This window comes from Rhodoferax aquaticus (genome assembly GCF_006974105.1).
Taxonomy (GTDB): domain Bacteria; phylum Pseudomonadota; class Gammaproteobacteria; order Burkholderiales; family Burkholderiaceae_C; genus Allorhodoferax; species Allorhodoferax aquaticus_A.
In genome coordinates this window covers 4,173,900-4,231,570 of the sequence record NZ_CP036282.1, presented here as the reverse complement: position 1 = coordinate 4,231,570, position 57,671 = coordinate 4,173,900, and the positions used below count along the sequence as shown (strand labels likewise).

The following is a 57,671-nucleotide window of genomic DNA, read 5'->3' as shown; positions in this document are numbered from 1 at the left end:
TGCCCGCCCAGATTGGATTGCCAGCCTCACGGATTTGAAAATTGCCACCACCTTTGGCGGTGGGCGCTTGAATGCAGAGTTGGTCTACCGGGTGTTGAGCGACGGCAGCTACCGCAAGCATATGGAGGGTCTGCGCCTGCGCCTAGCGCGGGCCATGCCCGAAGTGAGCAAGCAGCTCCAAGGCCTGGGCATCGTCCCCTGGTTGGAGCCGCAAGCGGGCATGTTTTTGTGGTGCCGCTTGCCCGAGGGCCTGGACGCCTCTGCCATTGCCCAAGACGCTTTGGCGCACAACGTGGTGCTGGCGCCTGGCAATGCGTTTAGCTTGGCCCAATCGTCCCGCGGGTTTTTACGCTTTAACGTGGCGCAGTCTTTGGACCCGCGTGTGGGCGAGGTGCTGCGCCAGGTGCTCAAGCGCCAAACGGAGAAGGGCTAGCGAGCCAGCGCAGGCTGGCCCGCCCTTTGCCATTTAGCGAGTCTGGCTATGCAGGCGCTGGGCCAGCCACTGGCTCACCGGGCTTTGCGCGTCTTCAAAACCGTGGATGGCGGTGAAGTGGTTGGCGCCGGGCTGCGCGCTGAGCTCGGCTTGGTTGCCCGCAGCCAGCCACGCGCTGTGCAGCAAGGTGGACTGGCGTTCAAACTCTGTGCTCTCGGCGCCCCCCCAGGTGATCCATAGCGGGGTTTTGCAAGGCCGCACGTTGTAGGCCGGGGAGTTGCGCTTCACCACGCCGTCGTCCAGCTGGATCATGGGCTGCAGATAGCTGTAGCGCAGGGGCGCTAAGTCGTACAAGCCGCTGACCAAGATGGCGCTGTGGATGGGGTCTGGCGCCAAGCCGTAGTCGCGTGCCCATTCGGTTTGCAAGCACATGGCCGTGAGGTGGCCGCCCGCGGAGTGCCCACCCAGGGACACCCGGCTGGGGTCGCCACCGTACTGCGCAATATTGCGCACAGTCCAGGCCACAGCGGCACGGCATTGCCGTGTGATCTCGTCAATCGAGACAAACGGGCACAGCGCGTAGTTGATGACCACGGTGGTAATGCCCAAGGGCTGCAAGCCCAGCGCAACGCCGCTGAACTCTTTGCTGCTCAGTGCCCGCCAATACCCGCCGTGGATGAACACAAACACCGGCGCGTTGGGCACATCCGCCGGAAAAATATCCAGCGTTTCATGCACCGTAGGCCCAAAGGGCACATCCAGCACGCAGCGCAAGCTGTCGCGTGCGTGCTGCGCCTTTTGCACATAGTGGCGCCCGGGCTCCGCTGGGTCAGCCAGCCCTAGCGAGGGGTTGTACTGCGCATCGATTTGCGCCTGGGTCTCAAAGGGCGGGTAGAGGGCTTGCATGCTTAAAACGCCGCAATCCCCGTCTGCGCACGGCCCAGAATCAGCGCATGGATGTCGTGGGTGCCTTCGTAGGTGTTCACCACCTCCAGGTTCACCAAGTGGCGGGCCACACCAAACTCGTCGCTGATGCCGTTGCCACCCATCATGTCGCGCGCGACACGGGCAATGTCTAGTGACTTGCCGCAGGAGTTGCGTTTGAGGATGGAGGTGATTTCTACCGCCGCCGTGCCTTCGTCTTTCATGCGCCCTAAGCGCAAGCAGCCTTGCAGGCCCAGCGAGATTTCGGTTTGCATGTCGGCCAGCTTCTTTTGGATGAGCTGGTTGGCCGCCAAGGGCTTGCCAAACTGTTTGCGGTCCAGCACATATTGGCGGGCACGGTGCCAGCAGTCTTCCGCCGCACCCAGTGCGCCCCAGGCAATGCCGTAGCGTGCGCTGTTGAGGCAAGTAAATGGCCCTTTGAGGCCTTGTACTTCAGGAAATGCGTTGTCTTCGGGGCAGAGCACGCCGTCCATGACGATTTCACCGGTGATGCTGGCACGCAGTCCCACCTTGCCGTGGATGGCAGGGGCTGACAAACCTGCCATGCCTTTGTCCAGAATAAAACCACGGATAGGGCCTACCGCCCCGCCTTCGCTTACCTCTTTGGCCCAGACCACAAACACATCGGCAATGGGGCTGTTAGAGATCCACATTTTGGAGCCTGTGAGCTTGTAGCCGCCAGGCACCTTGTGGGCGCGGGTGGCCATGGAGCCAGGGTCGGAACCATGGTCGGGCTCGGTCAGGCCAAAGCAGCCAATCCACTCACCGGTGGCCAGCTTGGGCAGGTACTTTTGTTTTTGGGCTTCGGTGCCGAATTCATAGATAGGCACCATGACCAAGCTGCTTTGCACGCTCATCATGGAGCGGTAGCCACTGTCCACGCGCTCCACCTCGCGGGCGATCAGGCCATAGGCCACGTAGTTCAATCCAGGGCCGCCGTACTGCTCGGGGATGGTGGGGCCCAAGAGGCCCAACTCACCCATCTCGCGAAAGATGGCGGGGTCGGTCTTTTCCGCGCGAAAGGCGTCCAGCACGCGGGGCTGGAGCTTGTCTTGGCAGTAGGCAGCCGCCGCGTCACGCACCATGCGCTCGTCATCGCTGAGTTGGGCGTCTAGGAGGAAGGGGTCTTGCCAGTTGAAGGTGGCTTTGGAAGATGTGGACATAGTGCGTCTTGGGTAAGTTGAATAGGGTGGGGCGGTGTGCCTGCTCAGTCGGGGATGATGGCGGTGACTTCAATCTCCACCTTGGCACGGTCTTCAATGAGTGCCGACACTTGCACCGCAGTCATGGCCGCGTTGAAGCTGCCAATGACTTCGCGAAACGCTTGGCCCACTTCGCGTGAGGCAGCCAGGTATTCTTTTTTGTCGGTCACATACCAGGTCATGCGCACAATGTGTTCCGGCTTGGCACCGGCTTCGGTGAGCACCGCAACCACGTTTTCCAAGGCTTGGCGCACTTGGCCGGCAAAGTCATCGGTTTGGAACTGGCACTGGGCGTCCCAGCCAATCATGCCGGCTACGCACACGGTTTGGCCGCGTGCCATCACGCCATTGGAATAGCCGCGCGGGCGCGCCCAGTGGGCGGGTTGTAGTATTTTCATAGGGGAACTCCTGTGGTGTTGTGCCAGTGGGTGATGGCGTTCAATACATCCGTGGGGATGTTGATCGACTTATGGGTTTCTAAAGAGGTCGTGACCAGGGTTTGCTGCAGCTTGAGGCGCTGGCCGTCGAGTCCGGTCGCGGTAATGTCTAGGGTGATAGATCGCTTGCCTACCCTTGAGGTGCGCAAATGGAAAGCCACGTCTTCACCCATGCGGCTGGGCGCCACAAAGTCACAGTGCAGTGAGACGGTGGGCAGGCCCACTTTGCGCTGGCCAATCAGGTCGGCGTAGTTGATCTTCAAGCCCAGCGTGAACCAGTCTTCAACCAGGCCATTGATCAAGACGAAATACTGCGGGTAAAACACGATGCCCGCCGGGTCGCAGTGCGAAAAGCGTATGGCATAGCTGTTGCTGTACAGCCCCCCGCTGGTGGTGCCCACTGCTTCGGTCGGGTGCAGTGTTTGCATGCCTACACCCCGATGTAGCGTTGCCACAGGCTAGGGTCTGCCCCCAGCTGCGCGGAGTCGCCACTCCACACCACCTTGCCGCGTTCAATGATGGTGTGCTGGTCTGCCAGCTGCACCAAGCGCTGCACGTATTTATCAATCACCAAAATGCTTTGGCCCTGCGCACGCAGCGTGGCCAAGCAGTTCCAAATGTCTTCGCGAATGAGGGGGGCCAAGCCTTCCGTGGCTTCGTCCAAGATGAGCAGGTGCGGGTTGGTCATCAACGCCCGGCCAATGGCCAGCATTTGCTGCTCACCGCCTGAGAGTTGGTTGCCCATATTGCGCGCCCGTTCCGCCAAGCGCGGGAATAGCGCGTACACGCGGTCCAGCGTCCACGGGTCTTTGCTGGCGTTGCGCTTGGCCGCAAAGGCGCGCAAGTTTTCAGCGACCGACAGCGTTGGGAAAATCATGCGCCCTTCTGGCACCACCGCCATGCCCATGCGGGCGATGCGGTCCGCGCTGAGTTGGTCGATGCGTTCGCCGCGAAAGTGGACCGTGCCACCGTGCGCACGGGTCAAGCCCAAGATGGAGCGCACGGTCGTGGTTTTGCCCATGCCGTTGCGGCCCAACAAGGTGGACACACCGCCCTCTTTGATCGCAAGACTGATATCAAACAGCACTTGGCTTGCGCCGTAGGCCGTTTGCAATTGTTTGACTTCTAGCAGCGCGCTCATGCGGCCTCCTGTGCGGGACCCGTGGGATGGGCTTCGTCGCCCAGGTACGCCCGTTTGACCTCTGGGTTGTCTTTGATGTGCTGTGCGTCGCCGCAGGCGATGACCTTGCCGAACACCAGCACCGAGATGGTGTCGGCCAAGCGGAACACCGCATCCATGTCGTGCTCCACCAGCAAGATAGTGGTTTCACCGCGCAAGCTTTGCAGCAGACCCACCATGCGCTCCGACTCGTCGGGCCCCATGCCGGCCATAGGTTCATCCAAGAGCAGCAGCTTGGGGCGGGTTGCCAGCGCCAAGCCGACTTCCAGCTGTCGCTGCTCGCCATGCGACAAGGCATTGGCCAAGCGGTGCAGGTGCTGACCCAAGCCTACGCGTTCGGCCACGGCTTGGGCTTTGGCGTAGCGTTCTTTGTCGGAGCGGGAGCTGGTCCAAAACCTGAAGCTGCTGCCCTCAACGGCTTGTACGGCCAAGGCAATGTTGTCCAGCACCGACAAGCGACCAAAAATACTGGTGATCTGGTAGGAGCGCACCAAGCCCAAAAGTGCCCGCTCATGCATGGGCAAGGTGGTGACGTCCTGGCCGCAAAAATGGATGCTGCCAGAGTCAGAGTGCAAGGCGCCCGATATTTGGTGAATCAGCGTAGTCTTGCCAGCACCGTTGGGGCCAATCAAGGCATGAATTTCACCTTGGCCCACGCTCACGCAGGCGTGGTCGGTAGCGGTCAGCCCGCCAAAGCGCTTGACGAGCTTGTCGACCTTCAATACGGCGGTACTCATACACCCTCCTTGCGGCGCAGAAAGCTGCTAATGCCATTGGGCGCAAGCAATACAACCCCCAGCAACACAGCACCCAAGCCCAGTTGCCAGTGGATGGTGTAGTGGCTAAGAAGCTCTTCTAACAAAAGAAACACGATGGCACCCATCACGCCCCCGTACAAGTGGCCGACACCTCCCAAAATCACCATGATCATCAGCATGCCCGACTGGCTCCACTGCATCATGGCGGGGCTCACGAAACTGCCTACATTGGCAAACAAAGCGCCCGCCAAGCCTGCCAGCGCACCGGCAATGGTGAACGCCACCAGCTTGTAGCGAAACACAGGGAAACCGATGGCTGTCATACGCACTTCATTCTCTCGAATGGCTTGCAAGGCATGCCCGAAGCGCGCGTTGAGCAAGCGCGTAACACCCACCAAGGCCAGCACCAAGATGCCCAAGGTGAGGTAGTAAAAGTGGGTGTCGTCCCCCAGGTCCAAGCCCATGCCCACAGTGGAGCGACTTGCCAAGGACAAGCCATCGTCACCGCCATAGGCCTTGAGTGAAATCACCAGGTAGTACAGCATCTGTGCAAATGCCAGCGTGATCATGATGAAGTAAACACCTTGGGTGCGCAGGCTCACAAATCCGACGAGCAAGGCGATCAGGGCACTCAGGCCCACGGCGAGCGGCCAAGCGACCCACGCGGACACCACGCCAGATTGCATCAGGACCGCAACGCAGTAAGCGCCAACGCCTACAAAGGCGGCATGCCCGAAGCTCACCATGCCACCAAAACCCAAAATCAGGTTGAGGCTGGTAGCGGCCAATGCAAAGATCAGCACACGGGTGGCCAAGCCTACATAAAACGTATCGCCGGCCCAAGCTGCCAAGGCGGGCAAGGCCAAGAGCACGGCCAAGGCAGGTAGTGACCAACGCAACTGCAGCGAATGGTCCAAGATGCTGGTGGCCGTCTTGGGGGTAGAGGTACTGTGTGACATGGTGGGAGAGGAAGACATATCAACCATGGGTGGGAAACAGGCCACGGGGCTTGAAGAACAAGACCCCAGCCATCAGGATGTAAATCAAGATAGACGCCAAGGCCGGGCCTGCATTCGAGGCAGCCTGAGGACCTACTGCCGCGTTAAGGAACAGAGGAATCAAGGTGCGCCCGGCAGTGTCTACAACGCCCACCAACAAGGCACCCAACAGCGCACCGCGTATCGAGCCGATACCACCAATCACAATCACGACAAAGGCCAAGATGAGAATGCTCTCGCCCATGCCTACCTGGACGGCCAGCAGGGGCCCCATCATGCCTCCGGCGACCGCGCACAGGGCCGCGCCCACGCCGAAAACGGCGGTAAACAAGGTGCGTACATTGGTGCCCATGGCCATGGCCATCTCGCGATTGGACGCCCCGGCCCGCACCTGCATGCCAACGCGGGTGTGCACAATCAGCACATACAACAGCCCAGCCACCACCAGCCCGACGCCAATGATGAACAGCCGGTAGGCAGGGTAAGAAAAGCCAGCCATGAGCTCGACAGGCCCCGCCAAAGAAGCGGGTGGATTCAGCGACAGAGGCTGTGAGCCCCAGATCAGGCGTACCCCCTCATTGCACATGAGCAAAATGGCAAAGGTTCCCAAGACCTGCGACACATGGTCGCGTTGGTACAAGCGCCGCAGAATGGTTAGCTCCAGCAGCATGCCAAACACGGCTGCACCCACAATGCCCAGGCCTAAGCCCCACCAGAAGGAGCCAGTGGCCGCCGAGATGGTCGCAATCAAGTACGCGCCCACCATGTACAGCGAACCGTGGGCCAGGTTGATCATGTCCATGATGCCAAACACAAGCGTCAGGCCAGCGGCCAGCAAAAACAGCATCAAGCCGAACTGCAGGCCGTTGAGCATTTGCTCAAGGATCAAAATTCCGTTCATGGTGGGAGCTCTTCCTAGATCGCAGTTGCTAAGACTTAGCTAGGCATCTTGCAGCTGCCAGCATAGGCGTCTGCATGGCCTTTCAATACCGTACCCAGCGTGCGGTTGGTCACTTGGCCTTTGCCGTTTTTGGTGATGACGCGCAAGTAGTAGTCTTGAATCGGGAAGTGGTTGGTGTTGAACTTGAACGCGCCGCGCACCGAGTCAAACTTGGCCGCTTCCAAGGCCTTGCGCACGGCGGCTTTGTCGTCGAGCTTGCCCTTGGTGTCGCGCACGGCCGCATCAATCAACTTGGCAGCGTCGTAGCCTTGGGCTGCGTACAGCGATGGCAGGCGGCCATATTCCTTTTCAAACTCCGCCACAAACTTCTTGTTGGCCGCGTTGTCCAAGTCATGCGCCCACTGCGAGGTGTTGAACATGCCCAGCATGGGTTCTCCCACTGCCTTGATCACGTCTTCGTCGGCTGAGAATCCTGGTCCAAACAAGGTCATGTCTTTGGACAGGCCGGCACCGACAAACTGTTTGATGAAGTTAATGCCCAAGCCACCGGGCAAGAAGATATAGACCGCGTCGGGCTTGGTGGCGCGCAGCTGGGACAACTCCGCGCCATAGTCCAACTGGTTGAGTTGGGTGTAGGTTTCAGACGCTACTTCACCTTTGTAGAAGCGCTTGAAGCCAGTCAGCGCGTCTTTGCCCGCAGGGTAGTTGGGGGCTATGAGTGCGACACGCTTGAAGCCCTTGTCGGCCACGGTCTTGCCCACAGCTTCGTGCAGGTTGTCGTTTTGCCATGAGGCACTAAAGAAGTAGGGGTTGCATTGCTCGCCCGCGTACTGTGACGGGCCCGCGTTGGCGCTGACATAGAAAGTCTTGGACTGGAAGGTGGGTGCGCCCACGGCCAGCATGACGTTGGAAAACACCACGCCCGTCATAAAGTCCACCTTGTCGCGCTTGACCAAGCGGTCCGCAGTTTGGCGGCCCACATCAGGGCTGGCTTGGTCATCGGCCACGATGACTTCGGCGGTGCGCCCGCCCAGCTTGCCACCACCGAGTTTGACGGCCAGTGCAAAGCCGTCACGGATGTCAATGCCTAGGCCAGCGCCGGGGCCTGACAAGGTGCTCAGCATGCCCACTTTGACGGGCTCATTGGACTGGGCGGCTGCGGTTAAGGCAGTCACTGCAGCGGCAGTAGCCAGCAGTGTTTTGAAGAAAGTTGTTTGTTTTGTCATCACTCAGGGTCCTTGTAGATTTATGGTCAGGGGGAATGGCTCAGGCGGTGTCTCGCAGCTTGAAACGCTGCAATTTGCCGGTCTGGGTGCGAGGAAGCATAGCGACAAAATCAATGGCTCTGGGGTACTTGTAAGGCGCAATCGTGGCCTTCACAAAGTCCTGCAAAGTCTTCTTCATGGCATCGTTGCCTTCGTGGCCTGGGCGCAGCGCCACATAGGCGTGCACGATCTGGCCGCGCTCTTCGTCAGCGCTGCCAATGACCGCGCATTCGGCCACCGCGGGGTGCAGCATCAGCGCTTCTTCCACCTCCGGGCTGGCAATGTTGTAGCCGGCCGAGACAATCATGTCGTCGGTGCGGGCTTGGTAGAAGAAGTAGCCGTCGGCGTCCATCAAGTAGGCATCGCCCGTGAAGTTCCAGCCCTTGCGCACGTAGCTGGTTTGGCGGGCATCGGCCAGGTAGCGGCAGCCCGTGGGGCCGCGCACCGCGAGCTTGCCCACGGTACCGGGTGGCACGGGATTGCCTTGGTCATCCATGATGCAGGCTTGGTAGCCCGGTACCACCGTGCCCGTAGCCCCCGGCTTGGCGTGGGCTGCATCTGCCGAGATAAAGATGTGCAGCATTTCCGTGGCACCAATGCCATCGATCAGCTCGATGCCCGTGGCTTCGCGCCACAGGGTGCGGGTGGATGCGGGCAAGGCTTCACCAGCGGACACACACAGCCTGAGGCCGGTTTTGCGCAGTTCAATGCCGCGTGGTGCCAGCGTGCGGTAAGAGGTAGGCGCAGTGACCAATACGGTGGCGCCAAACTCTTGAACGCCATCCAAGAGCTGAGGCGGGCCTGCCTTTTCCAAGAGCACGGTAGACGCGCCCACCGACATGGGGAACAGCACCAAGCCACCTAGGCCAAAGGTAAAGGCTAAGGGGGGGCTGCCAATAAATACATCGTCTTGGGTGGGGCGCAGTACATGGCGCGGCCAGCATGCACAAATGGCCATCACATCGCGATGGAAATGCATGGTGGCTTTAGGGATGCCCGTGGTGCCTGAGGTGAACGCGATGATGCAGGTGTCGTCCGCTGCCGTGTTGACGTTGGTGAATTCCGGGCTTTGCCGCACCATGGCGGCTTCTAGGCTGTCAGGCCCTTCGTAGTTGAAGTGGCGGATTTTTTCCAGCACCGGGCACTGCAGCGCGGCAGATTGCATCTCGGCCGACAAGCTGGCGTCGCACAGTGCGTGGCGAATCTCCGCTTTGTCGATCACCGCCTTGAGTTCCTTGGCGCGCAGCAAGGGCATGGTGGCCACGGCAATGGCACCCGCCTTCACCACGGCAAACCAGCAGGCCACCATCATGGGGTTGTTAGGGGCGTGCAGCAGCACGCGGTTGCCTGGCACCACCCCCATGTCGCGCACCAAGACCTGGGCAATGCGGTTGGCCTTGTCTTGCAAGTCCGCATAGGTCCACTGCACCTTGGGCGAGCGAATGCAGATGCGTCCCCCGCGCCCCTCGGCCACATGCTTGTCTAGCAGTTCGCTGGCGCAATTGAGTTGCTCAGGAAACTGCAGCTCTGGCAGCTCAAACAGAAACACAGGCTGCTGCTCGGCAGGCGGCAAGTTGTCGCGCGCAAAGGTGTCAATGTGGGCACTGGGCATGGCGATTCTCTGTGGGTGGTTAAACAGGGATGAGGTGGGGCGAGTGCAATACGGTGCTTAGGAAAGCCGCGGCGCAGGCGTGTCTTTGAGCAACTCGCGCGCGATGATGAGTTGCTGTACTTCGGTGGCACCTTCGTAAATGCGCAGCGAGCGGATCTCGCGGTACAGGCGCTCAACGATGTGTCCGCTGACCACCCCCATGCCGCCCCAAATCTGCACCGCAGCGTCAATGACTTGTTGCGCGCCCTCGGTGGCACTCATCTTGGCCATGGCTGCCTCACGCGTCACCGACTTGCCTTGGTCGCGCTGCCAAGCAGCACGGTAGGTGAGCAAAGCGCTGCTGTCGATGGTGGTGGCCATTTGAGCGAGCTTGGCTTGGGTGAGCTGGAAGTCGGCCAGCGTTTGGTTGAACATCTTGCGGGTGCTAGCGCGGTGCAGCGCTTCGTCCATGGCGCGGCGCGCAAAGCCCAAAGAGGCCGCCGCCACCGAGGTGCGAAACACGTCCAGGGTGCGCATCGCCACCTTAAAGCCTTCGCCGCCTGCGCCCACGCGCTGGCTCAAAGGAATGCGGCATTCGGTAAAGCGCAAGGTAGCCAAGGGGTGCGGAGCAATCACATCAATGCGCTCGGCAATCTCAAAGCCGGGTGTGTTGCTGTCCACAATGAAGGCGCTAATGCCGCGTGCACCGGGCGCTTCACCGCTGCGGGCAAACACCACGTAAAAGTCGGCAATGCCTCCGTTGGAAATCCAGGTTTTGCTGCCGTTCAAAATGGCATAGTCGCCCTCCACCCGCGCGCTGCACTGCATCGCCGCCACATCGGAGCCCGCATCGGGCTCGCTCAGTGCAAACGCTGCAATCGCTTCGCCGCGTGCCACCCGGCCCAAGTAACCTTGCTTTTGGTCTTCGGTGCCCGCCAAGCTGATGGCACCACTGCCCAAGCCTTGCATGGCAAAGGCGAAGTCGGCCAGGCCGGAATGGCGGGCCAAGGTTTCACGGATCAGGCAAATACTGCGGGTGTCGATGACATCGCTGGCACCCCCATAGGCGCTGCCGCCCACGGCGTACTTCAACCAGCCCGCTGCGCCCAGGGTTTTGACCAGGGCTTTGCATTCGGCATCCACATCGTGCCCATGCGCTTGGGAAATGTGGCTGGTGGCCCAAGCATCCAGGGTGCGGGCCAGGGTGTCGTGGTGGCCTTCAAAGAACGGCCAGCTGAGGTAGTTGGTGTCACTCATGGTTCGCTCGTTCTAGGGTTAGTTGCCTTGGAACACAGGGCGTTGCTTCACCACAAAAGCGTCATAGGCACGCTTGTAGTCTTGGGTCAGCATGCAAATGGCTTGGGCTTGCGCTTCGGCTTCAATGGCTTGGTCCACTGACATAGACCACTCTTGGTGCAACATGGTCTTGGTCATGCCATTGGCAAAGGTGGGGCCGGCGCGCAGGTCACGCGCAAGCGCTACTGCGGCGTCCAGCACGTTTTCCGGGTCGCACAGGCGGTTGAAAAAGCCGCTGCGCTCCGCCTCTTCGCCACCAATCGAGCGACCGGTAAACAGCCATTCACTGGCGCGCCCTTGCCCAATGATGCGCGGCAGAATGGCGCACGCGCCCATGTCGCAGCCGGCAAGGCCTACGCGGTTGAACAAGAACGCGGTTTTGCTGCGGGCGGTGCCCAAACGCATGTCGGAGGCCATGGCAATGATGGCACCTGCACCGGCGCACACGCCGTCAATCGCGCTGATGATGGGCTGAGGGCACGCACGCATGGCCCGAACCAAATCACCGGTCATGCGCGTGAACATCAACAGTTCAGGTGCAGGCAAGTTGATCAGCGGGCCAATGATTTCATGCACATCACCGCCCGAGCAAAAATTGCTGCCAGCGCCGGTCACCACCACCGCGTGCACGTCTTGCGCGTATTTCAGTTGGCCAAACAGGTCACGCAATTCCACATACGAGTCAAACGTCAGCGGGTTTTTGCGCTCTGGGCGGTTCAGGGTGATGGTGGCTACGCCATCCACACACTGCCATTGAAAATGTTGGGCCACATAGCCAGCGAGCAACTTGTGGTTGCCAGCGGCCAAGGCGGGGTCGAGTTCTTTGTGGGCGGTGGTCTCGCTCATTTGCTGTCCTTGAGGTTTTGTTCTTGCTTGCGCACCAGCTGCACGCGCAGGGCGCCAAGCTGGCTGTAAAGGTGTTGTACGGTGCTGGCGTCCATGCCGGAGAACAGCTCCAAAATCCACTGCTCATGCTCTTGGGCCATGGCTTCAAAGGTCTCGCGGCCTTGGGGCGTCAAGCAAACAATCCACGAGCGGCGGTCGGTAGGGCTGTTGGAGCGGGACACCATGCCTTCGCGCTCCAGTTCGTCGGTGACGCCCGTGACGTTGCCGCCGGTCACCATCAAAAAGCGTGACAGCTCGCTCATCTTCAGCCCGTCGGGCTGGCGGTACAGCTGGGCCATGTAGTCAAAGCGTGGCAGCGAGATGTCAAAGCGGCTGCGCAGGCGGCGGCGAATCTCGTCTTCGATCTGTGTGGTGCAGGAGAGCATGCGCAGCCACAGCTTGAGCGCCGCATGGTCTTTGCGGTCTGAGCGGGCCTCGTGGCCTAGCTCATCGGCCTCATTGAGCAGCGTGCGACTGGGGTCTGCCTTCATACCATTACCTCTCCGCCGCAAACGGCAATCGACTGCCCTGTGATGGACGCCGCGCTAGTCGCGCAGAGCCAGAGCACCGCATCGGCCACTTCATCGGGCTGCACCAAGCGCCCTTGGGGGTTACCTGCGGTGAACTCTTCGCGTGCCTGGGCTTCGGTGCGTCCGGTCTTGGCCATCACGTTGGCAATGCTGTCTTTCAAAATATCGGTCTCGGTGTAGCCGGGGCAGACCGCGTTCACGGTGATGCCCTTCTTAGCCACTTCCAGAGCCAATGCACGTGTCATGCCAATCACGCCATGTTTGGCCGCGCAGTAGGCCGCCACATAGGCGTAGCCCGCAAGCCCAGCGGTGCTGGCTACATTCACTATGCGGCCCCAGCGCGCTTGCACCATATCGGGCAGCGCTGCTTGGGTGCACAAAAAGCTGCCCGTGAGGTTCACGCTCAGCATCTGGTTCCACAGCGCGGCATCGGTTTTGAGAAAGGGCGCGCTGTGCGCTTGGCCCGCGTTGTTCACCAAGATGGAGATGGCACCAAACCGTGCCCGTGCAGCTTCAAACGCTGCATGAACCTGTTCGGCATTTGCCACATCTGCCGCCACAGCATGCACTTGCTCAGGCAGTTCATCGGCGAGGGCTTGCACCACGTCCAGCCTGCGGCCCAGCACGGTGACATGCGCACCGGCAGCGACCAGTTGGCGGGCAATGGCGGCACCAATGCCGCGCCCACCGCCGGTTACCAGGGCGTGCTTGCCTTCTAGGGTGCGTGAGTTGGGCATGCTGTTCACGCTTCTGCTGCGCGCACAGGGGACTGCGCTGCCAAGGCTGCTTGGGCTTTTTCACGCTGGAAGTTGGCTTCCATCTGCCCTTTGCCGGACACATATTGCTTAGGCCAGGCCAAGCCGGTGTAGCCAATCTTGGCGGCTTCGGTCATGGTCCATGCGGGGTTGGCCAAGTGGGGGCGGGCCACTGCGCACAGGTCGGCGCGGCCAGCAGAAATAATGCTGTTCACATGGTCTGCCTCGCTGATCGCGCCCACCGCAATGGTGGCAATGCCAGCCTCTTGGCGGATGCGGTCTGCAAACGGGGTTTGGAACATACGGCCATACACCGGCTTTTCTTGCTTGCTCACCTGGCCGGACGAGCAGTCAATCAGGTCTGCACCAGCGGCCTTGAAGGCGCGGGCGACTTCTACCGCGTCGCTCGGGGTGATGCCGCCTTCCACCCAGTCGTGCGCAGAAATACGTACCGACATGGGGCGGTCTGCGGGCCAGGCCGCGCGCACGGCGGTAAACACCTGCAGTGGGAAGCGCAGGCGGTTTTCTAAGCTGCCGCCATATTGGTCGGTGCGCTGGTTGGTGAGTGGCGAGATAAAGCTGGAGAGCAAGTAGCCGTGTGCGCAGTGCAGCTCCAGCCAGTCCACGCCAATCTCAGCCGCTGCCTTGGTGCTGGTGACAAACTGGGCCAGCACCAGGTCCATGTCTGCTTGCGTCATGGCTTTGGCGGTTTGGCTCACACCGGGCAGGTACTGCTGCTCGGAGGCCGACAGCAAAGGCCAGTTGCCTGACGCCAAGGGTTTGTCGATGCCTTCCCACGCCAAGCGGGTCGACGCTTTTGCGCCTGCGTGGCCAATTTGCATGGCGAACTTGGCGTCGGTATTGGCGTGCACCCAATCCACTATGCGCTTCCACGCCACGGTGTGGGCTGGTGCATACATACCGGGGCAGCCGGGGGTGATGCGGCCTTCAGGGCTCACGCAGGTCATCTCGGCAAACACCATGGCCGCACCACCCATGGCGCGTGCGCCCAGGTGCACCAAGTGGTAGTCACCCGCCACGCCGTCTACTGCAGAGTACTGCGCCATGGGCGACACGACGACGCGGTTTTTGAGTGTGAGGCCACGCACGGTGTAGGGGGTAAACATGGGCGGTGGGGCCGCCTTGCCATCGGCAATGTGCATGCCCGCACGCTTGGCAAACCAGGACTCAAAGCCGCCCAGCCATTTGGCATCGCGCAAGCGCAGGTTTTCGTGGCTGATGCGTTGGCTGCGGGTGAGCATGGAGTACATGAATTGCGGCGCTTCCAGCTGGTCGCAGTAGCGCTCACCGCACACCTCAAACCACTCCATCGCATTCCAAGCCGCGTTTTGCAAACGCAGCACATCTACATTGCGCAGCGCTTGGTAGCGGGCTAGCACTTTAGGAATTTGCTCTGCACTGTCGCCCAGCTCAATGAACTGGCGGGTGAGTTCAATGGCGTCTTCAATAGCCAACTTGGTGCCCGAGCCAATGGCAAAGTGCGCGGTGTGTACGGCGTCGCCCATCAGCACCACATGGCTGCGGCCGTTAAAGTGGGACCACTCTTCGCACTTCACGCGCTGGAAGTTCAGCCATGCCGAGCCGCGCAAATGGCGCGCGTTGGTCATGAGCTTGGCGCCTTGTAAGTTGTCGGCAAATACCTTCTCACAGAAAGCGATGGATTGTTCTTGGTCGGCCTTGTCCAGGCCGTGCGCCAGCCACACATGCTCGGGGCATTCCACAATAAAGGTGGTGGTGTTTTCGTCAAACTTGTAGATGTGCGCTTGGAACCAGCCGTGCTCGGTTTTCTCAAACAAGAAGGTGAATGCGTCATACAGCTTATGGGTACCCAACCAAATGAAGCGGTTGGGGCGCACCACCACATCGGGTTTGAACACGGCTTCGTAGCGGCTGCGGATGCGGGAGTTAATACCATCGCTGGCAATGACCAAGTCGGCATCTGGGTACTGCAAGTCTGACTCGGCGTCGACTTCAAACACCAGCTTCACGCCCAGTTGCACGCAGCGGTCTTGCAAGATGTTGAGCAGCTTTTTGCGGCCAATGCCCACAAAACCGTGGCCGCCAGAGCGAATGGTCTCGCCCTTAAAGCCCAGCTCAATATCGTCCCAGTGGTTAAACGCTTGCTGAATCTCAGCCGCAGTCTCGGGGTCCCACTGGCGCATGTTGTCCATCGTGGCATCGGAGAACACAACGCCCCAGCCAAAGGTGTCATACGGTTTGTTGCGCTCCACCACCGTGATGTCGTGGGAGGGGTTGTGGCGCTTCATCAAAAGCGCGAAGTACAGGCCAGAAGGGCCTCCGCCAATGCAGACGATATTCATTGCAACTCCAGCTGTGGGTGGGATCTTGCAATTAGTTTAGACCTAAACCTTTAGATGTCAAGTAATTTGCAGCTAGGTGTTTTCGCTAAGTTGGCTGCGGCTTGTGGGTCATAAGCGATGCAGCTTTCCGGCTCCACCGATACAAATTCCTGAAACGTTCTGAAATTCCATTGTGTGGATGAGTGTGGCTGCGGGTCCCATAGTTTTTCGCTATATGCTGTAGACCAATAGTCAAATTGGAATACCTGCAATTCGTTGGTATGCAGCATAAACAGAGCAATCTCAGACAGTGACAGAAAAAGCCCAAGCACCCTTAAGTGCCCTGTGCGCCATCGCGCGTTTCCATCAGGTTGCCGCTGACCCCGCCACACTGGCCCACCAGTTGGGCTTGTCAGAAAGCGATGCCCCCACGGTGGAAGACCTGTTGCGTGCAGCACAGTCTTTGGGCCTTAAAGCCAAGCGCACTGTTACTACTGTCGAGCGACTCTCCCTCACTCCCTTGCCCGCGCTGGCACTCATGCGCACTGAAGACGGCAGCTTGCGCGTGGTCATCTTGGCCCAGAGTGACGGCAAGCGAGTTCTGTTCCAAGACACTGGTGCTGGTTCTACAGCACCAGCAGGGGCCGCAAGCCGCCCCACGATCGAACCCGTAGAAGTCTTTGCCCAACACTGGACGGGTGAGCTGATCCTCATCACCAGCCGTGCAGCCTTGGCAGGCACCTTGGCCAAGTTTGACTTCACTTGGTTTATCCCCAGTCTCATCAAGTACCGCAAGCTCTTGGGCGAGGTGCTGCTGATTAGCTTCATGCTGCAGCTCTTTGGCTTGGTGTCACCCTTGTTCTTTCAGGTGGTGATGGACAAAGTCTTGGTGCACAAAGGCATGACCACCTTGGACGTGCTGGTGATCGGCTTGGTGGTCGTTGTGGTGTTTGAGAGTGTGCTCAACGCCTTGCGCTCCTATGTGTTTAGCCACACCACCAGCCGCATTGATGTGGAGCTAGGAGCCCGGTTGTTTCGCCACTTAGTGCAACTGCCTTTGGCCTACTTCCAAGCCCGCCGGGTTGGGGACTCCATCGCCCGTGTACGTGAGTTAGAAAACATCCGGAGCTTTCTCACAGGTAACGCCATCACCGTGGTGTTAGATGTTTTCTTCAGTCTGGTGTTCATTGCGGTCATGCTGTTTTACAGCGTGCCTCTGACCCTCATCGTGCTGGTGAGCCTACCCCTGTACTTTGGCTTGAGCTTGAGCGTCATTCCTATTCTGCGTGCCCGCTTAGACGTCAAGTTCGCCCGCAGTGCAGAAAACCAAGCCATGCTGGTGGAAACCGTTACCGGTATCCAAACCGTCAAAGCCAGTGCCTTAGAGCCATCCTTTGCCAAGCGCTGGGACAACCAACTCGCTGCCTACGTCTCTGCCAGCTTTCGTACACAGAACCTTGCCAGCGTAGCCAATGAAGGTATCAACCTCATAGGCAAACTCGTCAACGCAGCCACACTCTGGTACGGGGCTCACTTGGTGATGGACAACGAACTCACCGTAGGTCAGTTCGTAGCCTTCAATATGTTTGCTGGCCGTGTATCTCAACCCATCATGCGCATGGCGCAGTTATGGACGGACTTTCAGCAAACGGGTATTTCTGTTGCGCGCTTGGGCGACATCCTGAACACCCGCACCGAAGTACCACCCACCAGTGCCGCGCAACTTCCCCCCATCAAAGGCCGCATCACCTTAGACGCGGTCACCTTCCGCTACCGCCCAGAAGCCGCTCCCGTACTCAATGGAGTGAGCCTAGACATCCAGCCGGGCCAAGTCATAGGCATCGTAGGTCGTTCTGGCTCCGGTAAAAGCACACTCACCAAGCTGGTGCAGCGCCTGTACAGCCCAGAGGCTGGGCGCTTGTTGGTCGACGGTATCGACATCAGCTTGATCGATGCGGCTCAGTTGCGCCGCCAAGTCGGTGTGGTCTTGCAAGAAAACCTGCTCTTTAACCGCTCTGTGCGCGAGAACATCGCCATTGCAGACCCTGCAGCCCCCATTGAGGCTGTCATGCGGGTAGCTGAGATGGCCGGTGCCCATGCTTTCATTAGCGAGCTGCCCGAAGGCTATGACACCTTGGTCGGTGAACAAGGTGGGGCTTTAAGTGGTGGCCAACGCCAGCGCATCGCCATTGCCAGGGCTTTGTTTACCAACCCGCGCATTCTGATCTTGGATGAAGCCACCAGTGCATTGGACTATGAGTCCGAGGCCATCATCCAAAAGAACATGGCCCACATATGCCAAGGCCGCACCGTACTGATCATTGCCCACCGCCTCAGTGCCGTGCGCCAAGCCAACACCATCATCGTGATGGAAAAAGGCAAGATCTTGGAGAGTGGCAACCACGACACCTTGCTCAAAAAGCCCCAAGGCATGTATGCCTACCTGTGGAACATGCAAGACGGTGGACAGCTGGAGACAGATGGTCCGCAAGGTGCCCAAGGCGCACTAGCGGCACATGGAGCCAAGGCATGAGCCAAGTCAGCACCGCAGGCCAAGCAACTGAGGCGGAAGGTCAAGGCACAACAACTGCGCCACAAACTCCATCCAGTACGCCAGCGCCCCCAAGCCCACAAATCCACCCAACGCTTGAACTCATCAATCGCTACAAAGCGGTGTTTCAACTGGCTTGGGCACATCGCACTGAACTGGCTGGCCCCGCCCGTTTGGCAGATGAAGCAGCCTTCTTACCCGCAGCCCTGAGTTTGCAAGAAACCCTGGTGCATCCAGCACCTAGGCGCATTGCTTGGACCATGATGGTCCTGTTTGTTATTGCACTGGTGTGGGCTATCGTGGGTGAGGTGGACATCGTGGCGGTGGCACCTGGGCGCATCATCGTCTCAGACCGCACCAAGGTCATCCAACCGCTAGAAGCCAGCGTGGTCAAAGCCGTGCGGGTCAAAGATGGAGACCATGTGAAAGCGGGACAAGTCTTGGTCGAGCTAGATGCGGCTATGGCCAATGCAGATCAAGCCAGCGTGCAAGAACAATTGCACGCAGCCCAAAGCGAAGCCACACGCACGCAAGCTCTCTTGGCTCTTTTACAAAACACCAAGCAGCTTGCGCAAGTCACCACTGCGTTGGGGACTGATGTACCAACCAAGAACCAACTGATTGCCGAATGGCAAGACATCAGTGCCAAGCTGGGCAAGCTGGATGCAGAAGCCAAGCGCAAGACAGCCGAGATAGCGACGGTCAAAGCGGCAATTGCGAAACTGGAAGCTACTCTGCCTTTAGCTCAAAGCCGTGAGGCGGACTACACCAAACTGGTAGACCAAGGTTTTATCAGTGGCCACGCCACCCAAGACAAAACCAAAGACCGCATTGAGCAAGAACGTGACTTGGCCACCCAACGCGCCAAACTCATTGAAGCCCAAGCGGGCTTCAATGAATCCCGCCAAGCCAAAGCCGCCTACCAAGCCGAAACCCAACGCACCTTGAGTGACCGCAACGCCCAAGCCAGCACAAAACTAGGCCAGTTGGGCGCTGACCAACGCAAAGCCGCCCAGCGACAAAAGCAAACCCAACTTACAGCCCCGGTAGACGGTGTGGTGCAACAACTGGCGATTCACTCCGTGGGTGGTGTTGTTACCAGCGCCCAAGCCCTGATGGTCATCGTGCCCGATAGCACCGAGGTCACAGCGGAAGTGTCTATTGCCAACCAAGACATTGGCTTTGTGAACCAAGGCCAAGCGGCAGAGGTCAAGCTGGAGACCTTTAGCTATACCAAGTACGGCACGGTCCAAGCCACCGTTCAGACTGTCACAGCAGATGCCGTTACCGATGAGAAAAAAGGCAGCTACTACCCCGCAACCCTGACGCTGGCCAAGGGCAGCATGCTGATTGATGGCAAGCGCGTTCCCTTAAGCCCCGGCATGAATGTGACGGCGGAGATCAAGACGGGTAGGCGGCGGATTATTGAGTTTCTGGCTAGTCCGATTGAACGGGCTGGGCGGGAGAGTTTGAGGGAGAGGTAGTAAATAACATATTTATTGGCAATATGCAAACTACAGCCAATAAATAATCTATTGCGAACTGGGCTCTACTTATTTCAATGATTAACTTAACTTTCAAAAAATGATATACGCATACGTAGTTCTATTTTTAATAATCTTCATCGCAATATCAACGATTGCAAAAATAATATTAATTAAATTAAAAACAAACAGGGGAGAGTATCCGCAAAAAGGGATGGAGAGCAAAGATTGGGCAATAAAACTTGCGACATCTGGCAACTACTATTTAGCATTAATTTGCTATAGATCAGCTGAAAAATCAAGCCTTAAAGAAGCAGTAAACTTTATTAAAAAGCAAAGGTGAAATTATGTCTAATTTCGGGAGCCACTTTACAGAAAACATGCAAGCGTTGGGACTTCCAGCACCAGAAAGTATTTATGGAAATGCAATTTCAATTACGGGGATTGCATCTACTCTTGCTGGTCTCGTTGAGAAATATGGGGCTCAGGTAACTGTTGGCGAATTGATCGGGGCTGGGTTGTTGACTGAAAAACTCGCAATTGTTGGAGCGTTATCCGCTTCATTTTATCTAGGAGCAATGATTGGCAGTATTGGTGTTGCGGCGGTAAAAACTATTGACGATCACATTAGTGATGAAGATATTGACGCTATTAAAACCTTTATAAAAGAACAAAATGGTATCAACGACATCGACTACAACATCATGGGCGATGTCAACGGTTATACAACCAGTGCCCTCAACTGGGTAGCCCCCCGCCGCGACCCCTTGGTCCTAGACCTCGACGGCGGTGGCATCAAAACCAGCGGCATCAACCCTGCTGCCCCCATCCTCTTCGACCAAGACGGCGACGGCATCCAAACCGCCACCGGCTGGATCGCATCGGGCGAAGCCATTGTGGTGCGAGACATCAACGGCAATGGAAAAATCGACTCCGGGCGCGAACTCTTTGGCGACAACACCATCCTCACCCGTGGCCCCAAAGCAGGCCAGACCGCCGCCCACGGCTTTGAAGCCTTGGCCGACCTGGACAGCAATGGCGACGGCAAGTTTGATGCGAATGACGCCGCATTTGCCAGCGTCAAACTGTGGAAAGACGCCAACCAAGACGGCATCAGCCAAGCCAACGAACTCTTTACCTTTGCAGACTTGGGCGTAGCCAGCATCAACGTGGCAGGCACGGCCAGCAATGTGGACTTGGGTGGAAACAACACCCAAACCTTTGCCGGCAGCTTCACCACCACAAGCGGCACCAATGGCAACGCAGGCACCGCCCAACTTGCAGGCAGCTTGCTACTGGCCAACAACAACTTTTACCGCCAGTTCACCGATGACCCCGCGCTCACAGACGCAGCCAAAGCCCTGCCCCAAATGCAAGGCAGCGGTTTGGTGCGCGACCTGCGCCCGGCATTGAGCCTGGGCAACTCACAGGCCGCAGCACTGCAAGCCAAGCTGACCCAGTTTGCGCAAGACACCACGCGCGACCAGCAGATGGCCAACTTGGACGCGGTGATTCAAAGCTGGGGCAATACCAGTGCGATGCAGACTAGCGGGGTGATGGGAGGTTTGAGAGAAGATGGCGCTACTAAATATGTAGCTGGTTTCTTAAGTACCACGGCTGGTAGCGGCCGATTTGGCTATGAAGCGAAGGCCATGCTGAGTTCATCAACTAGGACGCTTCGTCGGCAAAGCCTCCTGCAAAGCAAATTGCATTGCGCAAAGTCAGGTTTTTTTCGCCGCATTCTCCGGCACCAATATACGTGCGGTGCAAGCTGGTTCCAGAAGACAAGCTATCTTGCAACAAGTCAAAGTATTCACGCTTTTTGCGAATGACCAGACCGAGGCGCAGTTCTGGAGCAGTGCGTTTATCCACGGCTCTGATTTCACCGGTTTACATTTTAAAAATCAACACTCTATTAATAGAAATTAGTACCAAGGGGAAAATGATGAAGCTTCTAAAACTCGTTACCGGCATCACACTATTTTTTTCACTTATCGCATTAACAACCATGACACAAGCTCAATCGACTCTACTTGAGGCAATAACCTCAAAGCAGAAAAGTACAACCGATCGCAGTTCCAAAGTTGATCTGACACAAGAGTTGCAAAAATACATTCCGCCAGGATGCTCTGTCCAAGCAGCCAGAGAAGTGCTTATGGCAAGTGGGTTTGCGGTAACAACTAATGTAGCTCACGGTGACACTTATATAAGTGGCAGCAAAGAACTCCACCGTTCAATATTAGGATATGAAGAGGCTCGTATCACATTGAAGGTCGCAAACGAAATAGTTATGACCAGCACAGGGTCTATCTTTCGCCACGCACTTTAGTAAAAAATTCATCAGGAGGAAATATGGAGTCAATTACCGTCGGGTACAAAGCAATCGGGCAAGTTAACGGACAAACTTGGTATCACAAGTACGTTGTGTACACCGATTCCAACGGAAACCAATATTACGCCCGTGGAGGCCCAAGCGAGAATCCGGTTGGAAATCCTTTTAGCAACCTTACGAATGCACAGGTAGGGCCTGGAAGTTTGAGTGGTAGCTCGCCCTTTGGCGACATAATTACCGAACACGGAGTGTACGCACCCGGCACGATTGATTACGACAATGAAGGGAATGACCCGAGGGAGACGATTAAAACGGGACAGAACCTTGCAGACAATTGGAAAAAGATCACTGATGCAATCGACAACATTCAGTCGGAAAAATGGCCTTACCGGCCAACAAGTCAGAATTCAAATACCACTGTAGATGAGGCTTTAGCGCGGGCGGGGTTACCCATTCCGAATCAGTCAGGATGGAATGATCACTGGTCACCGGGATCTGGAGCAGACTTGCCAGCCCCAGGCGATTGGACGATGGGCGACCCCTTCACCGGCATGCCGTGGCCAGGAGTTGACACCACTGTTGACACCACCGTCAACACCTTTGTCACCTCCGCCCTCAACTGGGTAGCCCCCCGCCGCGACCCCTTGGTCCTAGACCTCGACGGCGGTGGCATCAAAACCAGCGGCATCAACCCTGCTGCCCCCATCCTGTTCGACCAAGACGGCGACGGCACCAAGACCGCCACCGGCTGGATCGCATCGGGCGAAGCCATTGTGGTGCGGGACATCAACGGCAATGGAAAAATCGACTCCGGGCGCGAACTCTTTGGCGACAACACCATCCTCACCCGTGGCCCCAAAGCAGGCCAGACCGCCGCCCACGGCTTTGAAGCCTTGGCCGACCTGGACAGCAATGGCGACGGCAAGTTTGATGCGAATGACGCCGCATTTGCCAGCGTCAAACTGTGGAAAGACGCCAACCAAGACGGCATCAGCCAAGCCAACGAACTCTTTACCTTTGCAGACTTGGGCGTAGCCAGCATCAACGTGGCAGGCACGGCCAGCAATGTGGACTTGGGTGGAAACAACACCCAAACCTTTGCCGGCAGCTTCACCACCACAAGCGGCACCAATGGCAACGCAGGCACCGCCCAACTTGCAGGCAGCTTGCTACTGGCCAACAACAACTTTTACCGCCAGTTCACCGATGACCCCGCGCTCACAGACGCAGCCAAAGCCCTGCCCCAAATGCAAGGCAGCGGTTTGGTGCGCGACCTGCGCCCGGCATTGAGCCTGGGCAACTCACAGGCCGCAGCACTGCAAGCCAAGCTGACCCAGTTTGCGCAAGACACCACGCGCAACCAGCAGATGGCCGACTTGGACGCGGTGATTCAAAGCTGGGGCAATACCAGTGCGATGCAGACTAGCGGTGTGTCGGGGATTTTGAGAGAAGAGACTGCTGCTAAAAATATAGCTGGTAGCGCATGTAGTACGAGGGCTAGTGGCCAATTTGATTATGAAACTACAGTCCTGCCGCAGTCGTCAACTCAGAAGCCTTGCAGCCCAAACCTTCGGCAATACGGATTGCGTTGCGCAAGGTTAGCTGTTTCTCGCCAGCACCAAAGTCGGTGCGATGCCGGTCCGACTCAAACGACAGAGGAATAAGTCCAATGAAATGGCTAAAACGCTTAGCTTGGATATTTCTACCCATTGCGGTTTTTACAGTCTATTTACTATGGCCTGTTGTATTTTCAAAAGACACAAATGAGCCACTGGACATCACGCTCAAAGATGGTGTTTTAGAAAGGCAATTTCGTATCAAGCGGGGTTACTTTAACAACTGGCAACACAGGACGGAAGAACCTGTTGATAACCTGCTTGCGTTGACAGTCGGCTTTCCTGATATGGGACTGCCACCTCCCTGGAAGCAGGGCGAGCAAAATCGACGCATCATGATTTTTATAAAAATAGTGTCGGAAGAAAAACTTACTTGGGGTGAGCGTTTGATTCAAACGGAAACAGAATTTCCAAATCTAAAAAACTCGCCCGGACTTGAGCGTTTTGTGGGGCAGCGTGATGGTTATGACGTGTATGAATCGCAGCCCAACCCAAAAACAGGGGATGTGAAAAGAGTGCTTATTTTTAAGGATGCCAATGGACGACTGGTATCAAGCGCGAACACGATTGGTGGAGGTAATGCTCGAGTGCTGGGTAATCTTAGTGTTGAATATAGTTCATCCGATATCTATGGTCTCACCCCCCGAGAAATGCGCGACTGGGTAGAAAACTACGTCCGCCAAATTGTGGTGCCACCACTCCCCCCGCTTTCTCCCAACGAATCCACTTCTATCAAGAAATAAAGAGGTCACATCATGACAGTTCCTTACGTTAATCTATCTCACATCCAACTTACCGACCTTGCTTCCATGCGTATTGATGGACGGTATGTCGAAGCGTATGAATACATGCGCGACATCGTGCATGACAAACGCATTCAGACAACCGACACGGGTCGCAGCTATGACCTGCTTAAACTGGAGAATTGGCTGGATCGTGCGGCCAGTATCAATGGCAATGACGGCTCACTCAGCAGTGAGTTTGTGCGCGGCGCGACTGAAGGCATTCGTGAGCGTTTGGGCAATCCATTAAGTGACGCAGAGTTTCAAGCGGCATCTGATGCACTGGCAGACAAAGTTTTGACGGACGTAATTGATGGTTTGGGAATCCCGAGTGCCAAGGACATTATCGAGCGAGATGTGGCTCAAGCAGTGGGTAAACCTAGCGATGGCGGCCTCGGTCTTCCCGGCTGGGGTTGGGCTGGTACCTTGGGTGATTTTCTTCCACCGCCGCTCGGTTTGGGTGGCAACTATCAATCTATTGACGGCGTTTCGGTCAGGGACTATGCAAAGAACTTGATGGATTCTGCGAGTTCGCAGCTGATAGATGGATTGGGCCGGGTGCTGCGTAGCAACTGGGGTCAGTTCGATAAGCTGATTGTTGGAAAAGACTTAGCAGGCATCAACGACATCGAATACGACATCAATGGCAACGTCAACGGATTGACCACCCAAGCCCTCAACTGGGTAGCCCCCCGCCGCGACCCCTTGGTCCTAGACCTCGACGGCGGTGGCATCAAAACCAGCGGCATCAACCCTGCTGCCCCCATCCTCTTCGACCAAGACGGCGACGGCATCCAAACCGCCACCGGCTGGATCGCATCGGGCGAAGCCATTGTGGTGCGAGACATCAACGGCAATGGAAAGATCGACTCCGGGCGCGAACTCTTTGGCGACGCCACCATCCTCACCCGTGGCCCCAAAGCAGGCCAGACCGCCGCCCACGGCTTTGAAGCCTTGGCCGACCTGGACAGCAATGGCGACGGCAAGTTTGATGCGAATGACGCCGCATTTGCCAGCGTCAAACTGTGGAAAGACGCCAACCAAGACGGCATCAGCCAAACCAACGAGCTCTTTACCTTTGCAGACTTGGGCGTAGCCAGCATCAAGGTGGCCGGCACGGCCAGCAATGTGGACTTGGGTGGAAACAACACCCAAACCTTTGCTGGCAGCTTCACCACCACAACCGGCACCAATGGCAACGCAGGCACCGCCCAACTTGCAGGCAGCTTGCTACTGGCCAACAACAACTTCTACCGCCAATTCACCGATGACCCGGCCCTTACCACCGCAGCCCTTGCCCTGCCCCAAATGCAAGGCAGCGGTTTGGTGCGCGACCTGCGCCCGGCATTGAGCCTGGGCAACTCACAGGCCGCAGCACTGCAAGCCAAGCTGACCCAGTTTGCGCAAGACACCACGCGCGACCAGCAGATGGCCAACTTGGACGCGGTGATTCAAAGCTGGGGCAATACCAGTGCGATGCAGACTAGCGTGAAGACCAACCGGACTTTGCGCAATTTTGGTGGTGGTGGCAATGTCATTGGCGATATCAACGGCGTCCCCGTGTTTGGCAATACAGCCATTGAGAAATTTTCGCTGGACAACCCAGCCATGTACGCCAAGATCACGGCGCTGGAGCAGTTCAACGGCCAGACCATCTTGGACAAATGGGTGCGCAACACTACGGCGTGGTATGTGGATCCAGTCACCAACCAGAATAAGACTTACACCTACGGCACAGTGACGTACAGCGCGGAGCAAGAGGCCTTGATTAACCAAGCGTATGACGCGCTAAAGAGCAGCGTTTACGGGGCGTTGGTTGTACAGACTCGATTGAAGCCGTACTTGGACAGTATTGGGCTGGTGATTGATGAGAAGGGGGTGCAGTTTGATGCAACCGCCCTTTTGAAAATGATTGCCACCAAAAAGGCCTCGGATTCGACTGCTGCGTTGTTTGATTTGGTGGACTTAGACCGCTTCAATGCAATACCTGTGCCAGCAATAAAGCAAACGGTTCACGACAAGTTAATCTCGGAACTCTTGGAATTGCCTCATGGATCACCGTTATGGAATTCACTTAAACCGGCGCTTGCAATCCCCAACTTACTAACCAGTCTGTCGCCGACTGGAACCAGCGGGAATGAAACATACATTGGCGATTTAGAAAACAATGTGTTTGACGGTGCCACGGGTAACGACACGATGTACGGCGGTGCTGGCAACGACACGCTCACCGGCGACTATGGCAACGACACCTTGATCGGTGGCGTGGGCAACGACATCCTGTACGGCGGGCTTGGCAATGACACCTATGTCTTTAAGGCCGGTGATGGTTATGACTGGATTTCAGAGAGCGACGCCAGCACAGGCAACACCGATACAGTGCTCTTCACCGACATCAAGTCCACCGATATCACGGGTATTTACAACAACGGCGGGAGCCTAAGAATCACCTATGGCAGCACCGATGTATTGAATATTTCGGGGTTTCTAGCCAGCGCTGATTACCGAATGGAGCTGTTCAAGTTCAGCGATGGCGTGACGTGGACGGTGGCTGACATCATGGCCCGGGTCTCCATTCAAGGCACCGCTGGCGATGACACCATGACTGGCCAAGACGGGCAAGTCAACCGCATGTATGGCTTGGCCGGTAACGACAAGATCACGGGCTCCACCAAGGACGATGTCTTGGATGGCGGTGCTGGCAACGACACGCTCACCGGCGACTATGGCAATGACACCTTGATCGGTGGCGTGGGCAACGACATCCTGTACGGCGGGCTTGGCAATGACACCTATGTCTTTAAGGCCGGTGATGGTTATGACTGGATTTCAGAGAACGACGCCAGCACAGGCAACACCGATACAGTGCTCTTCACCGACATCAAGTCCACCGATATCACGGGTATTTATAACAACGGCGGGGGCCTAAGAATCACCTATGGCAGCACCGATGTATTGAATATTTCGGGGTTTCTAGCCAGCGCTGATTACCGAATGGAGCTGTTCAAGTTCAGCGATGGCGTGACGTGGACGGTGGCTGACATCATGGCCCGGGTCTCCATTCAAGGCACCGCTGGCGATGACACCATGACTGGCCAAGACGGGCAAGTCAACCGCATGTATGGCTTGGCCGGTAACGACAAGATCACGGGCTCCACCAAGGACGATGTCTTGGATGGCGGTGCTGGCAACGACACGCTCACCGGCGACTATGGCAACGACACCTTGATCGGTGGCGTGGGCAACGACATCCTGTACGGCGGGCTTGGCAATGACACCTATGTCTTTAAGGCCGGTGATGGTTATGACTGGATTTCAGAGAACGACGCCAGCACAGGCAACACCGATACAGTGCTCTTCACCGACATCAAGTCCACCGATATCACGGGTATTTACAACAACGGCGGGGGCCTAAGAATCACCTATGGCAGCACCGATGTATTGAATATTTCGGGGTTTCTAGCCAGCGCTGATTACCGAATGGAGCTGTTCAAGTTCAGCGATGGCGTGACGTGGACGGTGGCTGACATCATGGCCCGGGTCTCCATTCAAGGCACCGCTGGCGATGACACCATGACTGGCCAAGACGGGCAAGTCAACCGCATGTATGGCTTGGCCGGTAACGACAAGATCACGGGCTCCACCAAGGACGATGTCTTGGATGGCGGTGCTGGCAACGACACGCTCACCGGCGACTATGGCAATGACACCTTGATCGGTGGCGTGGGCAACGACATCCTGTACGGCGGGCTTGGCAATGACACCTATGTCTTTAAGGCCGGTGATGGTTATGACTGGATTTCAGAGAACGACGCCAGCACAGGCAACACCGATACAGTGCTCTTCACCGACATCAAGTCCACCGATATCACGGGTATTTATAACAACGGCGGGGGCCTAAGAATCACCTATGGCAGCACCGATGTATTGAATATTTCGGGGTTTCTAGCCAGCGCTGATTACCGAATGGAGCTGTTCAAGTTCAGCGATGGCGTGACGTGGACGGTGGCTGACATCATGGCCCGGGTCTCCATTCAAGGCACCGCTGGCGATGACACCATGACTGGCCAAGACGGGCAAGTCAACCGCATGTATGGCTTGGCCGGTAACGACAAGATCACGGGCTCCACCAAGGACGATGTCTTGGATGGCGGTGCTGGCAACGACACGCTCACCGGCGACTATGGCAACGACACCTTGATCGGTGGCGTGGGCAACGACATCCTGTACGGCGGGCTTGGCAATGACACCTATGTCTTTAAGGCCGGTGATGGTTATGACTGGATTTCAGAGAACGACGCCAGCACAGGCAACACCGATACAGTGCTCTTCACCGACATCAAGTCCACCGATATCACGGGTATTTATAACAACGGCGGGGGCCTAAGAATCACCTATGGCAGCACCGATGTATTGAATATTTCGGGGTTTCTAGCCAGCGCTGATTACCGAATGGAGCTGTTCAAGTTCAGCGATGGCGTGACGTGGACGGTGGCTGACATCATGGCCCGGGTCTCCATTCAAGGCACCGCTGGCGATGACACCATGACTGGCCAAGACGGGCAAGTCAACCGCATGTATGGCTTGGCCGGTAACGACAAGATCACGGGCTCCACCAAGGACGATGTCTTGGATGGCGGTGCTGGCAACGACACGCTCACCGGCGACTATGGCAACGACACCTTGATCGGTGGCGTGGGCAACGACATCCTGTACGGCGGGCTTGGCAATGACACCTATGTCTTTAAGGCCGGTGATGGTTATGACTGGATTTCAGAGAACGACGCCAGCACAGGCAACACCGATACAGTGCAGTACCTTGGTGACGTTCATGCCGATCAGCTTTGGTTTCGGAAGGTGAACAACAACCTGGAGGTCAGCATCATCGGCAACAACGGCTCTGTCTCCATCAACAACTGGTACTTGGGTAGCCAATACCACGTAGAGCAGTTCAAAACCAGTGATGGCAAGACGCTGTTGGACAGCCAAGTGCAAAACTTGGTGAATGCCATGGCAGCCTTTGCACCACCAACGGCTGGGCAAACCACCTTAACTGCGGCCCAACAGACTGCGTTGGCACCGGTGATTGCGGCTAACTGGCAATGACGTTTTGATCAAACGATACGCTGCTTCGGGCCGGACTTGACGAAGGGCTATTCAGGCCCTTTTGCTTGGAGCTGTTTCGGCGGGACAGCGCAGCGCCCTGAGTCTTCATTTCGCAAAATAGAATGCGGCATGGCAGTCCGCAAGATCCCAAAGAACCACCTATTCGTCACCGGCGGCTACTCCAGTCTCAAGAACGATGAAATAGATGCCTTTGAGTCATTGCTGGAAAAAGACTACCTGTTGTTGCTAGACTTTGACGAAAGCGTAGGGTCCTTTGAAGTTCAACCGGTCCGCATACTGTTGATTTCGCATACAAACGGAGCCAGCATCGCCTCTCAATTCAATAAATCCCCTTCTTCCATCGCCTCCAGCTCTTGTGCATCAATCGCTGCATCAAAGGTGGCTCGGCTGGCTAAGGCTTGCTTGGTCAGGGGATAAGGGGTTTGTCCAGGGGGCGCAGTTTGTGGCGGCGCAGGCCGCGCAGTTGTTGAGCAGCGTTTTACGGCCAATGCCCACAAAACCGTGGCCCCCTGAGCGAATAGTCTCGCCCTTAAAGCCCAGCTCCATATCGTCCCAGTGGTTAAACGCTTGCTGAATCTCAGCCGCAGTCTCGGGGTCCCACTGGCGCATGTTGTCCATCGTGGCATCGGAGAACACAACGCCCCAGCCAAAGGTGTCATACGGTTTGTTGCGCTCCACCACCGTGATGTCGTGGGAGGGGTTGTGGCGCTTCATCCAAAGCGCGAAGTACAGGCCAGAAGGGCCTCCGCCAATGCAGACGATATTCATTGCAACTGCAACTGTGGGGTCTTGCAATTAGCTCAGACCTAAACCTTCAGATGTCAAGTAATTTTGGGCTAGGTGTTTTGGCTAGGGTGGCTGCGGCTTGTGGGTGATCAGTGGCCCGAGAACAGTGGCACGCGTCTGCCTAGGCGACGCGGCAATTCTGGGTATGCAAAGAAGTCGCTGGCCCGAAACCGCGCCTGGGAATCCAGGATGCGTTAGGCAGGGTTGACAAAATACAGGGTGTCGTCCGCCTTGAGTCCCAGTGACTCAAGGTGTACGCGGCCCGCATTCATGTCAAAGGCTTTGTCACTTGTGGGTACAAATCCGTCGATTAAATCGAGACTTTTGCGAGAAAAAACAAAAGTGCCGACCAAGAAGTCACTGTGTATAAAGTACATCAGTGGCGCTAATGCCACTAGGCTATGGGCTGGGATTCCTATCAGATGTTCCTCAAGATCGTCCGGGTTTTTGTGGTCTTGCGGCCAGAAAAAAAGCGGGGTGCTTAAAACCAAGCGGCTGTTGGGTCCCAAGGATGCCAACAGGTGTCTCAGTAGCGCTTTGGAGGCCACAACATCCAGGTGCTCAATCACATCAAACAAGCAGATGGCGTCGTAACTGGCAAGCTGCTCGGCCGGTATTTCTTGTGCCAGACCATGCCAGATATGGCGGTAGTGCTTCTTGTTGAAGAGCTCTGTGTTGCAGCATGCGACGTGGAAGCCATCGATACCATCCAAGTGCCATTGCGCATGTTCTGGGCGCGCTCTAACAATGCGAGCTAAGTCACCGATGCCAAAACCAATATCTAGCAGTGTGCGCGGGGCACTGCTCTCTTTCCACAAATGGCAGACTATTTCTTTGCAGCCCACCGAGTTGCCGGCAAATGAATAGTTCCCCGGGGGGATGGGCGCTACTAGCGCGTAGTCTTTGACGACTTGTCTCACAAAAGCCCCTTTGTTCAAGCATTCAGCCCCTTAACACCGCTCACTAGGATGTGAGAGGAGGAGTGTGCGCTGAGAAACCCTTACCCATCAGTTCAACAAATCCCCATCTTCCATCGCCTCCAGCTCTTCCGCATCAATCGCTGCATCAAAAGCGGCGCGGCTGGCGAGGGCTTCTTTGGTCAGAGGGATCAGGGGTTTGTCCAAGGGGCGCAGTTTGTGGCGGCGCAGGCCGCGCAGTTGTTGTGAGCGCTCCATGGTTTGCAGCACCACTTCGGGCTCCATCATGAGGCTAAAGGGGTTGAGTTCTACGCTAGAGGTTTTCATCATGGCTCTCCTTAAGTTGCTGGGGCTACTGCGGTCGCAGTGGCGCTTAAGACAACTTTAGCCACGGTCTAGCGAATGTGAAGTCGGCCAATGGCTAGAGCGCTTGTAGGATTTTTTCCTACAAGCAAACCCTAGGACCTAGGCCGAGTTTCCGGTCTACATCACCCGGGCTTTGACGCTCTTGCCCTTGACCTTGCCTGCATTGAGCTTGGCGCAAGCCGCGTGGGCCAGGTTGCGCTGCACGGCCACAAAGGTGCAGAACTCAGTCACCTGAATCTTGCCAATGTGTTCGCGGGTGTAGGCCTCGCCGCCTTCGGTGCCTGTGAGTGCACCCAGCACATCACCGGGGCGCACTTTTTCTTTGCGCCCACCCAAGATTTGTATGGTGGCCATGGGCGGTGTCAGCGGGCCTTTGCCGCTAGGCGTCAGGGTGTCGAGCTTGTGCCAGACCGAACTTTGCTTTTGGTACTGCTCAATTTTGCCGACCGAGCCCATGTCGTGCATGCTGGCCAAGCTGAGCGCCAAGCCCGCTTCGCCTGCGCGGCCGGTGCGGCCAATGCGGTGCACATGCACCTCGGGGTCAGGGGTGATGTCCACGTTAATCACTGCTTCCAGCTGGGCAATGTCCAAGCCGCGTGAGGCCACGTCGGTGGCCACCAGCACCGAGCAACTGCGGTTGGCAAACTGCGCCAGCACCTGGTCGCGCTCACGTTGCTCTAGCTCGCCATACAAGGCCAAGGCGATAAAACCTTGGTCTTGCAGATAGGTCACTAGGTCTTTGCACTGCTGCTTGGTATTGCAAAACGCCAAGGTGCTGACAGGGCGGAAGTGGTTGAGCAACTGGGCCACGGTTTGCAAGCGGTTCTCGCGGGTGACTTCGTAAAAGCGCTGCTCAATCAAGGCCTGCGCGTGCTGCGACTCCACCTTCACCTGCACGGGCTCGCGCATGAACTGTTTGGCCAGCTTTTCAATACCCTCGGGGTAGGTGGCTGAGAACAACAGGGTTTGGCGCTCTTTGGGGCATTGCTTGGTCACGGTGGCAATGTCGTCAAAAAAGCCCATGTCCAGCATGCGGTCTGCTTCGTCCAACACCAAGGTTTGCAAGGCGTCCAGGTTCAGGTAGCCGCGCTCCAAGTGGTCCATGATGCGCCCGGGGGTGCCCACCACGATGTGCGCGCCGTGCTCTAGAGAGGCACGTTGGCCGCGCAGCGCAATGCCACCGCACAGGGTGACGACTTTGATGTTTTCTTCCGCGCGCGCCAAGCGGCGTATTTCGGTGGTGACTTGGTCGGCCAGCTCACGCGTGGGGCACAGCACCGCGGCTTGCACCGCAAAGTAGCGGGGGTTGAGTTTGGCCAACAGGGCCAAGGCAAATGCGGCGGTCTTGCCGCTGCCAGTTTTGGCCTGGGCAATCAGGTCTTTGCCAGCCAAGGCGGTGGGCAGGCTGGCGGCCTGAATGGCGGTCATGTCTTTGTAACCCAGTTGCTCCAAGTTGGCCAAGACCGCGGGGCTCAAGGCCAAAGTTGCAAAAGAAGGGCCGCTCTCGGCCTGGCCCTGTGTGGGTGTCGTGTTCGTATTCATCCGCCAATTATCGGCGCTTGGCCTTGGCGCGCCTAGGGAATTCCCTAGGTGTTCGGGGCTAAATGCTTGGATTGCCAGGTTCCCGCGCGTAGTAACCGGCTGAGCAGCAAGCGGTGTCTGCGCGCTACAGTAGCCTATCTAGACCGCAGTTTGACCCCATGAGCCCCACCCCTCGCCCTGCTATGGAACCTCGCAACCTCCTCTTTATCACCTTAGACCAATGGCGTGCCGATGCCTTGGCTTGCGCGGGCAACGCGGCCATCCACACGCCGCACATCGATGCGCTGGCTGCGGACGGAGTGTTGTTTGCGCAGCACTACGCCAATGCCTCACCGTGTGCGCCGTCCCGTGCGGCCTTGCTGACCGGCATGTACCAGCACAACAACGGCGTAGTGCGCAATGGCTCGCCCCTGGACCCGCGGTTTAGCAATGTGGCCTGGGAGGCGCGCAAAGTGGGCCTGACGCCAGCCCTGTTTGGCTACACCGACACGGCGGCCGACCCGCGCATCCACCACGCCAATGACCCCGCCATGCACACCTACGAGTCGGTGCTGCCGGGCATGGAGCCGGTGCTGTACTTGCCTGAAAAACCCCATGCGTGGCTCGCGCATTTGCAGCGCATGGGCTACGCCGTGGGCACGGACATGCAAGAGGTCTACCGCCCCAAGACGGTGGAGGGCGCTGCCCCCGCTGCCCCCAGCAATGCGCCCACGGTGTTTGCGGCGGAGCACAGCATCAGCCACTTCATGACCGATGCCATCATGGACTATGTGGGGGTGCGCCGCCAAGAGTCGTGGTTTGTGCACGCGTCCTACATTCGGCCGCATCCGCCGTTCATTGCGTCCGCACCGTTCAATACCCAATACGCACCAAACTCCGTGCCAGCACCCCAGCGTGCTGCCAGTCCAGAGCTGGAGGCCGAGCAGCATCCTTTGTTGGCGGTGTACTTACAAAACCTCAAGCAAAGCACGTTCTACGTGGGCGGGCAGGGCTTGGTCAAAGACCTGAGTGCGGCAGACTTGGCCCAGGTGCGCGCGACCTACTACGGCATGGTCAGCGAGGTAGATGTGCAGGTAGGCCGCTTGGTGCAGCACCTCAAAGACACCGGGCAGTACGCCAACACCTTCATCGTGCTGACCTCCGACCACGGCGAAATGCTGGGTGACCACCACCTGCTGGGCAAAGAGGGCTACTTCAAAGAGGCCTACCACGTGCCGCTGATCGTGCGTGACCCCAAGACCCACGCGGATGCCAGCCGGGGCCAGCGCTTTGGCGGCTTTACTGAGGCGGTGGATGTGATGCCCACCATCCTGCAATGGCTGGGCTTGCCCGCACCGCGCCAATGCGATGGCCACTCGCTGCTGCCGATTTGCCATGGGCAAACGCCGCAAGGCTGGCGCCATGCGGCCCACTGGGAGTTTGATTTCCGCAGCACCTGGAGCCCCAACGCCCAAGACGCCCTGGGGCTAGGCCTGGATGACTGTGGGCTGGCGGTACTGCGCGACCACGACTTTCAGTACGTCCACTTTGCCGCCTTGCAGCCCCTGCTGTTTGACCTGCATGCCGACCCCCATTGCCTGCGCAATGTGGCCGCTGACCCCGAGTACGCCGCTGTGGTCTTGCGCTATGCCCAAGCCATGCTGTCGTGGCGCATGCGCAGCAATGCGCGTGGGCTGACCGGCCAGTTTGTCGGGCCCACGGGGCTTGTGACCCGCGCGTAAACACAATGGCTGTGTGTTGCGTTGTAGGTGCAAGCGGGGTGCGCCAGCGCATGGAGTTTCCATGTGATGCCACCTACACTTGGCTAAACCTAGGCCTCACATCCACCTGACTTTTTTCGATTAGGTCATGACCATGCACATCCCACGTCGTTTCACTTCCAAATGGCTCGCCCCCGCGCTCTTGGGTGCAGCCCTGCTGACCAGTTGCGGCACCCAAATGGTGAACCCCGTCACCGGGGAAACCGAGCGCTCGGTGATGAGCGAAAGCGATGAACTGGCCGAAGGCGCCAAAGGCCACCAACAGGTGCTGCAAGAGTACGGCGTGTTCAACAACCCAGCGGTGCAAAGCTATGTCAACGCCTTGGGCCAGCGCTTGGCCGCACTCTCCCACCGCAAGGAATTGAAGTGGCACTTCACCGTGCTAGACAGCCCCGAGATCAACGCGTTTGCACTGCCCGGTGGCTATGTGTACGTCACGCGCGGCATCATGGCCTATATGGACAGCGAGGCCGATTTGGCGGGCGTGATTGGCCACGAAATTGGCCATGTGACCGCACGCCACGGCGCCCAGCGCGCCACCAGCCAGCAAAACGCAGGCTTGGGCGTGCTGGCGGCCAGCGTCTTGGGAGCGGTGTTGGAGAGCCAAGGCGTCACCGGTGCGGGCCGCTTGGCGGGCGATGTGTCGCAAACCGTGGCGGCGGGCTATGTAGCGTCGTATGGCCGTGAGCAAGAGCTGCAGGCCGATGGCCTGGGCGCGGAATACTTGGCGCGCACCGCTTTCAACCCCAACAACATGGTGGACGTGATCAAGGTGCTCAAAAACCAAGAGCTGTTTGCCGCAGACCAAGCCAAAGCCGAGGGACGCCCTGTGCCCAAGGGGGGCGACTGGTTGGCCTCGCACCCATCGAACGACCAGCGCCTGGAGATGATCTCCAGAATCGCAGCGCAATATGCGGACAAAGGCCCGTACAACACCGAAGGCCGTGAGCGTTACCTCAAAGCCATCACAGGGCTGGGCTTTGGCGACAGTGCGGAGCAGGGTCTGACGCGCGGTTCCAACTTTTACCACCCCACTCTGGGCTTTGGCCTCACCGCACCGAGCGGCTGGCGCATTCAAAACGGGCAAGAACAGTTGGCGGTGGTCAATGCCGCCAGTGATGCGGCACTGGTCGTGCGCTTGGTGCCACCCAAAGCAGGCAAGTCACCCAATGACATCATCAAGGCCATGCTCAAACCCACCCAGGGCCGCACCGAGGGGCTGACCATCAACGGCTTGCCCGCCACCCGCTTTGTCGGAGTGCGCCAAAACGCGCAAGGCCAAAGCCAGTCACTAGAAGCCACGGTGGTCACCGGCCCCGGGGAGAACGCCTATGTGTTGCAGTTAAGCGCCAAAGACGGCCAAGCCCTGCAGCGCGCCCGTGCGGGCTTGCAAGAAGCGCAGGGCAGCTTCCGCGCCCTGACCACCCAAGACAAAGCCGCGGCACGCCCTTGGGTGATTCAAACCGTGGCCTACCCCAAGGGCGGCTTTGCCGAGTTGGCCAAGAACTCGCCCATTAGCAACCCGGAGAAGCAGCTGCGCCTGATCAACGGCTACTACACCGGCGGCGAGCCCAAAGCGGGGCAGCTGGTGAAAGTGATCGCCGCCAAGTAGGCGGCTGGGCACGCTAGGCGCTAGGCTTACAGCGCCGCCACGCTGGCTTGCAGGTCGGCGGCGTTGAGTATTTCTGACATCACCACCGGCGCACGGCCGGGGGTATACAAGACGTAAACCGGCAGGCCGCTGCGGCCTAGCTGCTGCAGCGCTTGCGTGATGGCGGGGTCGCGCCGTGTCCAGTCGGCGCGCAGCAGGGTGACACGCTTGGCTGCAAAGCTTGCCAGCACGTCGGCGCGGTTCAAAGTAGTTTTCTTGTTGTACTGGCAGGTGATGCACCAGGCGGCGGTGAAGTCCACAAACACGGGTGTGCCTTTGGCCAGCTCCGCGTCAACACGGCCGGGTGCCCAGGCTTGCCAAGCACCTTCGGCGGTGGTTTCGCTGCTGCCAACCGTCGCCCCTTCGATTTTCAAGACATTTTGGCCAATGGCGCTCACCAGTATTGCGCTGGCAGCTATAGAAAGCGTAGCAAACACGCGGCGACTGCCGGCGGGCAATTGCAGTGCCCAGACCACCACAGCCACGGCCAGCAGCAAGGCCAACAGGCTGGCGGCACCGTCGATGCCGCTCAGGTGCCCTAGCACCCAGACCAGCCACACCACCGTGGCCCACATCAAAAAAGCCATGAAGTGGCGCAAAGTCTGCATCCAAGCGCCGGGGCGGGGTAGCAAGTTGCCCATAGCAGGCACCCAGCTCGCCAGCAAGTAAGGGAGCGCCAAGCCCAAGCCCAGCGCCGCAAAAATGCCCAAGGCCTGGGGCGCTGGCAGTGCAATGGCGTAGCCCAGTGACGCGCCCATGAATGGCGCTGTGCAGGGCGACGCGACCGCCACGGCCAACACGCCAGACAAGAAGGCATCGGCACTCGGGTGGCGCAGTTGCACGCCCGCCCAGCCCGCAGGCAGCCAGTTGCCGAACTCCATCACGCCCATCAGGTTCAAGCCCAAAAGCGTGAACAGCAAGGCCAAGCCCGCTATTACGGCGGGCGACTGCAGCTGAAAGCCCCAACCCAGCTGCTCGCCGCCCGCGCGCAGCGCCAGCATCAGCCCACCCAGGGCCAAAAAGCTCACAACTACGCCGGCGGTGTAAGCCAGCCCTTGGGCCCGCTGGGCGGCACGGCTGTGCTTGTGCTGGCTGGCAAAACCCAGCACCTTGATGGCCAGCACGGGGAAGACGCAGGGCATGAGGTTGAGAATGAGCCCACCCAAAACGGCCGCCAGCAGCGCCCACACAAAACCACCCACGCTGGCGCTCTCTTGCGTCTGCTGGGCGGCCAGCGCATTGGCCGCGAGCGCTTGCTGCAGCGCGGGGGAGACTTCCAGCTTGGCAGCAGCGGTGGGCCATGCGCCCTGCACGCTGGCTTGGGTCTGCACGCTCTGCGCACCCAAGCTCAATACCACCTCGAAGGCCGTAGGGCTGGCGCTGCGATTTGGGGCCATGGGCATGCGTGCGCTCCACGTGCCGTCGCTCCATTGCTGGGTGCCGGCCTTGGCGGGCGCGCTGCTGACTGCGTTATCGCTGTCGGGCGAGGCCGGTGCGTCGAGCAACTCGGGGGTGGCGACAAACGCGTTCAACGCTTTGCCCTGCCAAGCCACCGGTAAACCTTGCACTTGCAGGCGCAGGCCGTGTGCGTCTACCGTGGCTTGGGCGGCCTGGGGCAAAGGCTTGGGGCTGGCCGCGCGGGCGGCTTCAAAGGCGGTGGCGTGGATGGCGGTGGAGCTGCGCAAGGGCAGTTTGAGGACAAAGTCACCCTCTTGGGGAATGCACTCTTGGCGGCACACCAGCCACTGCGCGTGCAGCTTGACCTCCAGGTCTTGGGCCAGCAGGCCGGGCTTGAACTGGGGGCTGATTTGCAGGGGGACGGGTAGCAGTGTGGTGCCTTCAAAGCCAAAGTTGGCCAGGCTGCCAATGCGTATTTTTTTAGGCGTGGGCCAAACGATCTCGCCCGCGTCTACGCCAGCCGGCAGGCTCCACTGCAGTTGTGTGGGCAAGCCAGAGTCGCCCGGGTTCTTCCAGTAGGTGTGCCACTGGGGCTGGTGCTGCAGCTGCAGGCCTACCCAGATGGTCTTGCCCGGGTCCACGCCATCGGGTGCGTGGGCAATCAGCTCGGCGCGCACCTGGTCTGTCTGCACCACGGCAGACGCCGATGCGCTCTCGGTGGATGATTTTCCTAGGCTAAATTGGGCGTTTGCGCCCATGAATACTGCGCAAGCAGCTATGAAAAGAAGAGCGTTTCGCAGTGCGGTCATGGAATTACTTAAACAGTTGAAAGCAGCACAAGGCGTGGGCCCTGTCGCAGACTCCACCGCACTGTGAGTGGAATACGGTAGCTTAGTTCCGGAGCTTATCAATCGTCGGTCTGGGGCGACGCGCCTTAGATCGTGACCGCGCGTTGCACTTGCTTGGTGCATTTTCGCATTTGCATACAAGTTGGCATGAAATTCGTACAGAAACCGCTTTTCTTTTTTCTACCTCTGGACTATAAAAAGACCTTGTCTTGTCGATAAAGACACAAAGCGAGTGGCTGCCGGTGGTGGCCAGGGTTGGTGTTTCAACATGGACTTAAGGGGGAAGTATGGCGAATAAAAAAGCGTGGATTCCATTGGTTTTGGCTCTGGCAGTGCTCCCAGGAGTGGCAACGGCGGGAGACGCGGGCACTCTGTACACCCAAGTCGGGCTCAATGGTGTGGGCCTAGGCTATGCCGCGTCATTGACCAATGACTGGGCCTTGCGCGGCCAGATCAATGCGTACAAGCAGTCATTTTCTGGGGATGTTGGGGACTTTGGGGCCAACTCGCGCCTGAATGTGGACCTGAGCCTGAGTTCTTTTCAGTTGGTGGGCGACTGGTATCCGTCCGAGGGCGGGTTCAGGTTGTCGGGTGGTTTGGTCGTCAATGACAACAAAGTCAGTATCAACGGCACCAACGCGACCGTGGGCTCCACGTCAGGCCTCACCGTGAACTCCGAAATCAAGCTCAGTGATTCCCCCAGCCCTTATGTCGGCTTGGGTTACTCAACAAGGCCTAAAGATGCCAAAGGCTTTGGCTTCAACTTTGACTTAGGCGTGATGTTCCAAGACCCCAAAGTCTCGCTCACCGCCACAGGCGCCTCCGCTTCCGACATCGCCACCCAAAAGGCCAAAGTGCAAGACGCCGTCAACAAGCTAAAGACCATGCCAGTCATTGGGCTTGGCGTGAGCTACTCGTTCTAGCCTGCCTGGGTGTCACTCCCGGATGCCTGCGCAAACACCGCAGGCATTTTTTTTGGGGCTTTGATGCGCAGTTGCTTGTTCACGTTTTCTTGGCCAAACACCACCGTGATGTCGGCCACCGCCACCCCAAACAGGGGTGCCAAGAAGCGCACCATGTGGTCGGTCGCTTTGCCGTCTTTGGGGGCCGCCGTGACGCTGACTTTGAGCTGTGTGCCTTTGGGTTTGCCAATGGCGTCTTTGCTGGCAGCGGGCTTGCCCAGAATATTGACGATCAAGGTGTCTCCGTCCCAAGCAAAGAAAGACTCGCCGGTGGCGTTGCGAGGGCGTGGGGAAGACATCGCTCGATAATACGTCCATGGCCCACCGCATCATTCTGGCAACGCTGAACGCCAAATACATCCACGCTTCCTTAGGGCTTCGCTATTTGCTGGCCAATATGCAGCGCCACGGGGGCGCCGACTTGCAGGCCCACACGGTGCTGCAAGAGTTCACCATCAACCGGCCCGCGCAGGGCATTGTGGACGAACTGTGGGCCGAGCTGTCCGCCTGTGCGCAAGATGCGCACGCTGTATTGGTGGTGGGTTTCGGCGTGTACATCTGGAACGTGGTGCAAACCTGCGAAGTGGTGTGCCTGCTCAAAGCCCAGCATCCACGCGTCAAAGTGGTCTTGGGTGGCCCCGAGGTCAGCCATGAGCTAGACACCCAGCCCATCGTCGCACTGGCGGACTATGTGATCACCGGCTGGGGCGATGTCAGTTTTCCCAGGCTGTGCAAGGCATTGGTGCACGGCCCGCGCCCGCTGATGAAAGTGATTGCGGGTGAGCAGCCCGCATTGGATGACATTGACTTTCCTTATGCGCATTACAGCGCGCAAGACTTGGCGCACCGTGTGCTGTATGTGGAGGCGTCTAGGGGCTGCCCTTTTAAATGCGAGTTTTGTCTGAGTTCTTTGGACAAGACGGCGTGGGCTTTTGACTTGGACCGTTTTCTGGCCGAGCTGGATGCCTTGTATGCGCGGGGTGCCCGTACCTTCAAGTTTGTAGACCGCACTTTTAACTTGAAGATCGACGCGTCCGTGCGGGTGCTGCAGTTTTTTTTAGACCGTTTGCCGCCTGCAGGGCAGAAGCCTGACTTATTCCTGCATTTTGAGGTAATCCCTGACCACCTGCCTGACCGCCTCAAAGCCATGATTGCGCTCTTTCCCGCGGGTGTGTTGCAGTTTGAGGTGGGCATTCAGAGCTTCAACCCCGACGTACAGCAGCGCATTTCACGCCGCCAAGACAACGACAAAACCGAAGCCAATGTGCACTGGTTGGTGACCCAGAGCCATGCACATTTGCATACCGATTTGATTTTTGGCCTGCCCGGTGAGAGTTGGCAAAGCTTTGGCGAGGGCTTTGACCGCCTGTGGGCACTGCGGCCCCACGAGATACAACTGGGCGTGCTCAAGCGCCTGCGGGGCACGCCGTTGGCCAACAGGTCCATGGTGCCGGGCCAAGACCCAGACGGCTTGGACTACGAACCGCTGCCGCCCTACACCGTGCGCTCCAGCGCAGCAGTCAGTGCGCAAGAGGTGCAAACCTTTGTGCGCTTGGCCCGCTACTGGGACATGGTGGCCAACTCGGGCCGCTTTACCGCCACCATGGATTTGCTCATGCAAGGCCCCTCTGCGTTTGCTGCATTTGCCGACGTGGCGGATTACCTGTGGGTACAGCTGAACGCGACTAGCGGCATTACGCCGGACCAATTGGTGGATAGCTTGTTTGAGTACCTGTGCGGTCCCAAAGGCTGTGATCCTGCGCTGGCCCGCGCCGCCCTCTTGGCTGATTATTTGGCCAGCGGTGCCCATGCCAACCCCAAGGCTTTGCATGGGCTGCTGCCCAAACGGATGGCCCGCGGCGGCGCGGCCCTTGCTAGTGGTGGGGCGCAACGCCAACAGCGTCATCAAGCCAGTCAGCCGGTCCCTGCCACGGCGGCGGACGCCGCTTAAGGGCCATTTATTCTGTGGTTTGGCATATCCCCAAAATGCGCAATATGGGGTACGCTTGAGCCCGGCAGCGAATGGCGGTTGGCGTTGTCAAGTTACCAATTCACACGCGATGTCATTCAATTCACCTCGGCACCATGATTAAGAGCTTGCAGACATGGCAAAAACGATGGGCGGCGCTGTCCTTGCGCCAGACCCTGTTTTTGGGGGCAAGCTTGGGTATTTTGTTGCCCGCATTGGTGCTGGGTTACTTTCAAATTGTTTCGCGCTACGAGAACGCCGTTGACCTGCGGGTGCGTGCGCCCATGGAACAGTACGCCGACGTGTTGTCCCGTGGCATGGCCGTGGCGATGTGGAATGTGGACAAAGGCGTTGCCGACGAATTGGTGGACGCCGTCATGCGCAACCCCGACGTGGTGAGCGTTCGGGTTGTGGACGAAAACCAAGAAATTTTTGTATTCAAGCGCAACGAAGGGCAGGTGGACGGCCAGATGCTCAAGGAGTCCCGAGAAGTGGTTTACAACGGCGCGCGCGTGGGGCAACTAACGGTAGAGCTCACGGCTGCCCGGGTGGAGCGTGAGTTCAAGAGCGATATTTTGAAGCTCGCCCAGGGCCTGCTGGCCCAAGTGGCGGTGTCATTCTTGTTCATTTGGTGGCTGTTTAACCGACGCATGATGCGCCCCTTGCAAGAGTTGCAAGCCGGCGCGTTGCGCTTGGCGCGGGGTGAGCTGAAGCAGCCGCTCAACACCTTTGGGACCGATGAAATCGGCAACTTGGCCAAAGGCTTGGATGCCATGCGCATCGACCTCGGGCACTTGCTGACAGAGCGTGACCAAAAAAATGCCACCTTGGAGCACGAGTTGGCTGAACGCAAGCGGACCGAAGAGGCGTTGACCCTGAGCCGGGCCAAGTTTGCGGCTATTTTTGATGCATCTCCTGTGGCCATGACCGTGTCTAAGCTGGGCGGTGAGTTCACCTTGGTCGATTTCAATGTGGCCTGGGAGCGGCTCTTTGCGCAGGACCGTGCCTTGGTACGCACCAGTGCGGACCAGCACAACGCCTTGTGGCAAAACCAGCATGAACGCCAGCGTGTGATGGAAACCCTGATGCAAACCGGCGAAGTGTCACGCAGCCCGAACTGGATGCTGCGCGGCGAGGGCCACTCCGCCATTCTGTGTGAAGTGTCCGGCAAGGTGTTCTCACAAGGGGGTGAGCCGTTTTTGATTCTGGCGTATGAAGACATCACCGAGAAGCAAAAGAACCAGCAAGATATATTGCAACTCAATGCGACGCTGGAAGTACGGGTCGCCGAGCGCACGCGCGAGCTGTCTGAAGCGCTGAGTCACCTCACGGCAGCCCAGTCTGAATTGGTGCGCAGCGGCAAGATGGCAGCCTTGGGTGCCTTGGTGGCGGGCATTGCCCATGAGCTCAACACCCCGGTGGGCAACAGCCTGATGGTGGCCAGCACCATGCAAGACCAGGCCGCCAGTTTTTCTCAAGACCTGGCCCAAGGCCTCACCCGCAGCCGGCTGGAACAATTTGTCGCCAAGATGCAAGATGGCGCCTCCATTTTGATGAGCGGGCTGCGCCATGCGGCCGAACTGGTGGCCAGCTTCAAGCAAGTGGCAGTTGACCAAACCAGCATCAACCGCCGCCGGTTTGATTTGCACGACACGGTGGAGGAGATTTTGCTGACCTTGGGGCCGTCGATTCGCAAGACCACGTGCACGGTGCAAACCCAAATACCTGCGGGCCTCGCCATGGAAAGTTTCCCTGGGCCCTTGGGTCAAGTCATTACCAACTTGATCAACAACGCCATGCTCCACGCGTTTGAAGGACGCGAGAGTGGCGTCATCACGATCTCGGCCCATGCGGACGGCAATGACCATCTCATCTTCACCGTGCAAGACAATGGGGTAGGCATACCCCAAGCCCATTTGGCCCGGGTGTTTGATCCCTTTTTCACCACCAAGCTTGGTCGCGGCGGTAGTGGGTTGGGGCTCAACATCGTCTACAACTTGGTGCACGATGTCTTGGGCGGCTCTATCCATGTGGACAGCCCCCCCGGAGAAGGCGCGTGTTTTACGATGCGCCTGCCTTTGCTGGTCGCCGTCGTGCAGCCCACGCACTGAGCTGGGTTTGCCGCTCGGGCAGTGGCCTGCGTCTAAGATGACCCCATGACACATTCCTCACCTGACTCACGCTACTGGGCCGACTGGAGCACCCGGGACTTCGACCTGCTCAAAGCCCAGCATCGCATCGACGAGCTGATAGCCGTTTTGCCGGTGGCTGCCACCGAGCAGCATGGGCCCCACCTCCCTTTGCAGGTGGACACCGCCTTGGTCGATGGTGTTGTGGCGTCCGCCATTGCGCAGATGCCGCCTCACGTGCCGGCCCTGTTTTTGCCTACCCAAGCGGTGGGTTTGAGCCCCGAGCACGCGCGCTTTGCGGGCACTTTGAGCTTGAAAGCCGAGACCGTGATTCGCCTGTGGACAGACATTGGCGAGAGTGTGGCTGCCACAGGTGTCAAAAAGTTGGTGTTGCTGAACTCGCACGGCGGGCAAGTGGGGGTGATGGACATCGTTGCCCGAGACTTGCGGGCGCGCTGCAACCTGCTGGTCTACAGCGTGAACTGGTTTGGCCTGCCGCTCACGAGCCCCCAGGGCGACGATGTCAATGCACTATTTTCGGCCCACGAGCATCGCTTTGGCATCCATGCCGGAGACATTGAAACCTCCATGATGCTGGCCTTGCGGCCTGACCTGGTGGCTATGGAGTTGGCAGAAAACTTTGCATCCACCTCTGAGCAGCGTGCCCAAAGCTACCCGATTTTGGGGAATGGCAAGAGTGCCAAGCTGGGGTGGCAGATGCAAGACTACAACCCCGCTGGCGCGGTAGGCAATGCCGCCGCCGCAACGGCTGACAAAGGGGCTGCGGTGTTGCAAGCCGCAGGCAATGCTTTGGCGCGCATGCTGGCAGAGTTGCACGCGCTGCCGCTGTCGACCTTGCTTAACGCGCCTTGACGTCCATCACCAAACGCATGCCTACCAAGGTGTAACGCGTTTGCGGTGAGTTCCAGTTGCGGTAAGACGAGCGGGTGTACAAGGGCCATGTGTGCCACGAGCCACCACGGCGCACGTAGACGTTGCCCTCGGTGGGGCCTTGGGGATCGTCCACCGGTGAATTCGCGTAATAGTCTTCGCCGTACAGGTCATTGGTCCACTCCCAGGCATTGCCATGCATGTCGTACAAGCCAAATTTGTTGGGTTTGAACTGGGCCACAGGCGCTGTGAACGCAAAACCGTCTTTGTGTTTCAGGGCCTTTGTCGCCATCTTGGGCCAATGGGCCTTGGCGCTCGCATCAAAGGTGTTGCCTACCTTGTACTGGAGTTCAGGGTTGTCACCGTTGTAGTAGCGGGTGCGTGTGCCCGCGCGTGCGGCGTATTCCCATTCCGCCTCGGTAGGCACGCGGTAGGTTTTGCCTTCCTTTTCGCTAAGCCAGCGGGCTAGGGCTTGGGCATCGTTCCACGTGACGTTAACCACTGGGTGCTTGTCGGTTTGCGCAAAGCCCGGGTTTTTCCAACTGTATTTGGGGTCGCGGCCTTCAAAAAGGTCGCCGCGTTTCGTGGTGGATGGATCGTATTGCGGGTTGTAGCCGTAGCCACCGGTGCCGTCGGCAATGGACTCTGGCACGTAGCCAGAGGCTTTTAGAAACCGGCGGAACTGACCTACTGTCACTTCGGTTTGTCCCATGTAAAAGCCGCGCGTGATGCGCACACGGTGCACTGGGGCCTCGTCCGATAGATCGGTCAGGCGCTCGGCTTCCATCAGGGGGTAGGCCTTGGCTAGCGCTTCTACAGGCTCGTCATTGCCCATCAAGAACTCCCCAGCAGGGATGCGCACCATGCGCATGCCTAAGCGGTTGGTGAAAGCGTGCGCAGTAGCCTTGGTTGGCGCTGCCAGGGCGACGGAGGCCATCGTCAGAAGCACAACAGTGAATATTCGAGAAGGTGTGACGCTGATGGACATGGGCAGAGTGTGGGTGCGTGAAATGGAAGGCTATGGGGCGTCGTTGAGTTTAGTTCGCCTAGGCTTTTCAGCCTGGCGTTCTCGCTGCGCACGGGCATTGGAGTGTGTGCCGTGTACGTGTGCATGCGCGTGGGAGGCTGGTGCGGGCGGCTTGCTGTGCGTCGCTGACAGCGCAAGCTGCGACAGAATTCCGCACTCCGCGCTATTCACGTCTTGGCATTGTTGGCGCAGTTCCTTGAGTTGTTTTTCAAGGTTGCGCAGCTCACGGATGCGGGTGGCGACATGGCCAATGTGGGCATCTAATAAGTTGTTGACGGCGGCACAGTTGTCGCTGGGTGCATCTTTGAAACCCAGTAGCAAACGGATCTCGTCCAAGGTCATGTCCAGGCTGCGGCAATGGCGCACAAAAGACAAGCGCTGGGCATGGGCCTCGGTGTAGATGCGGTAATTGGCTTCGGTCCGTGCGGCGCTAGGCAGAAGACCTTCGCGTTCGTAAAAGCGGATGGTCTCGACCGCAGTGTGGGTGCGTGTCGCAAGGTCGCCAATTTTCATAGGATGCTCGGTGGTGACCCGCAACAGGACGGCGGGGTCGTAGAGATACCAAGCATTGTAGGGGCTTGACTCTGAAGTGGATACAGGGTTTTTAATCAGTGCCATTGCATTTGAACCAAGGAAAATCCATGTCTGCCCACTGCTGTGAACACGAAGTGCCCGCCGCCCAATCCATCACCAACCTGCCGCGCTACCGCAGGGTGCTTTGGCTGGCCTTGGCGATGAATGCCGCCATGTTTGTGGTGGAGCTGGCGGCGGGCTTTTCGTCCGGGTCTTTGTCGCTGCTGGCTGACTCCATCGACTTTGCGGGGGATGCATTGAACTACGGCGTGTCTTTAGCCGTTTTGTCAGCGGCGCTGGCTTGGCGCGCGCGTGCTGCCATGCTCAAAGCGGCTTGCATGGTGGGCTTTGGTGCTTGGGTACTAGGCCATGCGGTGTGGAGCCTGTGGAGCGGAGCTGTACCCGACGCGCCGACCATGGGCGCTATTGGCTTTTTGGCACTGTGCGCCAATGTGGCGGTAGCCTGGATGCTCTACGCATTTCGGGAGGGCGACGCCAATATGCGCAGCGTATGGCTGTGTTCACGCAATGATGCCATTGGCAATATCGCTGTCATGCTTGCCGCATTTGGAGTCATGGGCACAGGACGCGCGTGGCCGGATTTGCTGGTTGCCGCGGGTATGGCTGGCTTGGCCCTGCACGGCGGCTGGCAAGTGTGGCGGCAAGCCCGCAGCGAACTAGCGGGCCCCAGCGCTGCAGCGCAAACCCATACGCACGGCGAGACCCATGGCCCTATGCATTAAGGGACAAGCGGACGACGCGCTGTGTGGCTTAGCGGATGCCGCGCACATAGCGCTCGGTTGACGGCACGGCATCTGCACCAAAGCTGGAGGTGCTGCTCAGGCGCTGGCTCGCACTGGTGGCCCCGAACAGGCGGGTTGCCATGGCCGATGCGCCAGCAGATGGGGTGGGCGCATGGTCTTGCTGGGTAGCGCGCGCCAGTTTGTCGGCCCAGTCGGCAAGGTCTGTGTGGCCGTCCGACTTGGCACTGGCGCGTGCAAAGCGCACAATTTCGGCCGCATAGTCGGCGTTGCTTGCCATCCATTCGGTGTCGGTGACGCGCCCGGTCTTGCGACGCAACAGCACGTGCAAGTGGGCGGCAATGGCCAATGTTTCGCTGCTTAGCATAGTGGCTCCTTTTTACGTTCCCATGTGTTCCCGGTGCTGTGACACATCCAGACCCAGCACTTCGGCACTGTCGTCAACACGCATGCCAATGATGAACTTGGTGAGCCACAGCAGCACCGCACTCATGACGGCGCTGTACACCACCACGGCCCCCACGCCCAGTAACTGCGTGCTCACATTGCTACTGACCCCGCTGATGGCCTTGTTGGCAAACACGCCGGTCAGTACCGAGCCCACAATGCCGCCAATGCCGTGCACACCAAACACATCTAACGAGTCATCGGCATTGAGTAAGCGCTTGAGCCCCGTAGCGCCCCAGTAGCAGGCAAGCCCGCCTAGCGCGCCAATCCACAGTGCGGAGATGGGCGTCACAAAACCCGCCGCTGGCGTAATGGCTACCAGGCCTGCCACCAAACCCGAGCACAAGCCCAGCAAAGAAGGGCGGCCACGCACCAACCATTCGCCGAGCATCCAGGCAATGGCGCCTGCGGAAGCGGCGATGTGCGTCACCGCCATAGCAAGCCCGGCCCGACCGTCTGCGGCCACCGCTGAGCCTGCATTGAAGCCAAACCACCCCACCCACAGCAAGCCGGCACCCGCCATGGTGAGGCCCAGGTTGAATGGCTCAAACGACTCGCGGCCATAGCCTTTGCGTGGGCCCAGCACATAGGCGCATACCAAGCCTGACACGCCTGCGTTGATGTGAACGACGGAGCCACCTGCAAAGTCCAGCACGCCTAATTGCACTAGCCAACCACCAGGCTCCCACACCCAATGGGCAATAGGCGCATACACCACGATAGACCACATACCCATAAAGAACAGCATGGCTGAAAAGCGCATGCGCTCCACCAAGGCACCCACAATCAAGGCCGCAGTGATGATGGCAAAGCTCAGCTGGAACATGCTGTACACCGATTCGGGCACATTGGGGGCCACGTGGCTCACGGCTACTTTGCCTGTTTCTTTCAGGTAGCCCAACCCAGTGAACCAAAGACGTTCGGTCCCGCCCAGCCAGGTGCTGCCGGGCGTGAAGGCCAGCGAGTAGCCCACCGCAAACCACAAGAGACTCACCAAGGCAGCAATCGCGACCACACTGGCCATGGTGTTGAGCACGTTCTTTTTGCGCACCATGCCGCCGTAAAACAGCGCAATGCCAGGGAGGGTCATGAGGAGCACCAGTGCGGTGGATGTCATCATCCAAGCCGTGTCGGCGGCACTCAGGGTGTCTTGTGAAACAAAGCTTGGAGCGGTAGGTGCCGCTGGCAAAGGCGCGTTTTGGGCCCATGCCAAGCCTGCCACGCTTAAGAAAAAGACCAAGAGCCAACGTGTTCCGAATCGGTGCATGGATGTCCTCTCTGGATTGCAATGCAGGCAATCCAGCAAGAGGCATGCCAAATGCCCAAAGGCACTCCCTCAACGTCCGGCGTTCTCAGGTGTAGCTCACCCACTCTTCGTAGGCAGGTGCATCTAGGTGGGGCAGGGTGTTGAAGGTCATCAGCATATGGCGCTTGGGCGTAAATGCAAATTCAGTCACCGCGCTGTTGCGAATGCGCAGGTTCAGCTCGATGGTGACTTCTGGCGTTGTGCCCAGCACCTGACCTACCGCCGTTGAGATGGGTCCGCCGCTGCTCACCAGCAGCACATTACCGGTGTAGTGCTGGCGCACATGGGTCAGCGCGCTGCTTACGCCTTCTACAAACGCAGTGTAGGTAGGCATGCCGTGCGGGCTCACCACGCCATTCATCCATTGCGTTAAACCGTCGCGCAGCAAGCGAAAGTGCTGCCGATAGATCTCTGGGGTATCCGGCTTGGCCAAAGGGCCGGGGTGAATGGCGCGGATCACGGCTTCGCTGTCGTACTCGTTGAGCCCGGGCCACGGAATAGGGACATGGGTATAGCCTGCGCCTTGCGCAATGCCCGCCCAAGTCTGCGCATGGCGCGCTAGCGTGCCTGTGAGTACCGCTTCAAACTGCAAGCCCTTGGCTGCAAAGTATTCCCCCAGGCGCACACTTTGGCGCAGGCCTAAGGGACTCAGCTCGTCGTAGTTTTCGGCACCAAACGAGGCTTGCCCATGGCGCACAAGATATAGATTTCCCATAGCCGTGAATCTAGGCGCATCCACGCAAAGTGCGTGTCATGGCTGCGACAGGGTTTCGCCGTGATGTGCACTGCATCGCACCAAGCGCCCCGTAGATTGACCCCCGCTCAGAACTGACAGAGAATTTGTGCAAAGCTTGGGCCTTGGCGTTCGGTAGTTACCGCATGGGGCTTGCCTGAAACCCCTAGGAGTTTTGTTTGTCAAACAACCGCGTCTTACAGCGACTGGGCCGCTTGGAAGCCATCTTGCAGTTGATGTTGGTGTTAGACCAAAGCCAAGGGCGTTCCAGCAATCTGGATGACTTGATGCTCAAGCTACACGAAGGCGTGATCCAACTCATGGATGCCCGTAACTTCTATCTGGCAGTCCTGAATGAGTCGCGCACCCATTACCGCTTTGCCTACTACTGTGACACGATGGACGACTTGGGCTACCCCCAAGCGGATTGGATTCCGATGGAGGGCAACACCTCGCTGACCGCATGGTTGTTGCGCAACGCAAAGCCCTTGATTCTGGAGGCCGACGATTTTCACAACGATGCCCCTGTAGACCCGACGCTCACCATGGTGGGTACACAGCCCGTGCATTGGATGGGCATGCCCTTGCTCAAAGACAGCAACTTGGCCGTAGGGGCCATGGTGGTGCAAAGTTATGACCCCGAGCGCCTGTACAGCGAAGAAGACCAGGCCGTGTTTCAGATGCTGGCGAACGTGGTGGCAGGTTCGGTGTCGCGTTTGCAAACGCAGGCTTTGCTAGAGCGTGCGGTTGCCCAGCGCACGCAAGCCTTGGAGGCAGAGATTGCCGAGCGGCGCCGCTCTGAGACCTTGCAACGGGCCTTGTTTGAAGTTTCAGCACTCTCTGGCGCCGGGGGTACGCAACTGGCGCAGTACGCCCAGCTCCACAGCATCATTGGCCGCCTGATACCTGCGCCTAATTTCTACGTGGCCTTGCTGGAGCCTCAGAGCGACAGCTTTCACATGGCCTATTTTGTGGACAGCGCCGAGCCTGACCTTGACCCTACGGGGCGTCACTTTCCCTTGGGCAATGGACTGACCGCCCGTGTCCTGCGTTCCGACAAAGCCCAGTTGTTGAGCCGCGCTGCGGTCGATGCGTTGATCCTGACCGGTGAGCTCGACACGGTGCGGGGCAACAACACCTTTGTGCAATGGATGGGCGTGCCCCTGGTGATAGAGGGAGCAACCATAGGTGCCATCGTGGTGCAGAGCTACGACGAACAGGTGACGTACGGACAGGCCGATGTCGAACTCATGATTTTTGTAGCCCGACACGTGTCTGACACCTTGGCCACCTTGCGAACCCATGAGGCCTTGGTGAACTCGCAGCAAGAGCTGGTGCGGCGCAATACCTTGCTGAGCAACGCCTTGGAGAATCTGAGCACTGCGCAAGCGGAATTGGTGCGCACGGCCAAAATGTCCGCCTTGGGTTCTTTGGTGGCGGGGGTGGCGCATGAGCTCAATACGCCGCTGGGCATTAGTCTCTTGGTCGCCAGTGGCATTGAAGAACAAACCCATGCGTTTTCTGCAGAAATGCAAAAAGGCCTGACCCGTAGCGCCCTGAACGCCTTTGTGTTGAGCACCCAAGAAAGCGCAGATGTGCTCATGCGCAGCTTACGCCGAGCGGCGGACTTGGTATCGAGCTTCAAGCAAGTGGCCGTTGACCAAACCAGCGAGAAGCGCCGCCAGTTCAGCTTACAAGACACCGTGGCAGAGCTCTTAAGAACCTTGGGACCCAGCATTCGGTCCAGCACCCACACCGTGGACAGTGAAATTGAACCGCAACTGCAACTGGAGAGTTACCCCGGCGCTTTGGGCCAAGTGCTGACCAACTTGATCATGAACACGTTTAGGCACGCGTTTGAAGGGCGCACCCAAGGGGCGGTGCATATCCATGCCAAGCCCTATGGGCACAACAAAGTCGAGCTCACGGTGCGCGATAACGGCCATGGCATACCTGCCGCTCATTTAGACCGCGTGTTCGACCCATTCTTCACCACCAAACTAGGTCAGGGCGGCAGCGGCTTGGGGCTCAACATTGTTTTTAATTTGGTGCAAGACGTGCTGGGTGGAACGATACAGGTGGAGAGCCTAGAGGGCCAAGGCACGTGCTTTACGCTGGTATTGCCCTTGGTGGCTCCTAAGGGCGGTGCCGTGGCCACTGGCTAGCCTTGCAAAACCTTGGCAAACACTGCCGCGTCCACGTTGCCACCACACAAGGTCGTGCCCACCACCAAGCCTTTGAGGCTGCTGCGCTCTTGCATGGCGGCGGCAAAGCTGGCCGCACCAGCGCCTTCGGCCACGTTGTGGGTGTCGATGTAAATGTGGCGCATGGCTTGGGCCACCTCGTCGTCGCTCACCTTCACCACGTGGTCTAAGTGCTGCGCCAAGATGTCCAGTGACACTTGGTCTGCAATGCGGCAGGCCATGCCGTCGGCCAGCTGGGTGGTCACCGGGGCTTCCACCACGCGGCCAGCGGCCAATGAGTCGGCATACGTGGTGGCATGGGCGCTTACCACGCCCACAATCTTCGCCTGGTGGCCCAGTGCCAGTTTGGCCGCAATGGCAGAGCAGGCGCCCGAGCCCTGGCCAATGGGAACGTACACCACATCGAGCTGCGGCACGGCCTTGAAGTATTCCCACCATGCGGTCGCTACGCCGCGCAGCAAGGCGGGGTGAAAGCTGGGCACCATGTGCGCGCCTGTTTCCTTGGCCAGGGCGATGGCGTATTCGCGGCTTTCTTGAAAGTCGTCGCCATACTCTTGCAGCTCTAAGCCCAAGGCACGCATGGCTGCGTTCTTCTCGACCGAGTTGCCCCGCGGCACCACGATGCGGCAGGGCACGCCGTAGCTGCGCGCCGCCCAGCCCACGCTTTGCCCATGGTTGCCCCGTGTGGCGCTGATGACCGCGCTGGGTAGCGCTTGGTTCTTGGCCAGTTCTTCAAAGTAGGTCAAGCCGCCGCGTATCTTGAAAGCACCGACGGGCGTGTGGTTCTCATGCTTGACCCAGCAGTCGGTGCCCAGCCGCTCGCTGAGCAAGGCCCAGCGGTATTGGGGCGTGGCTTGAAACTCCCGGTAAACCACCTGGGCGGCGGATTCAATCTCGGACAGCGTTGGCAAAAGGTTCATACAAGCTCGCAGAAAAGTGACACAGAGGGACGCGACACCCGTGTGCATATCACACGGGTGCTTGCGCAGGAAAACGGTGGCACGGCGCCTTAGCGCCAAGCCCGATGGAGGTTTAGATCAGCACCTGGCCTTGGATGCAGCTGACGGTCTCACCGCCCACCCACACCTGGCCTTCGCGGTCTTGGTCGATAAACACCTGACCATCGCGGCCAATGCAGCGCCCTTGGGCTGCGACATAGCTGCTGGGGGCCAAGCCATCGGCAATCAGCCACTGGGCCAAGCTGGCGTTAAAGCTGCCAGTAATCGGGTCTTCGCCCACACCAATGCCGGGTGCAAAGAACCGCACTTCAACGGTTGGCTCTGGTTCGGCGGGCACTGCCGCTTGTGCGCTTGTGCCAAAGGCGCGCGCCTCGCGGTTCTTGCGCGCTATCAAAGGTGTAGCTGTCTGCGCAGGTTCTACGGCGGCTACACCTACGCCAGACACGACTTCTGCTAGCAAGTTGAGATTGGGCTCCAGGTCCAGCACCGTCTCGCGACTGTCTAACAAGAGGCCTAGCCAGGTGGGGCCGTTGTTGAGCAGTTGCGCGCCCAACAGCTGCTCTTGGCGCACGCCCAAGGCCTCGCATACTTTGCGCAATATCGTCGGCTCTGGCGTGCTGCGTTTGAGTGGCGGTGCAGCAAACGCAAGGCGCTTGCCTGTGCGCCGCAGGCGCACCAAGCCCACCGCGCACTCTTGCACGATGTCGTCTCCCACGTGCTGGGCACCCGCGTTTTGCAACCACGCGTGGCAGCTGCCCAAAGTGGGGTGGCCAGCAAAGGGCAACTCGTTGGCAGGTGTGAAGATGCGCACCCGGTAGTGCGCCTCAGGCTGGGTTGGGGGCAACAAAAACGCCGTCTCCGACACGTTTGTCCAGCGCGCAAAGCTTTGCATCTGTGCGTCACTCAAGCCCGTGCCGTCCAGCACCACGGCCAGCGGGTTGCCCATGTAGGCCTGGTGGGTGAACACATCCACTTGGGTGAAAGGGCGTTGGCGGGGGGAAGTCATGGACGAGGGCCTTTGGAATTAAGACAAGGGGAGATCTAGCACGCCGCGCGTGGCGGGGCGCGCCAACAGGCTGGCGTACCAACGCTCTACGTTAGGAAGTGTGGGGCGTGCTTGTGGCAAGTTGAACCAGCGGTGGATCTCGCAGCCCAGCGGAATGTCGGCCATGGTGAAGTGCTCGCCCGCCATGTAGGTCTGCTGGGCCAAGTGCGCATCCAATAGGGCCAAGAGTGGTTCTGTGGCCGCCACAGATTGCGCAATGACGGCGTGGTCGCGCTGGTCTTCGGGCGTGCGTATCCATTGCACAAAAGCGCCGCCGCCGGCGCGGTTGAAGGTGGTTTGCTGCCAGTCCATCCAGCGCTCAGCATCAAAGCGCTGCGCCAGGTCGGTGGGGTACAGGGCTGCGCTCCCGTACTTGGCACACAGGTAGCGCACGATGACGTTGGACTCCCACAGCACCAGCTCGCCGTCTTCCAAGGTGGGAACCAAGGCATTGGGGTTGAGGCTGCGGTAGGCCGCTGTGTTGACAATGCCAAAGGCACGGCCCGCGTCGGTGCGCTCAAAGGGCGCGCCGGTTTCTTGCATGGCCCAGACCGCTTTGCGTACATTGAGCGAGCTCAGTCGCCCCCAAATTTTGACCATGGTGCAGTTCCTTGAGGGGTGGGTGCTTAGGCCTTGGCCAAGCTGTGGCGGTACACATCCAGCGCTTTGGCCAGCGCTGCAACGCCCCGGTGGATTTCGTCCACGCTGGGTGTCACAAACGACAAGCGCAGGGTGCGCGGGTCGCCATGCGCTGCGTAAAACGGCGCGCCTGGCACAAAGGCCACGCCTTGGTCTACGGCCAGCGGCAGCAGGTCTACCGCGTTCATGCCTTTGGGCAGGCGTGCCCACAAAAACATGCCACCGGCGGGGGTGTTCCAGGTGAGGCTGTCGTCGGCCTCGCCTTGCGGGAAGTTGTGGCTGAGCGCCTGCAACATGGCGTCGCGCTGGGCTTTGTAGAGCGCGCGGATGGTGGGCACATGGCGGTCCAAAAAGCCGCCTTGCATGACCTGGGTGATCAGCCGCTGGTTAAAGCCCGGGCTGTGCAAATCAGCCGCCTGCTTGGCCTGCAGCAGCTTGGGGAACACTGCCTTGGGCGCCACGATAAAGCCCATGCGCAGGCCCGGCGCCAGCACCTTGGAGAACGAGCCCAGGTAGATGCCGCCATCCGGGTTGCGCGCAGTCAGCGGGGCGGGGGGCGGGGTGTCAAACCACAGGTCGCCATAGGGGTTGTCTTCCATGATGGGCAGGCCTGTTGCTTGGGCCGCGGCGCTCAGTGCGCTGCGCCCGGCTTCGCTCATGGTGCGGCCTGTGGGGTTTTGGAAGTTGGGCAAGCAGTACAAAAAGCGGGCTCCGGCTGCCTTGGCTTTCAGGTCGGCAATGTCCACGCCGTTGGCATCGTTCTCTACGCTCACCACCTCGGGTTCCATGGGCATAAAAGCCATCACAGCGCCCAGGTAGGTGGGCGACTCCACCAGCACGCGGCTGCCCGCGTCGATCAAAATTTTGGCAACCAAGTCCAAGCCTTGCTGGGATCCGGTGGTGATCATCACTTGGGCGGGGTCTACCTTCCAAGGCGTACCGGCTGCAGCGGCTTGGCGGCCCAGGTCATGGGCCACCATCTCGCGCAAGGGGCCATAGCCTTCGCTGGCCGCATATTGCAGGGCACCTGCGGGGTCGTCTTTCAAAACGGCTGCGCATGCTGCCTCAAACTCCGCCACCGGAAAAGTCTTGGGCGAGGGCAGTCCCCCCGCAAAGCTGATGATGCCGGGCCGCTCGGTCACCTTCAGGATTTCGCGAATTACGGATGGGTTCATCTTGGCGGCACGTGCGGCCAGCGTCCATTGGGTCATGGGAGTCCTCTCAAATAAGTACGCATAGGATACTGCGCGGGGCTGGCAACTTGGGCAACGCTTGTGTGGGCATGGCTTTCACTTTATAGTGAATAACAGCACACTAGCAGTACAGTCTTTGGCAACATGGCATGAACTGTATCGCTGTGTGTAACAGTACAAGCCCTTTCTACCCAGCCCACCCCCATGCTTTTGAAAAACAGCGCCCAAACCCTGACCACCCAACTGGCCGCCCGGTTTGGCCAGCGCATCCGTGACCGTTTGTTGGCTCCCGGCGCGCGCCTACCCTCGGTGCGCCTGTGCGCCCAGCAGCAAAAGGTGAGCCCGTCCACCGTGGTGGGGGCGTATGACATGCTGCTGGCGCAAGGCTTAGTGGAGGCACGCAAGAACCGAGGTTTCTATGTGCGAGAAGGGCAAAATAGTGCTCTGACGCCCATGGATACTGCGCAAGCAGCTATCAAAAGTGCAGCAAACGCCAAAGGCGGCATGGCAGAGCTGCCCCCGCCCGTGGCACCAGTGAATGCCACGGCCTTGATTCGCAGCATGTTCCACGGCGTGAGCGACAAGCCCCAGCCCGGCGCAGGCGTGCTGCCGACCGAGTGGCTGCAAAACACCTTCTTGGCCAGCGCGCTGCGCCAGCACTGCAGCGTGCAGGCCATCAACAGCATGTCGCTGCAGTACGGCGAGCCAGCGGGTGACCTGGGCCTGCGCCGGGCTTTGTCGAACCGCCTTGCCCACATCGCGCTGCATGTCGCGCCTGAGCACATCATCACCACCTTGGGCGCTACCCACGCGCTGGACTTGGTGAGCCGTACCTTGCTGCGCACCGGCGACTACGTGATGGTGGAAGAGCCGGGCTGGGCTGTGGAGTTTGCGCGGCTTAACGCCTTGGGCATGCGCATCTTGCCCGTGCCCCGGCGCGCGGATGGGCCTGACCTGGAGGTGATGGCGCGCTACTGCGCGGCGTATGCGCCCAAGCTGTTCGTGAGCGTGAGCGTGCTGCACAACCCCACCGGCTTTAGCCTGAGCCCCGGCAGCGCCTACCGCGTGTTGCAGCTGGCCAATCAGCATAACTTTCATGTGCTGGAGGACGACACCTACTCCCACTTTGCACCCGAGCATGCCACTCGCCTGTGTGCCTTAGACGGCCTGCAGCGCACCATCTACGTGAGTGGCTTTTCCAAAATACTGGCGCCCAATTGGCGTGTGGGCTATATGGCTGCACCCAAGGCGCTGGCCGAGGCACTGCTAGACACCAAGCTGCTCACCACGCTTACCACCCCCGCTTTGCTGGAGAAAGCCGTGGCGTGGTGCATAGACCAAGGCCAACTGCGCCGCCATGCGGAGCGCGTGCGCACCCGCATGGATGCCGCACGCGCGCGCAGCGTCAAGCTCGCGGTGGCGCACGGTTGCACCCTAGCGGCAGAACCTGCCGGCATGTTTGGCTGGGTTGACACGGGCGTAGACACAGATGTGCTGGCCCAGCGCATGTTGGACATGGGCTACCTGCTTGCCCCCGGTGCCCTGTTCCACGCCACCCGACAAGCCAGCAGCCTCATGCGCATCAACTTCGCCACCACCCAAGAAGCCCAGTTCTGGGCCAGCTTTGCCAAGCTGCGGGATGAGCAGCGGTAATGGCCTATGGCTGTCACCATGCAGACGCGTCGTCTCGCAAGTTACCATTGGCGCACAGACCCATGCGCCGTTCATCAGGTCCTCACATTCACGCGAAAGAACACCACATGCAGGTTTTGATTGCGGGCACGGGAAAGCTCGCCACCGAGTTACTCCAACAGTTGCAATCCACGCGCGAATGCCGCATTGCTCCATGGCGCACCGATATGGCAGCCCAGGGCCGCGCCATCGTGATTCACGCTGGGTCTGGGCGAGAAATCGACCGCATTGCTAACTTCTGCGAACGCACGGCATCCGTGCTGGTTGAGCTTGCCACGGGCTCTGCGTTGGAAGATTCCACGCCCCACTTTCCGGTCGTCATGTGCCCGAACACCAACATCCTCATGCTGAAGTTCATGTGCATGTTGGAGCGTTCAGGTTCGCTGTTCGAAGGCAGTGACATCCGCATCATCGAGTCCCATCAGTCGTCCAAAACATCGGTGCCCGGCACAGCGGTTTCTATGGCCGACTCACTGGGCGTCAG

Annotated in this window: 47 protein-coding genes and 1 pseudogene (2 of these 48 cut by a window edge); 18 read left to right on the top strand and 30 right to left on the bottom strand. The window is 58.8% G+C overall.

Annotated features, from left to right (window positions below; all coding sequences use genetic code 11):
• Positions 1-433, top strand: the 3' end of a protein-coding gene (locus tag EXZ61_RS19480; RefSeq protein ID WP_201799092.1) for an aminotransferase-like domain-containing protein. 1,019 nt of this gene lie to the left of the window's left edge; 433 of the gene's 1,452 nt are visible here — the last part of the coding sequence; the start codon falls outside the window, past its left edge; it ends in the stop codon at positions 431-433.
• Between the two features lie 33 nt (positions 434-466).
• Here the strand turns inward: EXZ61_RS19480 and EXZ61_RS19475 are convergent, their stop codons facing one another.
• From EXZ61_RS19475 to EXZ61_RS19405, 15 genes are read right to left on the bottom strand one after another with little or no spacing between them, the layout of a single operon-like run.
• Entirely contained in the window at positions 467-1,339 is an 873-nt protein-coding gene (locus EXZ61_RS19475; protein ID WP_142813545.1) for an alpha/beta hydrolase, read from the bottom strand.
• A 2-nt stretch (positions 1,340-1,341) separates the two neighbouring features.
• Positions 1,342-2,541, bottom strand: coding sequence for an acyl-CoA dehydrogenase (locus tag EXZ61_RS19470; protein WP_142813543.1), 1,200 nt, complete (start codon positions 2,539-2,541; stop codon positions 1,342-1,344).
• Between the two features lie 44 nt (positions 2,542-2,585).
• Positions 2,586-2,978, bottom strand: a complete 393-nt coding sequence (locus tag EXZ61_RS19465; protein WP_142813541.1) for a RidA family protein — start codon at positions 2,976-2,978, stop codon at positions 2,586-2,588.
• Entirely contained in the window at positions 2,975-3,445 is a 471-nt protein-coding gene (locus tag EXZ61_RS19460) for an acyl-CoA thioesterase (protein WP_142813539.1), read from the bottom strand. The genes EXZ61_RS19465 and EXZ61_RS19460 overlap by 4 nt, the downstream gene beginning before the upstream one ends.
• A gap of 2 nt (positions 3,446-3,447) precedes the next feature.
• Positions 3,448-4,158, bottom strand: coding sequence for an ABC transporter ATP-binding protein (locus EXZ61_RS19455; protein WP_142813537.1), 711 nt, complete (start codon positions 4,156-4,158; stop codon positions 3,448-3,450).
• The gene (locus EXZ61_RS19450) at positions 4,155-4,934 is read right to left on the bottom strand and encodes an ABC transporter ATP-binding protein (RefSeq protein ID WP_142813535.1); all 780 of its coding nucleotides are present in this window, start codon (positions 4,932-4,934) and stop codon (positions 4,155-4,157) included. The genes EXZ61_RS19455 and EXZ61_RS19450 overlap by 4 nt, the downstream gene beginning before the upstream one ends.
• The gene (locus EXZ61_RS19445; RefSeq protein ID WP_237219012.1) at positions 4,931-5,932 is read right to left on the bottom strand and encodes a branched-chain amino acid ABC transporter permease; all 1,002 of its coding nucleotides are present in this window, start codon (positions 5,930-5,932) and stop codon (positions 4,931-4,933) included. Before EXZ61_RS19445 ends, EXZ61_RS19450 begins: the two co-directional genes overlap by 4 nt.
• Before the next feature lies 1 nt (position 5,933).
• Entirely contained in the window at positions 5,934-6,854 is a 921-nt protein-coding gene (locus tag EXZ61_RS19440; RefSeq protein ID WP_142813533.1) for a branched-chain amino acid ABC transporter permease, read from the bottom strand.
• 35 nt (positions 6,855-6,889) lie between these two features.
• A complete protein-coding gene (locus EXZ61_RS19435) occupies positions 6,890-8,080 on the bottom strand; it encodes an ABC transporter substrate-binding protein (RefSeq protein ID WP_142813530.1) in 1,191 nt (396 codons plus the stop codon).
• Positions 8,081-8,120: 40 nt separating this feature from the next.
• The gene (locus tag EXZ61_RS19430; protein WP_142813527.1) at positions 8,121-9,731 is read right to left on the bottom strand and encodes an AMP-binding protein; all 1,611 of its coding nucleotides are present in this window, start codon (positions 9,729-9,731) and stop codon (positions 8,121-8,123) included.
• A gap of 57 nt (positions 9,732-9,788) precedes the next feature.
• The gene (locus tag EXZ61_RS19425; RefSeq protein WP_142813526.1) at positions 9,789-10,967 is read right to left on the bottom strand and encodes an acyl-CoA dehydrogenase family protein; all 1,179 of its coding nucleotides are present in this window, start codon (positions 10,965-10,967) and stop codon (positions 9,789-9,791) included.
• Positions 10,968-10,985: 18 nt separating this feature from the next.
• Entirely contained in the window at positions 10,986-11,852 is an 867-nt protein-coding gene (locus tag EXZ61_RS19420) for an enoyl-CoA hydratase family protein (RefSeq protein WP_142813524.1), read from the bottom strand.
• Positions 11,849-12,382 (bottom strand): MarR family winged helix-turn-helix transcriptional regulator, encoded by a 534-nt coding sequence (locus EXZ61_RS19415; RefSeq protein WP_142813521.1) that lies wholly within the window; start codon positions 12,380-12,382, stop codon positions 11,849-11,851. Before EXZ61_RS19415 ends, EXZ61_RS19420 begins: the two co-directional genes overlap by 4 nt.
• Positions 12,379-13,158: an SDR family NAD(P)-dependent oxidoreductase gene (locus tag EXZ61_RS19410; RefSeq protein WP_142813519.1), complete on the bottom strand. Its 780-nt coding sequence runs from the start codon at positions 13,156-13,158 to the stop codon at positions 12,379-12,381. The genes EXZ61_RS19415 and EXZ61_RS19410 overlap by 4 nt, the downstream gene beginning before the upstream one ends.
• 5 nt (positions 13,159-13,163) lie before the next feature.
• Positions 13,164-15,518 (bottom strand): bifunctional salicylyl-CoA 5-hydroxylase/oxidoreductase, encoded by a 2,355-nt coding sequence (locus tag EXZ61_RS19405; RefSeq protein WP_142813517.1) that lies wholly within the window; start codon positions 15,516-15,518, stop codon positions 13,164-13,166.
• Positions 15,519-15,807: 289 nt separating this feature from the next.
• On the opposite strand from EXZ61_RS19405, the gene EXZ61_RS19400 reads away from it, so the two are divergent.
• The 7 genes from EXZ61_RS19400 (at position 15,808) to EXZ61_RS19370 (ending at position 29,368) form a co-directional block, all read left to right on the top strand.
• Positions 15,808-18,030: a type I secretion system permease/ATPase gene (locus tag EXZ61_RS19400; protein ID WP_142813515.1), complete on the top strand. Its 2,223-nt coding sequence runs from the start codon at positions 15,808-15,810 to the stop codon at positions 18,028-18,030.
• Positions 18,027-19,532 carry an HlyD family type I secretion periplasmic adaptor subunit gene (locus EXZ61_RS19395; RefSeq protein WP_142813512.1) on the top strand — a complete coding sequence of 502 codons (1,506 nt, stop codon included), beginning with the start codon at positions 18,027-18,029 and terminating at the stop codon, positions 19,530-19,532. The genes EXZ61_RS19400 and EXZ61_RS19395 overlap by 4 nt, the downstream gene beginning before the upstream one ends.
• A 578-nt stretch (positions 19,533-20,110) precedes the next feature.
• Positions 20,111-21,364 (top strand): hypothetical protein, encoded by a 1,254-nt coding sequence (locus EXZ61_RS21950; protein WP_168224828.1) that lies wholly within the window; start codon positions 20,111-20,113, stop codon positions 21,362-21,364.
• A 26-nt stretch (positions 21,365-21,390) separates the two neighbouring features.
• Positions 21,391-21,861: a hypothetical protein gene (locus tag EXZ61_RS19385; protein ID WP_142813510.1), complete on the top strand. Its 471-nt coding sequence runs from the start codon at positions 21,391-21,393 to the stop codon at positions 21,859-21,861.
• Positions 21,862-22,370: 509 nt separating this feature from the next.
• Complete coding sequence (locus tag EXZ61_RS19380) at positions 22,371-23,528, top strand: hypothetical protein (protein ID WP_142813508.1); 1,158 nt, start codon at positions 22,371-22,373, stop codon at positions 23,526-23,528.
• 5 nt (positions 23,529-23,533) lie between these two features.
• Positions 23,534-24,223 carry a hypothetical protein gene (locus EXZ61_RS19375; RefSeq protein WP_142813506.1) on the top strand — a complete coding sequence of 230 codons (690 nt, stop codon included), beginning with the start codon at positions 23,534-23,536 and terminating at the stop codon, positions 24,221-24,223.
• A gap of 12 nt (positions 24,224-24,235) precedes the next feature.
• The gene (locus EXZ61_RS19370; RefSeq protein WP_142813504.1) at positions 24,236-29,368 is read left to right on the top strand and encodes a calcium-binding protein; all 5,133 of its coding nucleotides are present in this window, start codon (positions 24,236-24,238) and stop codon (positions 29,366-29,368) included.
• Between the two features lie 486 nt (positions 29,369-29,854).
• On the opposite strand, the pseudogene EXZ61_RS19365 reads toward EXZ61_RS19370, so the two are convergent.
• The 4 genes and pseudogenes from EXZ61_RS19365 to dbpA all read right to left on the bottom strand — a co-directional run.
• A pseudogene (locus EXZ61_RS19365) lies at positions 29,855-30,157 on the bottom strand (bifunctional salicylyl-CoA 5-hydroxylase/oxidoreductase); the annotation flags it as partial.
• Positions 30,158-30,369: 212 nt separating this feature from the next.
• On the bottom strand, positions 30,370-31,095 hold the full coding sequence (locus tag EXZ61_RS19360; protein WP_168224827.1) for a class I SAM-dependent methyltransferase: 726 nt from the start codon (positions 31,093-31,095) through the stop codon (positions 30,370-30,372).
• A gap of 87 nt (positions 31,096-31,182) precedes the next feature.
• The gene (locus EXZ61_RS19355; protein WP_237219011.1) at positions 31,183-31,422 is read right to left on the bottom strand and encodes a hypothetical protein; all 240 of its coding nucleotides are present in this window, start codon (positions 31,420-31,422) and stop codon (positions 31,183-31,185) included.
• A gap of 153 nt (positions 31,423-31,575) precedes the next feature.
• Positions 31,576-33,000 (bottom strand): ATP-dependent RNA helicase DbpA, encoded by a 1,425-nt coding sequence (gene dbpA / locus EXZ61_RS19350; RefSeq protein ID WP_142813500.1) that lies wholly within the window; start codon positions 32,998-33,000, stop codon positions 31,576-31,578.
• 158 nt (positions 33,001-33,158) lie between these two features.
• On the opposite strand from dbpA, the gene EXZ61_RS19345 reads away from it, so the two are divergent.
• Entirely contained in the window at positions 33,159-34,721 is a 1,563-nt protein-coding gene (locus EXZ61_RS19345) for an alkaline phosphatase family protein (protein WP_142813498.1), read from the top strand.
• Positions 34,722-34,854: 133 nt separating this feature from the next.
• Positions 34,855-36,372: a M48 family metalloprotease gene (locus tag EXZ61_RS19340; protein ID WP_142813496.1), complete on the top strand. Its 1,518-nt coding sequence runs from the start codon at positions 34,855-34,857 to the stop codon at positions 36,370-36,372.
• A gap of 26 nt (positions 36,373-36,398) precedes the next feature.
• Here EXZ61_RS19340 and EXZ61_RS19335 read toward each other — a convergent pair whose 3' ends face one another.
• Complete coding sequence (locus EXZ61_RS19335; RefSeq protein WP_142813493.1) at positions 36,399-38,567, bottom strand: protein-disulfide reductase DsbD family protein; 2,169 nt, start codon at positions 38,565-38,567, stop codon at positions 36,399-36,401.
• A gap of 377 nt (positions 38,568-38,944) precedes the next feature.
• Here EXZ61_RS19335 and EXZ61_RS19330 point away from each other — a divergent pair, with 377 nt between their 5' ends.
• Complete coding sequence (locus EXZ61_RS19330; protein WP_142813491.1) at positions 38,945-39,580, top strand: hypothetical protein; 636 nt, start codon at positions 38,945-38,947, stop codon at positions 39,578-39,580.
• On the opposite strand, the gene EXZ61_RS19325 is transcribed toward EXZ61_RS19330, so the two are convergent.
• Positions 39,577-39,918 (bottom strand): DUF167 domain-containing protein, encoded by a 342-nt coding sequence (locus tag EXZ61_RS19325; RefSeq protein WP_142813489.1) that lies wholly within the window; start codon positions 39,916-39,918, stop codon positions 39,577-39,579. The genes EXZ61_RS19330 and EXZ61_RS19325 overlap by 4 nt on opposite strands.
• 17 nt (positions 39,919-39,935) lie before the next feature.
• Between EXZ61_RS19325 and EXZ61_RS19320 the strand changes: the two genes are divergently transcribed.
• From EXZ61_RS19320 to EXZ61_RS19310, 3 genes are all read left to right on the top strand, one after another.
• Complete coding sequence (locus tag EXZ61_RS19320) at positions 39,936-41,570, top strand: B12-binding domain-containing radical SAM protein (RefSeq protein WP_142813487.1); 1,635 nt, start codon at positions 39,936-39,938, stop codon at positions 41,568-41,570.
• Between the two features lie 134 nt (positions 41,571-41,704).
• Complete coding sequence (locus tag EXZ61_RS19315; RefSeq protein ID WP_168224826.1) at positions 41,705-43,699, top strand: ATP-binding protein; 1,995 nt, start codon at positions 41,705-41,707, stop codon at positions 43,697-43,699.
• A 45-nt stretch (positions 43,700-43,744) separates the two neighbouring features.
• Positions 43,745-44,590, top strand: coding sequence for a creatininase family protein (locus EXZ61_RS19310; RefSeq protein ID WP_142813483.1), 846 nt, complete (start codon positions 43,745-43,747; stop codon positions 44,588-44,590).
• Here the strand turns inward: EXZ61_RS19310 and EXZ61_RS19305 are convergent.
• Together EXZ61_RS19305 and cadR are read right to left on the bottom strand one after the other, a co-directional pair.
• The gene (locus EXZ61_RS19305) at positions 44,577-45,545 is read right to left on the bottom strand and encodes a formylglycine-generating enzyme family protein (RefSeq protein ID WP_142813481.1); all 969 of its coding nucleotides are present in this window, start codon (positions 45,543-45,545) and stop codon (positions 44,577-44,579) included. The genes EXZ61_RS19310 and EXZ61_RS19305 overlap by 14 nt on opposite strands.
• Before the next feature lie 81 nt (positions 45,546-45,626).
• A complete protein-coding gene (cadR, locus tag EXZ61_RS19300; protein WP_142814323.1) occupies positions 45,627-46,148 on the bottom strand; it encodes a Cd(II)/Pb(II)-responsive transcriptional regulator in 522 nt (173 codons plus the stop codon).
• Positions 46,149-46,276: 128 nt separating this feature from the next.
• On the opposite strand from cadR, the gene EXZ61_RS19295 reads away from it, so the two are divergent.
• Positions 46,277-46,951, top strand: coding sequence for a cation efflux transmembrane domain-containing protein (locus EXZ61_RS19295; protein ID WP_142813479.1), 675 nt, complete (start codon positions 46,277-46,279; stop codon positions 46,949-46,951).
• A gap of 28 nt (positions 46,952-46,979) precedes the next feature.
• On the opposite strand, the gene EXZ61_RS19290 is transcribed toward EXZ61_RS19295, so the two are convergent.
• From EXZ61_RS19290 to EXZ61_RS19280, 3 genes are all read right to left on the bottom strand, one after another.
• A complete protein-coding gene (locus EXZ61_RS19290; RefSeq protein WP_142813477.1) occupies positions 46,980-47,336 on the bottom strand; it encodes a hypothetical protein in 357 nt (118 codons plus the stop codon).
• A gap of 12 nt (positions 47,337-47,348) precedes the next feature.
• Positions 47,349-48,683 (bottom strand): ammonium transporter, encoded by a 1,335-nt coding sequence (locus tag EXZ61_RS19285; protein ID WP_142813475.1) that lies wholly within the window; start codon positions 48,681-48,683, stop codon positions 47,349-47,351.
• A gap of 85 nt (positions 48,684-48,768) precedes the next feature.
• On the bottom strand, positions 48,769-49,437 hold the full coding sequence (locus EXZ61_RS19280; protein WP_142813473.1) for a histidine phosphatase family protein: 669 nt from the start codon (positions 49,435-49,437) through the stop codon (positions 48,769-48,771).
• Positions 49,438-49,634: 197 nt separating this feature from the next.
• On the opposite strand from EXZ61_RS19280, the gene EXZ61_RS19275 reads away from it, so the two are divergent.
• Positions 49,635-51,620 (top strand): GAF domain-containing sensor histidine kinase, encoded by a 1,986-nt coding sequence (locus EXZ61_RS19275; protein WP_142813471.1) that lies wholly within the window; start codon positions 49,635-49,637, stop codon positions 51,618-51,620.
• Here the strand turns inward: EXZ61_RS19275 and EXZ61_RS19270 are convergent.
• The 4 genes from EXZ61_RS19270 to EXZ61_RS19255 all read right to left on the bottom strand — a co-directional run bounded on the left by EXZ61_RS19270 (position 51,617) and on the right by EXZ61_RS19255 (position 55,513).
• Complete coding sequence (locus EXZ61_RS19270) at positions 51,617-52,579, bottom strand: threonine dehydratase (RefSeq protein WP_142813468.1); 963 nt, start codon at positions 52,577-52,579, stop codon at positions 51,617-51,619. The two genes, EXZ61_RS19275 and EXZ61_RS19270, sit on opposite strands and share 4 nt — an antisense overlap.
• Positions 52,580-52,691: 112 nt before the next feature.
• Positions 52,692-53,624 carry a PhzF family phenazine biosynthesis protein gene (locus EXZ61_RS19265; protein ID WP_142813466.1) on the bottom strand — a complete coding sequence of 311 codons (933 nt, stop codon included), beginning with the start codon at positions 53,622-53,624 and terminating at the stop codon, positions 52,692-52,694.
• Between the two features lie 18 nt (positions 53,625-53,642).
• Positions 53,643-54,263, bottom strand: a complete 621-nt coding sequence (locus EXZ61_RS19260) for a glutathione S-transferase family protein (protein ID WP_142813464.1) — start codon at positions 54,261-54,263, stop codon at positions 53,643-53,645.
• A 26-nt stretch (positions 54,264-54,289) separates the two neighbouring features.
• Positions 54,290-55,513 carry an aminotransferase-like domain-containing protein gene (locus EXZ61_RS19255; protein ID WP_142813462.1) on the bottom strand — a complete coding sequence of 408 codons (1,224 nt, stop codon included), beginning with the start codon at positions 55,511-55,513 and terminating at the stop codon, positions 54,290-54,292.
• Positions 55,514-55,699: 186 nt separating this feature from the next.
• Between EXZ61_RS19255 and EXZ61_RS19250 the strand changes: the two genes are divergently transcribed.
• Positions 55,700-57,148: an aminotransferase-like domain-containing protein gene (locus EXZ61_RS19250; RefSeq protein WP_142813460.1), complete on the top strand. Its 1,449-nt coding sequence runs from the start codon at positions 55,700-55,702 to the stop codon at positions 57,146-57,148.
• 107 nt (positions 57,149-57,255) lie between these two features.
• Positions 57,256-57,671, top strand: partial view of a dihydrodipicolinate reductase C-terminal domain-containing protein gene (locus EXZ61_RS19245; protein ID WP_142813458.1) — the 5' portion only. Its footprint extends 259 nt past the window's final position; the window shows 416 of its 675 coding nt (coding positions 1-416); it begins with the start codon at positions 57,256-57,258; its stop codon lies beyond the right edge, outside the window.

Coding starts and splice junctions, on each gene's coding strand:
- EXZ61_RS19280 (WP_142813473.1), bottom strand. CDS start 49,437: ATGGGAAATCTATATCTTGTGCGCCATGGGCAAGCCTCGTTTGGTGCC.
- EXZ61_RS19265 (WP_142813466.1), bottom strand. CDS start 53,624: ATGACTTCCCCCCGCCAACGCCCTTTCACCCAAGTGGATGTGTTCACC.
- EXZ61_RS19270 (WP_142813468.1), bottom strand. CDS start 52,579: ATGAACCTTTTGCCAACGCTGTCCGAGATTGAATCCGCCGCCCAGGTG.
- EXZ61_RS19465 (WP_142813541.1), bottom strand. CDS start 2,978: ATGAAAATACTACAACCCGCCCACTGGGCGCGCCCGCGCGGCTATTCC.
- EXZ61_RS19405 (WP_142813517.1), bottom strand. CDS start 15,518: ATGAATATCGTCTGCATTGGCGGAGGCCCTTCTGGCCTGTACTTCGCG.
- EXZ61_RS19305 (WP_142813481.1), bottom strand. CDS start 45,545: ATGGCCTCCGTCGCCCTGGCAGCGCCAACCAAGGCTACTGCGCACGCT.
- dbpA (WP_142813500.1), bottom strand. CDS start 33,000: ATGAATACGAACACGACACCCACACAGGGCCAGGCCGAGAGCGGCCCT.
- EXZ61_RS19250 (WP_142813460.1), top strand. CDS start 55,700: ATGCTTTTGAAAAACAGCGCCCAAACCCTGACCACCCAACTGGCCGCC.
- EXZ61_RS19425 (WP_142813526.1), bottom strand. CDS start 10,967: ATGAGTGACACCAACTACCTCAGCTGGCCGTTCTTTGAAGGCCACCAC.
- EXZ61_RS19340 (WP_142813496.1), top strand. CDS start 34,855: ATGCACATCCCACGTCGTTTCACTTCCAAATGGCTCGCCCCCGCGCTC.
- EXZ61_RS19430 (WP_142813527.1), bottom strand. CDS start 9,731: ATGCCCAGTGCCCACATTGACACCTTTGCGCGCGACAACTTGCCGCCT.
- EXZ61_RS19345 (WP_142813498.1), top strand. CDS start 33,159: ATGAGCCCCACCCCTCGCCCTGCTATGGAACCTCGCAACCTCCTCTTT.
- EXZ61_RS19315 (WP_168224826.1), top strand. CDS start 41,705: ATGATTAAGAGCTTGCAGACATGGCAAAAACGATGGGCGGCGCTGTCC.
- EXZ61_RS19310 (WP_142813483.1), top strand. CDS start 43,745: ATGACACATTCCTCACCTGACTCACGCTACTGGGCCGACTGGAGCACC.
- EXZ61_RS19455 (WP_142813537.1), bottom strand. CDS start 4,158: ATGAGCGCGCTGCTAGAAGTCAAACAATTGCAAACGGCCTACGGCGCA.
- EXZ61_RS19255 (WP_142813462.1), bottom strand. CDS start 55,513: ATGACCCAATGGACGCTGGCCGCACGTGCCGCCAAGATGAACCCATCC.
- EXZ61_RS19375 (WP_142813506.1), top strand. CDS start 23,534: ATGAAATGGCTAAAACGCTTAGCTTGGATATTTCTACCCATTGCGGTT.
- EXZ61_RS21950 (WP_168224828.1), top strand. CDS start 20,111: ATGATTGGCAGTATTGGTGTTGCGGCGGTAAAAACTATTGACGATCAC.
- EXZ61_RS19435 (WP_142813530.1), bottom strand. CDS start 8,080: ATGACAAAACAAACAACTTTCTTCAAAACACTGCTGGCTACTGCCGCT.
- EXZ61_RS19475 (WP_142813545.1), bottom strand. CDS start 1,339: ATGCAAGCCCTCTACCCGCCCTTTGAGACCCAGGCGCAAATCGATGCG.
- EXZ61_RS19450 (WP_142813535.1), bottom strand. CDS start 4,934: ATGAGTACCGCCGTATTGAAGGTCGACAAGCTCGTCAAGCGCTTTGGC.
- EXZ61_RS19445 (WP_237219012.1), bottom strand. CDS start 5,932: ATGTCTTCCTCTCCCACCATGTCACACAGTACCTCTACCCCCAAGACG.
- EXZ61_RS19325 (WP_142813489.1), bottom strand. CDS start 39,918: ATGTCTTCCCCACGCCCTCGCAACGCCACCGGCGAGTCTTTCTTTGCT.
- EXZ61_RS19470 (WP_142813543.1), bottom strand. CDS start 2,541: ATGTCCACATCTTCCAAAGCCACCTTCAACTGGCAAGACCCCTTCCTC.
- EXZ61_RS19410 (WP_142813519.1), bottom strand. CDS start 13,158: ATGCCCAACTCACGCACCCTAGAAGGCAAGCACGCCCTGGTAACCGGC.
- EXZ61_RS19370 (WP_142813504.1), top strand. CDS start 24,236: ATGACAGTTCCTTACGTTAATCTATCTCACATCCAACTTACCGACCTT.
- EXZ61_RS19460 (WP_142813539.1), bottom strand. CDS start 3,445: ATGCAAACACTGCACCCGACCGAAGCAGTGGGCACCACCAGCGGGGGG.
- EXZ61_RS19415 (WP_142813521.1), bottom strand. CDS start 12,382: ATGAAGGCAGACCCCAGTCGCACGCTGCTCAATGAGGCCGATGAGCTA.
- EXZ61_RS19440 (WP_142813533.1), bottom strand. CDS start 6,854: ATGAACGGAATTTTGATCCTTGAGCAAATGCTCAACGGCCTGCAGTTC.
- EXZ61_RS19320 (WP_142813487.1), top strand. CDS start 39,936: ATGGCCCACCGCATCATTCTGGCAACGCTGAACGCCAAATACATCCAC.
- cadR (WP_142814323.1), bottom strand. CDS start 46,148: ATGAAAATTGGCGACCTTGCGACACGCACCCACACTGCGGTCGAGACC.
- EXZ61_RS19290 (WP_142813477.1), bottom strand. CDS start 47,336: ATGCTAAGCAGCGAAACATTGGCCATTGCCGCCCACTTGCACGTGCTG.
- EXZ61_RS19420 (WP_142813524.1), bottom strand. CDS start 11,852: ATGAGCGAGACCACCGCCCACAAAGAACTCGACCCCGCCTTGGCCGCT.
- EXZ61_RS19285 (WP_142813475.1), bottom strand. CDS start 48,683: ATGCACCGATTCGGAACACGTTGGCTCTTGGTCTTTTTCTTAAGCGTG.
- EXZ61_RS19260 (WP_142813464.1), bottom strand. CDS start 54,263: ATGGTCAAAATTTGGGGGCGACTGAGCTCGCTCAATGTACGCAAAGCG.
- EXZ61_RS19295 (WP_142813479.1), top strand. CDS start 46,277: ATGTCTGCCCACTGCTGTGAACACGAAGTGCCCGCCGCCCAATCCATC.
- EXZ61_RS19330 (WP_142813491.1), top strand. CDS start 38,945: ATGGCGAATAAAAAAGCGTGGATTCCATTGGTTTTGGCTCTGGCAGTG.
- EXZ61_RS19335 (WP_142813493.1), bottom strand. CDS start 38,567: ATGGGCGCAAACGCCCAATTTAGCCTAGGAAAATCATCCACCGAGAGC.
- EXZ61_RS19355 (WP_237219011.1), bottom strand. CDS start 31,422: ATGATGAAAACCTCTAGCGTAGAACTCAACCCCTTTAGCCTCATGATG.
- EXZ61_RS19395 (WP_142813512.1), top strand. CDS start 18,027: ATGAGCCAAGTCAGCACCGCAGGCCAAGCAACTGAGGCGGAAGGTCAA.